The organism is Roseateles sp. (genome assembly GCF_039595295.1).
GTDB lineage: Bacteria > Pseudomonadota > Gammaproteobacteria > Burkholderiales > Burkholderiaceae_C > Roseateles.
The window spans coordinates 1-53,926 of the sequence record NZ_JBCNLU010000031.1 but is presented as its reverse complement, the minus strand read 5'-3'; the positions used below and the strand labels follow the sequence as shown (position 1 = coordinate 53,926).

Annotated in this window: 64 protein-coding genes, 2 tRNA genes and 1 pseudogene; 12 read left to right on the top strand and 55 right to left on the bottom strand. The window is 66.4% G+C overall.

All coding sequences use genetic code 11. From position 1 onward, the window contains the following. Positions 1-380: 380 nt before the first annotated feature. Positions 381-1,400, top strand: coding sequence for a DUF4325 domain-containing protein (locus ABDW59_RS19095; protein ID WP_343632022.1), 1,020 nt, complete (start codon positions 381-383; stop codon positions 1,398-1,400). 99 nt (positions 1,401-1,499) lie between these two features. Here ABDW59_RS19095 and pyk read toward each other — a convergent pair whose 3' ends face one another. The 10 genes from pyk to def form a co-directional block, all read right to left on the bottom strand. Next, on the bottom strand, positions 1,500-2,930 hold the full coding sequence (gene pyk / locus ABDW59_RS19090) for a pyruvate kinase (protein ID WP_343632020.1): 1,431 nt from the start codon (positions 2,928-2,930) through the stop codon (positions 1,500-1,502). Positions 2,931-3,028: 98 nt separating this feature from the next. Then, positions 3,029-5,347, bottom strand: a complete 2,319-nt coding sequence (locus ABDW59_RS19085; RefSeq protein WP_343632018.1) for an NADP-dependent malic enzyme — start codon at positions 5,345-5,347, stop codon at positions 3,029-3,031. A gap of 555 nt (positions 5,348-5,902) precedes the next feature. Next, positions 5,903-7,096: a phosphoglycerate kinase gene (locus tag ABDW59_RS19080; RefSeq protein WP_343632016.1), complete on the bottom strand. Its 1,194-nt coding sequence runs from the start codon at positions 7,094-7,096 to the stop codon at positions 5,903-5,905. A gap of 63 nt (positions 7,097-7,159) precedes the next feature. Beyond that, entirely contained in the window at positions 7,160-7,489 is a 330-nt protein-coding gene (locus ABDW59_RS19075; protein WP_343632014.1) for an AzlD domain-containing protein, read from the bottom strand. Then, positions 7,486-8,235, bottom strand: coding sequence for an AzlC family ABC transporter permease (locus ABDW59_RS19070; protein ID WP_343632012.1), 750 nt, complete (start codon positions 8,233-8,235; stop codon positions 7,486-7,488). The genes ABDW59_RS19075 and ABDW59_RS19070 overlap by 4 nt, the downstream gene beginning before the upstream one ends. A 121-nt stretch (positions 8,236-8,356) precedes the next feature. After that, positions 8,357-9,166: a head GIN domain-containing protein gene (locus tag ABDW59_RS19065; protein WP_343632010.1), complete on the bottom strand. Its 810-nt coding sequence runs from the start codon at positions 9,164-9,166 to the stop codon at positions 8,357-8,359. A gap of 137 nt (positions 9,167-9,303) precedes the next feature. After that, the gene (locus tag ABDW59_RS19060) at positions 9,304-9,735 is read right to left on the bottom strand and encodes a hypothetical protein (protein WP_343632008.1); all 432 of its coding nucleotides are present in this window, start codon (positions 9,733-9,735) and stop codon (positions 9,304-9,306) included. Positions 9,736-9,874: 139 nt separating this feature from the next. Continuing rightward, entirely contained in the window at positions 9,875-10,720 is an 846-nt protein-coding gene (gene htpX / locus ABDW59_RS19055) for a zinc metalloprotease HtpX (protein ID WP_343632006.1), read from the bottom strand. Positions 10,721-10,894: 174 nt separating this feature from the next. Further along, complete coding sequence (gene fmt, locus ABDW59_RS19050) at positions 10,895-11,863, bottom strand: methionyl-tRNA formyltransferase (protein ID WP_343632034.1); 969 nt, start codon at positions 11,861-11,863, stop codon at positions 10,895-10,897. A 14-nt stretch (positions 11,864-11,877) separates the two neighbouring features. After that, positions 11,878-12,390, bottom strand: coding sequence for a peptide deformylase (gene def, locus ABDW59_RS19045; RefSeq protein WP_343632004.1), 513 nt, complete (start codon positions 12,388-12,390; stop codon positions 11,878-11,880). 215 nt (positions 12,391-12,605) lie between these two features. On the opposite strand from def, the gene ABDW59_RS19040 reads away from it, so the two are divergent. From ABDW59_RS19040 to ABDW59_RS19030, 3 genes are all read left to right on the top strand, one after another. Further along, entirely contained in the window at positions 12,606-13,775 is a 1,170-nt protein-coding gene (locus ABDW59_RS19040) for a LysM peptidoglycan-binding domain-containing protein (RefSeq protein ID WP_343632002.1), read from the top strand. Between the two features lie 42 nt (positions 13,776-13,817). Then, positions 13,818-15,005: a DNA-processing protein DprA gene (gene dprA, locus ABDW59_RS19035; RefSeq protein ID WP_343632000.1), complete on the top strand. Its 1,188-nt coding sequence runs from the start codon at positions 13,818-13,820 to the stop codon at positions 15,003-15,005. A gap of 186 nt (positions 15,006-15,191) precedes the next feature. After that, positions 15,192-15,644: a DUF494 domain-containing protein gene (locus ABDW59_RS19030; protein WP_343631998.1), complete on the top strand. Its 453-nt coding sequence runs from the start codon at positions 15,192-15,194 to the stop codon at positions 15,642-15,644. Between the two features lie 62 nt (positions 15,645-15,706). Here the strand turns inward: ABDW59_RS19030 and ABDW59_RS19025 are convergent, their stop codons facing one another. The 4 genes from ABDW59_RS19025 to yajC form a co-directional block, all read right to left on the bottom strand. After that, positions 15,707-18,130: a DUF1631 family protein gene (locus tag ABDW59_RS19025; RefSeq protein WP_343631996.1), complete on the bottom strand. Its 2,424-nt coding sequence runs from the start codon at positions 18,128-18,130 to the stop codon at positions 15,707-15,709. 34 nt (positions 18,131-18,164) lie between these two features. After that, complete coding sequence (gene secF, locus ABDW59_RS19020; protein WP_343631994.1) at positions 18,165-19,199, bottom strand: protein translocase subunit SecF; 1,035 nt, start codon at positions 19,197-19,199, stop codon at positions 18,165-18,167. A 41-nt stretch (positions 19,200-19,240) separates the two neighbouring features. After that, a complete protein-coding gene (gene secD, locus ABDW59_RS19015; protein ID WP_343631992.1) occupies positions 19,241-21,157 on the bottom strand; it encodes a protein translocase subunit SecD in 1,917 nt (638 codons plus the stop codon). A gap of 131 nt (positions 21,158-21,288) precedes the next feature. Next, the gene (gene yajC, locus ABDW59_RS19010) at positions 21,289-21,612 is read right to left on the bottom strand and encodes a preprotein translocase subunit YajC (protein WP_343631990.1); all 324 of its coding nucleotides are present in this window, start codon (positions 21,610-21,612) and stop codon (positions 21,289-21,291) included. Positions 21,613-21,887: 275 nt separating this feature from the next. Here yajC and ABDW59_RS19005 point away from each other — a divergent pair, with 275 nt between their 5' ends. Next, positions 21,888-22,397 carry a proline racemase family protein gene (locus ABDW59_RS19005; protein ID WP_343631988.1) on the top strand — a complete coding sequence of 170 codons (510 nt, stop codon included), beginning with the start codon at positions 21,888-21,890 and terminating at the stop codon, positions 22,395-22,397. A gap of 49 nt (positions 22,398-22,446) precedes the next feature. On the opposite strand, the gene ABDW59_RS19000 is transcribed toward ABDW59_RS19005, so the two are convergent. Further along, a complete protein-coding gene (locus tag ABDW59_RS19000; RefSeq protein WP_343631986.1) occupies positions 22,447-23,031 on the bottom strand; it encodes a hypothetical protein in 585 nt (194 codons plus the stop codon). 128 nt (positions 23,032-23,159) lie between these two features. On the opposite strand from ABDW59_RS19000, the gene ABDW59_RS18995 reads away from it, so the two are divergent. Beyond that, a complete protein-coding gene (locus ABDW59_RS18995; RefSeq protein WP_343631984.1) occupies positions 23,160-24,800 on the top strand; it encodes a glycine betaine ABC transporter substrate-binding protein in 1,641 nt (546 codons plus the stop codon). Here ABDW59_RS18995 and ABDW59_RS18990 read toward each other — a convergent pair. Beyond that, a complete protein-coding gene (locus ABDW59_RS18990) occupies positions 24,769-25,698 on the bottom strand; it encodes an HDOD domain-containing protein (RefSeq protein WP_343631982.1) in 930 nt (309 codons plus the stop codon). The genes ABDW59_RS18995 and ABDW59_RS18990 overlap by 32 nt on opposite strands. 476 nt (positions 25,699-26,174) lie before the next feature. Here ABDW59_RS18990 and ABDW59_RS18985 point away from each other — a divergent pair, with 476 nt between their 5' ends. Next, positions 26,175-26,648 carry a VOC family protein gene (locus ABDW59_RS18985; RefSeq protein ID WP_343631980.1) on the top strand — a complete coding sequence of 158 codons (474 nt, stop codon included), beginning with the start codon at positions 26,175-26,177 and terminating at the stop codon, positions 26,646-26,648. A 66-nt stretch (positions 26,649-26,714) separates the two neighbouring features. Here the strand turns inward: ABDW59_RS18985 and ABDW59_RS18980 are convergent, their stop codons facing one another. The 4 genes from ABDW59_RS18980 to ABDW59_RS18965 all read right to left on the bottom strand — a co-directional run bounded on the left by ABDW59_RS18980 (position 26,715) and on the right by ABDW59_RS18965 (position 31,161). Continuing rightward, positions 26,715-27,446 carry an ABC transporter ATP-binding protein gene (locus ABDW59_RS18980; RefSeq protein WP_343631978.1) on the bottom strand — a complete coding sequence of 244 codons (732 nt, stop codon included), beginning with the start codon at positions 27,444-27,446 and terminating at the stop codon, positions 26,715-26,717. A gap of 1 nt (position 27,447) precedes the next feature. Continuing rightward, positions 27,448-29,298, bottom strand: coding sequence for a branched-chain amino acid ABC transporter ATP-binding protein/permease (locus ABDW59_RS18975; protein WP_343631976.1), 1,851 nt, complete (start codon positions 29,296-29,298; stop codon positions 27,448-27,450). Continuing rightward, on the bottom strand, positions 29,285-30,319 hold the full coding sequence (locus ABDW59_RS18970) for a branched-chain amino acid ABC transporter permease (protein ID WP_343631974.1): 1,035 nt from the start codon (positions 30,317-30,319) through the stop codon (positions 29,285-29,287). Before ABDW59_RS18970 ends, ABDW59_RS18975 begins: the two co-directional genes overlap by 14 nt. Positions 30,320-30,603: 284 nt before the next feature. Then, entirely contained in the window at positions 30,604-31,161 is a 558-nt protein-coding gene (locus ABDW59_RS18965) for a GAF domain-containing protein (protein WP_343631972.1), read from the bottom strand. 297 nt (positions 31,162-31,458) lie between these two features. Here ABDW59_RS18965 and ABDW59_RS18960 point away from each other — a divergent pair, with 297 nt between their 5' ends. Further along, positions 31,459-31,695: a hypothetical protein gene (locus ABDW59_RS18960; protein ID WP_088385503.1), complete on the top strand. Its 237-nt coding sequence runs from the start codon at positions 31,459-31,461 to the stop codon at positions 31,693-31,695. 85 nt (positions 31,696-31,780) lie between these two features. Here the strand turns inward: ABDW59_RS18960 and ABDW59_RS18955 are convergent, their stop codons facing one another. Next, positions 31,781-32,341 carry a thymidine kinase gene (locus tag ABDW59_RS18955; protein ID WP_343631966.1) on the bottom strand — a complete coding sequence of 187 codons (561 nt, stop codon included), beginning with the start codon at positions 32,339-32,341 and terminating at the stop codon, positions 31,781-31,783. A 197-nt stretch (positions 32,342-32,538) separates the two neighbouring features. Here ABDW59_RS18955 and ABDW59_RS18950 point away from each other — a divergent pair, with 197 nt between their 5' ends. From ABDW59_RS18950 to selD, 4 genes are all read left to right on the top strand, one after another. Beyond that, positions 32,539-32,742 (top strand): hypothetical protein, encoded by a 204-nt coding sequence (locus tag ABDW59_RS18950; protein WP_067065216.1) that lies wholly within the window; start codon positions 32,539-32,541, stop codon positions 32,740-32,742. Between the two features lie 134 nt (positions 32,743-32,876). Beyond that, a complete protein-coding gene (locus ABDW59_RS18945) occupies positions 32,877-33,728 on the top strand; it encodes a ProQ/FINO family protein (RefSeq protein ID WP_343631964.1) in 852 nt (283 codons plus the stop codon). Next, positions 33,728-34,357, top strand: coding sequence for a tRNA-uridine aminocarboxypropyltransferase (locus ABDW59_RS18940; protein ID WP_343631962.1), 630 nt, complete (start codon positions 33,728-33,730; stop codon positions 34,355-34,357). Before ABDW59_RS18945 ends, ABDW59_RS18940 begins: the two co-directional genes overlap by 1 nt. A gap of 28 nt (positions 34,358-34,385) precedes the next feature. Further along, positions 34,386-35,471 (top strand): selenide, water dikinase SelD, encoded by a 1,086-nt coding sequence (selD, locus tag ABDW59_RS18935; RefSeq protein ID WP_343632032.1) that lies wholly within the window; start codon positions 34,386-34,388, stop codon positions 35,469-35,471. 68 nt (positions 35,472-35,539) lie between these two features. On the opposite strand, the gene ABDW59_RS18930 is transcribed toward selD, so the two are convergent. The 34 genes and pseudogenes from ABDW59_RS18930 to tuf form a co-directional block, all read right to left on the bottom strand. Then, positions 35,540-35,616: transfer RNA gene (locus tag ABDW59_RS18930), tRNA-Met, on the bottom strand. A gap of 126 nt (positions 35,617-35,742) precedes the next feature. Continuing rightward, positions 35,743-35,819, bottom strand: a tRNA-Met gene (locus tag ABDW59_RS18925). Positions 35,820-35,910: 91 nt separating this feature from the next. Next, a complete protein-coding gene (gene dsbD, locus ABDW59_RS18920) occupies positions 35,911-37,809 on the bottom strand; it encodes a protein-disulfide reductase DsbD (protein ID WP_343631960.1) in 1,899 nt (632 codons plus the stop codon). 191 nt (positions 37,810-38,000) lie between these two features. After that, positions 38,001-38,384 carry a 50S ribosomal protein L17 gene (rplQ, locus tag ABDW59_RS18915; RefSeq protein WP_343631957.1) on the bottom strand — a complete coding sequence of 128 codons (384 nt, stop codon included), beginning with the start codon at positions 38,382-38,384 and terminating at the stop codon, positions 38,001-38,003. A 91-nt stretch (positions 38,385-38,475) separates the two neighbouring features. After that, positions 38,476-39,468: a DNA-directed RNA polymerase subunit alpha gene (gene rpoA, locus ABDW59_RS18910; protein ID WP_067065206.1), complete on the bottom strand. Its 993-nt coding sequence runs from the start codon at positions 39,466-39,468 to the stop codon at positions 38,476-38,478. Positions 39,469-39,610: 142 nt separating this feature from the next. Beyond that, positions 39,611-40,234, bottom strand: coding sequence for a 30S ribosomal protein S4 (gene rpsD / locus ABDW59_RS18905; protein ID WP_067065205.1), 624 nt, complete (start codon positions 40,232-40,234; stop codon positions 39,611-39,613). A gap of 262 nt (positions 40,235-40,496) precedes the next feature. Further along, complete coding sequence (gene rpsK / locus ABDW59_RS18900; protein ID WP_056194196.1) at positions 40,497-40,901, bottom strand: 30S ribosomal protein S11; 405 nt, start codon at positions 40,899-40,901, stop codon at positions 40,497-40,499. A 26-nt stretch (positions 40,902-40,927) separates the two neighbouring features. Then, positions 40,928-41,293 (bottom strand): 30S ribosomal protein S13, encoded by a 366-nt coding sequence (rpsM, locus tag ABDW59_RS18895; protein ID WP_067065203.1) that lies wholly within the window; start codon positions 41,291-41,293, stop codon positions 40,928-40,930. A 33-nt stretch (positions 41,294-41,326) separates the two neighbouring features. Beyond that, entirely contained in the window at positions 41,327-41,440 is a 114-nt protein-coding gene (gene rpmJ / locus ABDW59_RS18890; protein WP_058933616.1) for a 50S ribosomal protein L36, read from the bottom strand. 60 nt (positions 41,441-41,500) lie between these two features. Next, positions 41,501-41,719, bottom strand: coding sequence for a translation initiation factor IF-1 (gene infA / locus ABDW59_RS18885; RefSeq protein ID WP_012734373.1), 219 nt, complete (start codon positions 41,717-41,719; stop codon positions 41,501-41,503). Between the two features lie 56 nt (positions 41,720-41,775). Further along, on the bottom strand, positions 41,776-43,086 hold the full coding sequence (gene secY / locus ABDW59_RS18880; protein ID WP_343631947.1) for a preprotein translocase subunit SecY: 1,311 nt from the start codon (positions 43,084-43,086) through the stop codon (positions 41,776-41,778). Positions 43,087-43,112: 26 nt separating this feature from the next. After that, positions 43,113-43,544 carry a 50S ribosomal protein L15 gene (rplO, locus tag ABDW59_RS18875; RefSeq protein WP_343631945.1) on the bottom strand — a complete coding sequence of 144 codons (432 nt, stop codon included), beginning with the start codon at positions 43,542-43,544 and terminating at the stop codon, positions 43,113-43,115. Between the two features lie 26 nt (positions 43,545-43,570). Further along, on the bottom strand, positions 43,571-43,753 hold the full coding sequence (rpmD, locus tag ABDW59_RS18870; RefSeq protein WP_067065198.1) for a 50S ribosomal protein L30: 183 nt from the start codon (positions 43,751-43,753) through the stop codon (positions 43,571-43,573). 16 nt (positions 43,754-43,769) lie between these two features. Continuing rightward, positions 43,770-44,288, bottom strand: a complete 519-nt coding sequence (gene rpsE, locus ABDW59_RS18865; RefSeq protein WP_067065197.1) for a 30S ribosomal protein S5 — start codon at positions 44,286-44,288, stop codon at positions 43,770-43,772. 18 nt (positions 44,289-44,306) lie between these two features. Further along, positions 44,307-44,666: a 50S ribosomal protein L18 gene (gene rplR / locus ABDW59_RS18860; protein WP_343631942.1), complete on the bottom strand. Its 360-nt coding sequence runs from the start codon at positions 44,664-44,666 to the stop codon at positions 44,307-44,309. A gap of 11 nt (positions 44,667-44,677) precedes the next feature. Next, the gene (gene rplF / locus ABDW59_RS18855) at positions 44,678-45,211 is read right to left on the bottom strand and encodes a 50S ribosomal protein L6 (protein WP_343631940.1); all 534 of its coding nucleotides are present in this window, start codon (positions 45,209-45,211) and stop codon (positions 44,678-44,680) included. An 18-nt stretch (positions 45,212-45,229) separates the two neighbouring features. Beyond that, positions 45,230-45,625, bottom strand: coding sequence for a 30S ribosomal protein S8 (gene rpsH / locus ABDW59_RS18850; protein WP_343631938.1), 396 nt, complete (start codon positions 45,623-45,625; stop codon positions 45,230-45,232). A 23-nt stretch (positions 45,626-45,648) separates the two neighbouring features. After that, entirely contained in the window at positions 45,649-45,954 is a 306-nt protein-coding gene (rpsN, locus tag ABDW59_RS18845; RefSeq protein WP_343631936.1) for a 30S ribosomal protein S14, read from the bottom strand. Positions 45,955-45,962: 8 nt separating this feature from the next. After that, positions 45,963-46,502 (bottom strand): 50S ribosomal protein L5, encoded by a 540-nt coding sequence (gene rplE / locus ABDW59_RS18840; protein WP_067278833.1) that lies wholly within the window; start codon positions 46,500-46,502, stop codon positions 45,963-45,965. 10 nt (positions 46,503-46,512) lie between these two features. Beyond that, a complete protein-coding gene (gene rplX / locus ABDW59_RS18835; RefSeq protein WP_343631932.1) occupies positions 46,513-46,830 on the bottom strand; it encodes a 50S ribosomal protein L24 in 318 nt (105 codons plus the stop codon). 25 nt (positions 46,831-46,855) lie between these two features. Continuing rightward, positions 46,856-47,224: a 50S ribosomal protein L14 gene (gene rplN, locus ABDW59_RS18830; RefSeq protein ID WP_058933605.1), complete on the bottom strand. Its 369-nt coding sequence runs from the start codon at positions 47,222-47,224 to the stop codon at positions 46,856-46,858. A 283-nt stretch (positions 47,225-47,507) separates the two neighbouring features. Continuing rightward, positions 47,508-48,017 (bottom strand): peroxiredoxin, encoded by a 510-nt coding sequence (locus tag ABDW59_RS18825; RefSeq protein WP_343632030.1) that lies wholly within the window; start codon positions 48,015-48,017, stop codon positions 47,508-47,510. 162 nt (positions 48,018-48,179) lie between these two features. Beyond that, positions 48,180-48,449, bottom strand: a complete 270-nt coding sequence (gene rpsQ / locus ABDW59_RS18820; RefSeq protein WP_067065185.1) for a 30S ribosomal protein S17 — start codon at positions 48,447-48,449, stop codon at positions 48,180-48,182. Further along, positions 48,446-48,643: a 50S ribosomal protein L29 gene (rpmC, locus tag ABDW59_RS18815; RefSeq protein ID WP_067065183.1), complete on the bottom strand. Its 198-nt coding sequence runs from the start codon at positions 48,641-48,643 to the stop codon at positions 48,446-48,448. Before rpmC ends, rpsQ begins: the two co-directional genes overlap by 4 nt. 14 nt (positions 48,644-48,657) lie before the next feature. After that, positions 48,658-49,074, bottom strand: coding sequence for a 50S ribosomal protein L16 (gene rplP / locus ABDW59_RS18810; protein WP_067065182.1), 417 nt, complete (start codon positions 49,072-49,074; stop codon positions 48,658-48,660). A gap of 12 nt (positions 49,075-49,086) precedes the next feature. Further along, positions 49,087-49,896 carry a 30S ribosomal protein S3 gene (gene rpsC / locus ABDW59_RS18805; RefSeq protein WP_067065181.1) on the bottom strand — a complete coding sequence of 270 codons (810 nt, stop codon included), beginning with the start codon at positions 49,894-49,896 and terminating at the stop codon, positions 49,087-49,089. A 15-nt stretch (positions 49,897-49,911) separates the two neighbouring features. Further along, complete coding sequence (gene rplV, locus ABDW59_RS18800; protein ID WP_058937144.1) at positions 49,912-50,241, bottom strand: 50S ribosomal protein L22; 330 nt, start codon at positions 50,239-50,241, stop codon at positions 49,912-49,914. 11 nt (positions 50,242-50,252) lie between these two features. Further along, positions 50,253-50,531, bottom strand: a complete 279-nt coding sequence (gene rpsS / locus ABDW59_RS18795) for a 30S ribosomal protein S19 (protein WP_067065180.1) — start codon at positions 50,529-50,531, stop codon at positions 50,253-50,255. 13 nt (positions 50,532-50,544) lie between these two features. Further along, positions 50,545-51,369, bottom strand: a complete 825-nt coding sequence (gene rplB, locus ABDW59_RS18790) for a 50S ribosomal protein L2 (protein ID WP_091728072.1) — start codon at positions 51,367-51,369, stop codon at positions 50,545-50,547. Beyond that, entirely contained in the window at positions 51,369-51,683 is a 315-nt protein-coding gene (rplW, locus tag ABDW59_RS18785) for a 50S ribosomal protein L23 (protein ID WP_343631922.1), read from the bottom strand. Before rplW ends, rplB begins: the two co-directional genes overlap by 1 nt. Further along, positions 51,680-52,300 (bottom strand): 50S ribosomal protein L4, encoded by a 621-nt coding sequence (rplD, locus tag ABDW59_RS18780; RefSeq protein ID WP_343631920.1) that lies wholly within the window; start codon positions 52,298-52,300, stop codon positions 51,680-51,682. The genes rplW and rplD overlap by 4 nt, the downstream gene beginning before the upstream one ends. Further along, complete coding sequence (gene rplC / locus ABDW59_RS18775; protein ID WP_343631918.1) at positions 52,300-52,974, bottom strand: 50S ribosomal protein L3; 675 nt, start codon at positions 52,972-52,974, stop codon at positions 52,300-52,302. The genes rplD and rplC overlap by 1 nt, the downstream gene beginning before the upstream one ends. A 360-nt stretch (positions 52,975-53,334) precedes the next feature. Further along, a complete protein-coding gene (gene rpsJ, locus ABDW59_RS18770) occupies positions 53,335-53,649 on the bottom strand; it encodes a 30S ribosomal protein S10 (RefSeq protein ID WP_067065169.1) in 315 nt (104 codons plus the stop codon). A 134-nt stretch (positions 53,650-53,783) separates the two neighbouring features. Further along, positions 53,784-53,926, bottom strand: a pseudogene (gene tuf / locus ABDW59_RS18765) (elongation factor Tu); the annotation flags it as partial.

The following is a 53,926-nucleotide window of genomic DNA, read 5'->3' as shown; positions in this document are numbered from 1 at the left end:
CCGAGGCCGTCGCGCCGTAACCGCGCCGTAACCACGCCGTAACTGGGCCGGATTCTAGCCAGCCCCCATGACCGGCTCTGTAACGATCCTGAGGCTCCCCCCGAAGTGGTGCCATACCAGCCCGACCGCGTCGCCCCGCCGCCCCTCTGAGGGGCGCCGTCTGGAGCGGGCGCCGGTCGCATGGGTCGCGCGCCACGCCCCCTGGATGGGGGTCGTTCCGCTTGCGAGGCGGGGGAAGCGGCCGGTAGGCTCTCGGCCGGACGGCCCGGCCCCATCGGAGCAAGCATCGTGCCTTGCCGCGCGACAGGCTCCGATCGCCCGGATTGCGCTCCGATACCGCCGGCCTCCCCTCGATGCCGCCCTCCCCTGCCAGGACCTTCATGACCCGTCTCGCGATCGACCAGCTGACGCTGTGGATCACCGCCGCCGCCAACGAACACGCGCTGGATCTGCCCGCCTACGTCGAGGAGCGCACCGGCGCCAGCCGACGCGCCGTGCTGGCCGCGCTGCGCCGGCTGGTCGAGGCCCAGTGGCTGACCCGCTCGGGCACGGCGCGCCGGCCGGTCTTCGGTCCGGGCTCGCTGCGTCAGGTCGCGCGCAGCTACACGCTGCACGGGCTGATGGAGGATGTGATCTGGCAGCGCGACTACGCGCCGCATTTCCAGCTGCCCCGCCACGTGGCGCGCATGATCCAGCACGGCTTCACCGAGCTGGTGAACAACGCCATCGACCACAGCGACGGCACCAGTGTCACGGTCTCGCTGCGCCAGACGCCGACGCATGCGCAGCTGCTGGTCTCCGACGACGGCTGCGGCGTCTTCGAGCGCATCTGCGACACCTACGAGCTCACCGACGCGCGCCACGCGATGCTGGAGCTCAGCAAGGGCCGGCTGACGACGCAGCCGCAGGCGCACACCGGACGCGGGCTGTTCTTCAGCTCGCAGCTGGCCGACGTCTTCGACATCCATGCCAACGGACGCGCCTTCCAGCGCCGCGCCTGGGAGGGCAATGCGTGGAAGGACGGCAAGGGCCTGCCGCGCCAGGGCAGCTCCATCTACATGGCGATCGCGCTGGAGAGCTCGCGCACGCTGGATCAGGTGCTGGAGCAATGGAGCGTCGATGGAAGCGGCATCGCTTTCGATCAGACGCGCATCCTGTTGAATCTGGTGGTGGGGCCGGGGCAGATGCTGGACTCGCGCGCGCAGGCGCGGCGCGTGGCCGCTCGGCTGCCGCAGTTCAAGCGGGCCGAGGTGGACTTCAGCGGCGTGGACGATGTCGGCCACGCCTTCGCCGACGAGCTCTTCCGCGTCTTCGCGCGGGCGCACGAGGAAGTCGAGTTGGTGCCGCTCAACATGACGCCGCGCATCGCCGCGCTGGTCGCCGCCGCGCGCAAGGCCTGACCTGGCCAAGAAGCGAATACGCCCGGCAGGACCGGGCGTATTTCATCGCTCATTTCATCGTTCATCGCCGAGGTCCGATGTCATCGGACCTGTCGCCGATCATGCGACGCGGCAGACCTTCAGCATGTTGGTGCCGCCCGGGTAGCCCATGGGCTCGCCGCAGGTGATGGCGTAGGTGTCGCCCGGCATCAGCACGCCGCGCTCGATCAGCAGATCCTCCGCCGCCTTCAGGGCCTGATCGCGGTCGGTGAAGTTGGGCATCAGCAGCGGCGTCACGTTGCGGTACAGCGCCATCTTGCGATGCGTCAGCGGCTGCGAGGTCAGCGCGAAGATGGGGACGTGGATGCGATGGCGGCTCATCCACAGCGCGGTGGAGCCGGACTCGGTCAGCGCCACGATGGCCTTGCAGCCCAGGTGGTGCGCGGTGAACAGCGCGCCCATCGCGATCGACTGGTCGATGCGGCCGAACTGGCGGTTGGCGAAATCGGTGTCCAGCGTCACGAACTCGGCGTTCTCGGCCTCCAGCGCGATCGCGGCCATCTGCTGGATGGTCTCGACCGGGAAGCGGCCCGCGGCCGTCTCGGCGCTCAGCATGACGGCGTCGGTCCCGTCCAGCACCGCGTTGGCGACGTCGGACACCTCGGCGCGCGTGGGCACCGGGTTCACGATCATGGACTCCATCATCTGCGTCGCGGTGATGCAGACCTTGTCGAGCTCCAGTGCCATCTTGATCATGCGCTTCTGCAGCGCGGGGACCGCCGCGTTGCCCACTTCCACGGCCAGGTCGCCGCGGGCGACCATGATGCCGTCGGAGGCCTTGAGAATCGCCTCCAGATGCGGGATCGCCTCGTAGCGCTCGATCTTGGCGATCATCCCCGGCTTGTGGCGATAGGGCTCGCCGGCGACGTTGGCCAGTTGGCGCGCCATCTCCATGTCGGTGGCGTTCTTGGGGAAGCTCACGGCCAGGTATTCGCACTGGAAGGACATCGCGGTCTTGATGTCCTCCATGTCCTTGCCGGTCAGCGCGGGCGCGGTCAGACCGCCGCCCTGCTTGTTGATGCCCTTGTTGTTGGACAGCTCGCCGCCCTGCTTGACGATGGTGTGCACCTGCGAGCCGCGCACCGCCTCGACCGTCAGCACCAGCAGACCGTCGTTGAGCAGCAGCGTGTCGCCGGGCTTCACGTCGCGCGGCAGTTCCTTGTAATCCAGGCCGACGACCATCTCGTTGCCCGGCTCGGTGCGGTCGGCGTCGAGGATGAAGGACGCGCCGTTGACCAGCTCGATCTTGCCGTTCTCGAACTTGCCGACGCGGATCTTGGGACCTTGCAGGTCGGCCATGATCGCGACTTCCTTGCCGGCGCGGGCGGCCGCCTCGCGGACCATGCGGGCCCGGTCGATGTGGTCCTGCGCCTTGCCGTGAGAGAAGTTCAATCGCACCACGTCGACGCCGGCTTGGATCATCTGCGCCAGGATCTCCGGGGAGGACGATGCGGGGCCGAGGGTGGCAACGATCTTGGTGGCTCGCGACATGGCTTGTCTCTGTCTGAAATTTAGTTACAGCCGGCGATTATGGAGCGGCCTCGGCCGCTCCAACCGGTTTCGACAGGTTACGGTGCGGTTTCCAACGATCAGGCCTTGGCGGCCTGCACGTCGGCCACCGCCAGCGCCGTCATGTTGACGATGCGGCGTACCGTGGCCGACGGGGTCAGGATGTGCACCGGCCGCTGGGCGCCCAGCAGGATGGGGCCCACCGTCACGCCCTGGCCGCTCACGACCTTCAGCACGTTGAACAGGATGTTGGCGGCGTCCAGCGTCGGCAGCACCAGCAGGTTCGCCGAGCCGCTCAGCGTCGAGTCCGGCAGGAAGGTGTGACGCACGTCTTCCGACAACGCGGCGTCGCCGTGCATCTCACCGTCGCATTCGATGTGGGGATGACGCTCGGCGAAGAGGTCGCGCGCCTGACGCATCTTCAGCGCCGACGGCCGCTTGCTGCTGCCGAACATCGAGTGCGACAGGAAGGCCACCTTGGGCGGCAGGCCGAAGCGCTGCAGCTCCTCGGCGGCCTGGCTGGCGATGTCGGCCAGTTCCTCGGCGGTCGGATCCTCATTGACGAAGGTGTCGGCGATGAAGAGCGTGCGTTGCTCCAGCATCAGCGCGTTCATCGTCGCGAAGTTGGAGACCTGCGCCTTCAGACCGATCAGGTCCTTGACGTGCTCCAGATGCGAGTCGAAACGGCCGACCATGCCGCAGATCATCGCGTCTGCGTCGCCCAGCTGGATGGCCAGCGCGCCGATGGTGGTGTTGGAGCGGCGCACCGCCGCCTTGGCCATCTCCGGCGTGAAGCCGCTGCGGCCCATGGCCAGGTGATAGGCCTCCCAATACTGGCGGAAGCGGTGGTCGTTCTCCGGGTCGATGACGGCGACGTCCTCGCCGAGCTTGATGCGCAGGCCGGCGCGCTTCAGGCGCATCGCGATGACGTCCGGCCGGCCGATCAGCGTGGGCTTGGCCAGCCCCTCGTCCAGCGCGACCTGCACCGCGCGCAGCACGCGCTCATCCTCGCCCTCGGCGTAGATCACGCGGGCCGGATTGGCCTTGGCGGCGGCGAAGACCGGACGCATGAACATGCCGGTCTGATAGACGAAGCGCGACAGGTGCTCGCGATAGGCGGCCATGTCGGCGATGGGGCGCGTGGCGACGCCGGATTCCTCGGCGGCCTTGGCCACGGCCGGCGCGATGCGCAGGATCAGGCGCGCGTCGAAGGGCTTGGGGATGATGTAGTCGGGACCGAAGGCCAGGTCCTGGCCCGGGTAGGCGGCGGCGACCTCGGGCGGCGTCTCGGCCTTGGCCAGAGCGGCGATCTCGCGCACGCAGGCCAGCTTCATGGCCTCGGTGATCTTGGTCGCGCCGCAGTCCAGCGCGCCGCGGAAGATGTAGGGGAAGCACAGGACGTTGTTGACCTGGTTCGCGTAGTCGGAGCGGCCGGTGGCCATGATGCAGTCGGGCCGCGCTTCCTTGGCCAGCTCGGGGCGGATCTCCGGCTCGGGGTTGGCCAGCGCCAGGATGATGGGCTGGCGCGCCATGGTCTTGACCATCTCGGCGGTCAGCACGCCGGCGGCGGAGCAGCCCAGGAACACGTCCGCGTCCTTGACCACGTCGGCCAGGGTGCGGGCGGAGGTCACCTGGCAGTAGCGGCGCTTGGATTCGTCGAGCTTGGCGGCATCGGCGCGCTCGCTCTGGATCACGCCCTTGGAATCGACGGCGTAGACGTTCTCGCGCTTGACGCCCAGGCCCACCATCACGTCCAGGCAGGCGATGGCCGCGGCGCCGGCGCCGGACACGGCGACCTTCACTTGCGCGATGTCCTTGCCCACCAGCTCCAGACCGTTGAGCAGCGCGGCGCTGGAGATGATGGCGGTGCCGTGCTGGTCGTCGTGGAAGACGGGGATGTTCATGCGGGCGCTGAGCTGCTTCTCGATGTAGAAGCACTCGGGCGCCTTGATGTCCTCGAGGTTGATGCCGCCCAGCGTGGGCTCCATCGCCGCGATGATCTCGACCAGCTTGTCGGGATCGCGCTCGGCCAGCTCGATGTCGAAGACGTCGATGCCGGCGAACTTCTTGAACAGGCAGCCCTTGCCTTCCATCACCGGCTTGGCGGCCAGGGGGCCGATGTCGCCCAGACCCAGCACCGCGGTGCCGTTGGTGACCACGCCGACCAGGTTGCCGCGCGAGGTGTACTCGGCCGCCAGGGTCGGGTCCTTCTCGATGTCGAGGCAGGGATAGGCGACGCCCGGCGAGTAGGCCAGCGACAGGTCGCGCTGGTTGGCCAGGGGTTTGGTCGGCGTGACGGCGATCTTGCCGCGCGTGGGGCTGCGGTGGTACTCCAGCGCGGCCTCGCGCAGGGCGGCTTCAGCCGGGCTCAGGCCGAGGCCGTCGGGGTGGTCGGTCATGCAAATCTCCGTCGCGATGAATAAGGCCCCGACGCCCGGCGCGTGGGCGCTTCAGCGCCCATGGACTCGCCCGGTAGCGGTGTCACGGGGGGCGCAAAGCTTAATCCTGCGGCTCGGACCGCGCGATGAATTCAGTTTTAACTGCCATGCAAAGATGGCAATCGGTGATGCATGGAATGAGGGGGTATCCGGGATCTGTGCCGAACTCCGGGCGATTCCCCGTGTTCACGGCGGAACCCGCCAGATCCGCCTTCAAGTGACCCCAGTCGCACGTCGCTCACGGCGTGCGGTCCTCGCGCTCGCTGGGGATGCGGGCTCGGTCCGGGGGCCGTGTTTGCGGATGTGGGGGTCGAGAGAGAAGACCCTCTCCCCTGCCCTCTCCCGCAAGCGGGAGAGGGAGTAAGACGGGCAGCGCGCGACCTCCCCGCGCTCGCTAGCCCGCGAGCGGGAGAGCGGCTGGATTCCCCCTCGCCCGCTTGCGGGAGTGGACCGAATTCCCCCTCTCCCGCTTGCGGGAGAGGGCTGGGGAGAGGGTCTTCCGCGTCTTCCGGGTCCTCAGCCTTGCGCGCGCTTGGCCAGGATCTCGAAAGCCGGCAGGGTCTTGCCCTCCAGCACTTCCAGGAAGGCGCCGCCGCCGGTGGAGATGTAGCCCACGTCCTTCTCGATGCCGTACTTGGCGATCGCGGCCAGCGTGTCGCCGCCGCCGGCGATCGAGAACGCGTCCGACGCGGCGATCGCGCGGGCGACCGTCTCGGTGCCATGGGCGAAGGCGTCGAACTCGAACACGCCCACCGGGCCGTTCCACACGATGGTGCCGGCGGCCTTGAGCTGATCGGCCAGCAGCGCGGCGGTCTTCGGCCCGATGTCCAGGATCAGGTCGTCATCGGCCACCTCGGTCGCGGCCTTGACGGTCGCAGGCGCGTCGGCGGCGAAGGCCTTGGCCGTCACCACGTCCACCGGGATGGGCACCGCGGCGCCGCGCGCCGCCATGGCCTCGATCACCGCCTTGGCCTCGCCGACCAGATCGGCCTCGGCCAGCGACTTGCCGATCTTCAGACCGGCCGCCAGCATGAAGGTGTTGGCGATGCCGCCGCCGACGATCAGGCCGTCCACGTTCTTGGACAGCGACTGCAGGATGGTCAGCTTGGTCGAGACCTTGGAGCCCGCCACGATCGCCACCAGCGGACGCTTCGGGTTGGCCAGGGCCTTGCCGATGGCGTCGATCTCGGCGGCCAGCAGCGGGCCGGCGCAAGCGATCTTGGCGAACTGCGCGACGCCGTAGGTCGAGGCCTCGGCGCGGTGCGCGGTACCGAAGGCGTCGTGGACGAAGATGTCGCACAGCGCAGCCATCTTCTTCGCCAGCTCTTCGCTGTTCTTCTTCTCGCCCTTGTTGACGCGGCAGTTCTCGAGCAGCACCACCTGGCCCGGCTTGACGTCGACGCCGTCGACCCAGTTCGCCACCAGCGGCACCTCGCGGCCCATCAGCTCGCCCAGGCGCTTGGCGACCGGCGCCAGCGAATCCTCGGGCTTGAACTCGCCCTCGGTCGGGCGGCCCAGGTGCGAGGTGACCATCACCGCGGCGCCGGCCTTCAGGGCCATCTCGATCGCGGGGATGGAGGCGCGCACGCGCGTGTCCTCGGTGATCTGGCCCGCATCGTTGAGCGGCACGTTCAGGTCGGCGCGGATGAAGACGCGCTGGTCGGCCACCTTGCCGGCGGCGATCAGATCGGCGAATCGCAGGACGTTCATGGGATGAGCTTCGAGTAGTTGGAAAGCGGGCGCCGGGGTCGGCAAATCGGGCCGCAGCTTAACTCACCACCCCAGCCCGATCCGCAGCGCCAGCATCACGACGGTCCCGCTGACAATGGTGCCGAGGATGCCGCGCTTCCAGAAGAAGTAGCCCGTTGCGGTCGCGGCGGCGAAGAGCCGCGCATCCTTCCAGGTCTCGATCAGCTCGCCCTGGGTCATGACGATCTCCGGCACGATGACCGCCGCCAGCGCGGCCAGCGGCGCGTAGCGCAAGCCGTCGCGCAGCCAGTCGGGCATGGGGATCTCCTTGTCGGGGATCATGAAGAAGGCCCGCGTGACCATCGTGATCACCGCCATCCCGGCGATGCCCAGAATCGCTTCCCAGAGGCTCATGCGGATCTCCCGCCGGAACCCGCTCCGCCCGATCCCGCCGGCGGCAGCCAGCGTTCCATCATCAGCCCGACCGCGACCGCGGCGGCGATCGCCACCAGGATGTTGAGCCGCAATGGCAGCGCGTAGGCGGCCACCGCGGCGCAGCTCGCGACCCCGGCCGAGACCCAGCTGTTGCGGTCCTTGAGCAGCGAGTAGCTCAGCCCCAGCAGCGCCAGCACGCCGGCAAAGCCCAGGCCCCAGTTCGTCGGAATGCGGTCCGCCAGCACGATGCCGATGACCGCGGGGATCTGCCAGGCAAACCAGTTGATCGCCACGCCACCCCAGAAGTACGGGAGCTGCTGTTCAGGGTCGGGCTTCAGATCGGGGAAGCGCTTGAGGAAGGCGACGTAATTGAGGTCGGCCGCGAAGTAGCCCAGCACCAGGCGTTGTACGCGCGGCAGCGGCGCGAAGTACAGCCGCCACTGGGCGCTGAAGATCACGAAACGCAGGTTCACGCAGAAGGCCGTGGCCCACAGCACCCATAGCGGCGCGCCGCTGGCGATCAGCGGCAGCGAGGCCAGCTGCGAGCTGCCGGCGAAGACCACGAAGCTCATCAGCAGCGACAGGCCCACGCCCAGACCGCTCTTGACCATGGCCACGCCGGTGACCAGACCCCAGGCCGAAATGCCCAGCGTGATGCCGAGCATGTCCTTCGCGCCACGCTTGAATTCGGGGTGACGCACCAGCGCCTGGAGTCCTTCGGCCATGCGGGCGATTGTCGTACGCGTCCGCCAGAAACGAATCGCCCCTCGTCCACCGTCGTGGCGAGGGGCGTACGCACACCGCCCGGCCTGGCCCGCAGTGGGCCGCGCCGGGCAGGCGCCGGGCTTACTTGTTGAGCTTGCGGACCGAGCCCGAGCCGGCGTTGGAAAGGCTGATCTCGGGGCTGCCGATGTAACCCACGTCGCCCGAGCCGGCGATGCGCACGTCCAGCTTGCGGCTGGCCTGCACAGTCACGTCGCCGCTGCCGGAGATGCTGACCTTGGCGTCGTCGACGACCAGCTCGCGGGTCTTGACGTCGCCGCTGCCGGCCACGCTCACGCTCAGCGAGTTGGCCTTGCCGTTGACCTGCATGTCGCCGCTGCCCGCGACGCGCAGCGTCACGTGGTCGGCTTCCAGGCCCTGCATGCGCAGATCGCCGCTGCCGGCGATGCTGGCTTCCAGGTTGCCGGTCTTCATCGGCTCGACGCGGATATCGCCCGAGCCCGCGATCGACAAGCCGCGCAGCTGGCGCAAGTCCAACGTCACCGTGGGCGTGCCGCGGGAGTTCAGGCTGAAGCCGCGCTTGGAGCTGATCTCCAGCGTGCGGCCCTTGCTGCCGTCGACCACGCGGGTCTCGATGTAGGGCAACAGATTGCGATCGGTCTTGACCTCGACCCGCTCGGCCGAGCCCTGGCGCACGAAGACTTTGAAGTCGCCCGCCAGCGAGACGGCGTCGAACGCGCCCACATCACGGGTTTCGGAGGCGACGTCACCGTTGCCCTCGATGCGTTGCGAGCCGCCGAAGCTCCAGGACCAAGCCTGCGCGCCGGTCGCGCCGGCGATGGCGGCCACGCCCAGCAGCGCGGCGGCGAAAGCGCGACGGGTGGCGCGCGCGGGGGTGGACGAAGTGGACCGGGGGGAAGCGTGGGTCGTCATGTGCGATCTCCTAACTCTCGATGATCGCATCATCCTGTCGACGGCCCGACCGGGCCATGACAGGACGACGAACTGCATCGACGACGGCCTCAACTGCACGGCCGCCCGATCGGCCGGGCGGGCCGTTCAGCCCACGCTCAGTGAGCGCCCTTGCCCGAGCCCTTGTCGGCCGGCGCGTCGCCGACCTTGCCCTTGGCGGAGCGCGGCGAATCCTCTTCCTCCTCCGACGCGGCGTCGGCGGGCTTGCTCGCGGCGGGCTGGTTGGCGACCACCGGGCGCGTGCCCTCGAGCTTGTTCTCGCGCATGTACTCGTCCATCTCGCGCCAGCCCTCGTAGACCGCCGCCTTCTGCGCCTTGGGATTGAGGGCGTAGCAGTCCTCGATGGCGCGCAGTGCGTTGCGGCAGGCGCCGCCGATGGCCTTGGCATCGGCCTCCTTGGCGGCGGCGACCTTGGCCGGATCCTCGATGCCGAGCTGGTCGCAGCCGGCCAGCAGCACGGCGCCGCCGAGCGCGACAGCGCCCAGCGCGGGACGGGCGAATGCGGTCAGGGAGCGGAGCAGAGCCTTCATGGAGTCCTTATCGGCCGCGACGGGCCTCGGCTTGAACCGGGGCATTGTGGCGCCGGCCTGATGCGGGCGGTCCAAACAAAAACACCGCCCGAAGGCGGTGTTTCGTAGGCTGGGGGCCGTATCGCCCCTGGAGCCATGCTCAGCGGCGGACCATCGCCATCAGGCGCGCGATGCGCTCCTCGGTGGACGGATGGGTGCTGAACAGCCCGCGGATACCGCCGCCGGACAGCGGATTCATGATCATCATCTGGGCCGTCTCTGGGTGGCGCTCGGCCGTCTCCATCGGAATGCCCTGGGCGTAGCGGTGGATCTTGTCCAGCGCCGAGGCCAGCGCCTGCGGGTCGCCGGAGATCTCCGCGCCGCCGCGATCGGCTTCGAACTCGCGCGCGCGGCTGATCGCCATCTGGATCAGCGAGGCGGCGATCGGCGCCAGGATCGCCACCAGCAGGCCGACGATGGGGTTGGCGGGCCGGCCCTCGCTGTCGCGCGGGCTGAAGAACATCGCGAAGTTGGCCAGCATCGAGATCGCGCCGGCCATGGTGGCGCTGATGGTCGAAATCAGGATGTCGCGGTGCTTCACGTGCGCCAGCTCATGGGCCATCACGCCGCGCAGCTCACGCTCGGACAACACGCGCAGGATGCCGGTGGTCGCGGCGACGGCGGCGTGCTCCGGATTGCGGCCGGTGGCGAAGGCATTGGGCGCGTCTTCCTGGATCAGATAGACCTTGGGCATGGGCAGCTGCGCGCGCTGGGCCAGCTCCTTGACCATGTTGTAGAACTGGGGCGCGCTTTGGGCGTCGACCTCCTGGGCCTGGTACATCTTCAGCACCAGCTTGTCGGAGAACCAGTAGCTGAAGAAGTTCATGCCCAGCGCCACGACCAGCGCGATCAGCATGCCCGACTGGCCGCCCAGCATCGAGCCGATCGCCATGAACAGCGCGGTGATGGCGGCCATCAGGATGGCGGTCTTCATCAGGTTGAACATGGGAACCTCCTCAAAAAGCTGCAAACGGGACAAGACCGGACGGTACACCGTCCAGATCTCCCCACGTGACGGCCGGACCAGCAACTTCAAGCTGGTCGGACCTGTGATTAAGTCAGGGCAAAGCGATGAGCCGCGCCTCACGCGCGTCCGCGTTCGGGACCCGCGGACGCTGGCTCAGCTGAGCTGCTCGCCGAGTTGCTCGCCCACTTGCAACGGCCGTGCCTGCAGGAACGCGGCGGCCGGCAGGCGCTTGCCGCCGGCACGTTGAAGCTCGGTCAGCCGTACCGCGCCGCGACCGCAGGCCACGACCGGGCCGTCGGCGGACACGGACAGCACACGGCCGGGCTCGCCGGGCGTGCCGTCGGTCTCGACGACCTCGGCGCGCCAGACCTTCAGCGGCTCACCGTCAAGCTGTGCCACGCCGCCCGGGAACGGGTCGAAGGCGCGCAGACGGCGCGCGATCTGCGCGGCGTCGTCGGACCAGCGGATCTGGCTCTCGGCCTTCTCGATCTTGTGGGCGTAGGTGACGCCGGCCTCGGGCTGCCGCTCGGGGCGTAAGCCGCCGCAGGCGGCGAGCTCCAACGCCTCGACGATCATGCGGCCGCCCAGCGCGGCCAGCTTGTCGTGCAGCGTCGCCGTCGTGTCCGCGGGCGCGATCGGGAGGCGCTCGATCAGCAGCATGTCGCCGGTGTCCAGGCCCTCGTCCATCTGCATGATGGTGATGCCCGTCTCGGCGTCGCCAGCCTCGATGGCACGATGGATGGGAGCGGCTCCGCGCCACCGCGGCAGGATCGAGCCATGGATGTTCAGGCAGCCCAGGCGCGGCAGCTCCAGCACCCATTCCGGGAGGATCAGCCCGTACGCCGCGACGATCAGCACGTCGGGCCGCGCGTCCAGCAGCGCTTGGCGGCCGGCCTCGGCCTCGTCCGGGTACTTGCCGTCCAGACGCAGGCTGCGCGGCTGCGCGACCGCGATGCCATGCTTCACCGCCAGCTGCTTCACCGGCGAGGCCTGCAGCTTCATGCCGCGCCCCGCGGGCCGGTCCGGCTGGCTCAGCACCAGCGGCACCTCGAAGCGCGCGTCGAGCAGCGCCTGCAGCGCGACCGCCGCGAACTCCGGCGTCCCCGCGAACGCGACGCGCAGGCCAGCGCTCGTCATCAGCGCTTGGCCTCGTCGCGGGCCTTCTTCACCAGCTTGGTCTTGATGCGCTCGCGCTTGAGCGGGCTCAGGTACTCGACGAAGACCTTGCCCATCAGGTGGTCCATCTCATGCTGGACGCACACGGCCAGCAGGCCTTCGGCATCGAACTGGAAGGTGTTGCCGTCGCGGTCCAGCGCCTGCACCGTCACGGTCTTGTGGCGCATGACCTTGTCATAGATCGTGGGCACGGACAGGCAGCCTTCCTCGCCTTCGATCATCTCTTCGCTCGCGGCCACCAGTTCCGGGTTGACCAGCACCAGCGGCTGGTTGCGCTCCTCGGAGACGTCCATCACCAGCACGCGCTCGTGCACATCGATCTGGGTCGCGGCCAGGCCGACGCCCTCGGCGTCGTACATGGTCTCGAGCATGTCGTCCGCCAGTTGGCGGATGCGGTCGTCGACGACGGCCACCGGCTTGGCGACGGTGTGCAGGCGCGGATCGGGGAAGCGGAGGATGGACAGTTTCGACATGGACGTGAGGGATGCGCTGTGGACGGGACACAACGCCGGGTTGTAAGGGCTTGCAAGAGACAGCGGGAGCCTTCGTTGCGGGTACCCCTGAATCTGGGCAGAATCGCCGCCGGCAAGACCGGGATTTTCGCCGATTTGGGACGGGCGTCAGGGTCTTGCCACAAAAGCGCCACCGGCCACGAGGGGCCTTACCCACCGGCGCGGGAGAACAAGTAATGACGCAAAGGCGGCCGCTGGGCTTCACGACGATTGCTGCGGCCCTGGCCGCCGGCCTGTTCAGCGCCAGCCCGCTGATGGCCGCGGGCGACTATCCCATCACGGCGCAGCAGCGCCAGACCGCGCAGCAAGTCGCGCAGACCGGGGTCCCGGTCTCGGAGCTCGCGGCCAACGCGCCCGATACCTACACCGTCAAGTCCGGCGACACGCTCTGGGCCATTTCGGGCCTGTTCCTGAAGAGCCCGTGGCGCTGGCCCGAGCTGTGGGGCATGAACACCGAGCAGGTCCGCAACCCGCATCTGATCTATCCCGGCCAGGTGCTGGTGCTGGTCAAGAGCGACGGCCGCGCCCGTCTGCAGATGGGCCGCGACCTCAGCGGCAACGCGGGCGGCGCGCCCGGCGGTACCGTCAAGCTGTCGCCCAAGGTGCGCGCGTCCTCGCTCTACGACGGCTCCATCGCCCCGATCCCGCAGCATCTGATCGAGCCCTTCCTCAACGAGGCGGTGGTGCTCAACACCAATGAGCTGGAGCTCGCGCCCCGCGTCGTGGCCGCGCAGGAGAACCGCGTCTGGATGTCCAAGGGCGATCTGGCCTATGCCCGCGGCAACTTCAATCCCGAGCTGACCGAGTACCGCGTCTTCCGCCAGCCCACGCCGCTGCTGGACCCGGTGACCAAGGAGCTGCTCGGCTACGAGGCGCCCTATGTCGGCACCGCCGAGGTCACCCGCCTCGGCAGCAAGGCCGGCACCAAGGACGAGGTCCCGACCACGCTGACGATCGCGCTGACCCGCCAGGAAGTGCAGACGGGCGACCGCCTGGCGCCGATTCCGCCGCGCGGCTACACCAGCTATGTCCCGCACGCCCCCGGCAAGCCCATCGACGGCCGCATCGTGTCGATCTATGGCGACGCGGTCCGCGCCGGCCAGAACCAGATCGTGGCGCTGAACAAGGGCTCGCGCGACGGCCTTGAGCGCGGCCACGTGCTGGCGCTCTGGCAAGCCGGCCGCGTCGTGCGCGACCCGACGACGGAGCGCAAGGAAGAGGTCCGGCTCCCGGACGAGCGCCATGGCGTGCTCTTTGTCTTCCAGGTCTTCGACCGGGTCTCCTACGCGTTGATCCTGTCGGTCCAGGAACCGGTCAGCCCCGGCGACCGTTTCACCCAGCCGTAAGCGCGGCGGCTCTCCGAGATCGGTCGTAGTCAGGACCCGCGGATGAGCCCCGACGACCTGCGCGACTGGCTGCACCTGCTCTCCAGCGTCTCGCGCGGTGGCGCGCGACGCTTGCTCGCGCGGCACGGCTCACCCGGCGCGGTGATGCGCGCGGGGCGGTCCGGATGGGCCGCGCTCGTCGACGGGAAGGAAGCGGACCTCCTGGCCAAGCCGGGCGCCGAGCTCGACCGGCTGACTCGGCGCACGCAAGCCTGGCTGGACGGCGGCGACCGCCGCTCGGTGCTGCTGATCGGCGACGCCGACTATCCCGATCCGCTGCTGCAGATCGCGGATCCGCCGCTGATGCTCTATCTGGACGGAAGGCGCGAGCTGCTGCAGCAACGCAGCGTCGCCGTCGTCGGCAGCCGCCGTCCCAGCCCGCAGGGCGACGACAACGCGCGCCACTTCGCGGCGGGTCTGGGCAACGCGGGCTTCTGCGTCGTGTCCGGTCTGGCGCTGGGCATCGACGGCGCCGCCCATGAGGCCGCGCTGGACACGCCGGGCAGCACGATCGCCGTGCTCGGCAGCGGCCTCGACAAGGTCTATCCGCTGGAACACGCCGCGCTGGCGCGCGCGGTCGCGCGGCGCGGGCTGCTGATCAGCGAGTACTTCATCGGCACGCCGCCGATGGGCCCCAACTTCCCCCAGCGCAACCGCATCATCGCGGGGCTCTCCGAGGGCTGCCTGGTCGTCGAGGCGGCGTTGAAGTCGGGCTCCCTGATCACGGCGCGGCAGGCGACCGAAGCGGGCCGCGAGGTCTTCGCGATCCCCGGATCAATCCGCTCGCCCGAGGCGCGCGGCTGCCATCACCTGCTCAAGCAAGGCGCTTGTCTGGTTCAGGATCTCGATGACCTGCTGGCAGAGCTCCCCGTCGGCGGACTGCCCCGGACGCCACAGCTCCCCCTGCAGGAGGAGCGGCGTCGGGCGCAGGGACGAGAACCGGAGCAAGACCCGGAACTCGACTCGGAAGTGGCGCTCGAGCCGGAGCCGGAGCCGGAGCCAGCCTCGCCCTTCTCCGCCGATCACCCGCTGCTGCGAGCGATCGGCAAGGACACGATCTCGCTGGAGGAGCTGTCCCAGCGAAGCGGCTGGGGCCAGGACGAGCTCAATGCGGTCCTGCTGGACTTGGAGTTGGCGGGCGACGTGGCTCGGCTGCCGGGGGCGCTGTTCCAGCGTCGAGGCAGCGCTTGAGCGACGCCGCACACGGCCTGGACGCCGCCGAGACGCCTCCCCGGAACCTCCTCGGAATCTCCTCGAGTACGGCCTGAAAACGGCTCGAAACGCCCTCGAAACGCCGGTTTGGATGCGGGAATCTCGGCGCCGGAGGCCGCCCATTTCGGCCGGAAGGGGTTTCGGACCGTGAGTTATAGTCCCCGCATGTTCGACGTTCTCGTCTACCTGTACGAAACCTATTGGCGCCCCGACGCCTGCCCGGATCACGCGCAACTGACCCGGAAACTGTCGGCGGTCGGGTTCGAGGACGACGAGATCCGCGACGCGCTGTCCTGGTTGGACGGTCTGGCCGCCGCGTCCGCCTCGCATCACGGCGAGCCCGACGGTCGCAGCCTGCGGGTCTATTCGCGAGACGAGCAAGATCACCTGGGCGACGTCTCCATCGGCTTCATCAGCTTCCTGGCTTCGGCCGGCGTGCTGCCTACCGCCATGCGCGAGATGGTGATCGACCGCGCCATGGCCATCCCCGGCGGTCCGCTGGACCTCGAGGACCTGAAGATCATCGTGTTGATGGTGTTCTGGAGCCTGGGCGAAGAGCCCGACGCGCTGATCCTCGACGAGCTCTTCGTCGCCCCCGAAGAACGCCTGATCCACTGATCGGCGGCCTTCCACACCCTGCGAACCGGCCCCGCGAAAGCGGCGCCGGTTTTTTGTCGGCCTCAGGCCAGCAAACGGGTCGGGTCGACCTCGAGCTTGGCGAGCGCGTTGCGCGTCGCCTTCACCGTCAGCGATTCGTCCTGCGCCGGCAGGATCAGCCCCGCTTGCAGGAAGGCCGCCAGCCGGCTCAGCTGGAAGAGCACGCCCCGCCCTTGCGGCGAGACGAACAGGATCAGGTGGTGCCGCAGCCCGCGCCAGGCCAGCTGGACCGGCTCCTCGCGGCCGCGGTAGTCCAGCATGTACCAACTGCCGACCTGCAGCTCCTTGGCCCAGGCCAGCATCGCCGGCGACGGCGCGGTGCCGCCCTCGGCGACGACTTCCAGACCCTCGCACTCGTGGCTGGACAGGTCGCGGACCAGCGATTCGTTGATCTCGCCCGCCTCGGGAGACGGCAACATCGCTTCCAGCGTCTCCAGCTGGCTCATCAGATCGTCCAGCCGCTCGCGCGGAATCGCGGCGGTCTTGGCGGTGAAGGCCGCGGCCAGCGCGTTGTTCAATGACCGGATCTGCTCATCCTGACGCTCGCTGTTGATGCCGGCGTGGCCCATGCCGTCGCGCAGCGTCTTGAGCAGCGGCGGCAGGCGCCGGATCACCTCGGCGCGGTCCTCGCGGGAGACCTTGGCGCTGGCCGACCAGATCAGATCGGCGGCGGCGCGCTTCATGGCCTTCGTCTGCTCGGCCTGCGGGCCGTAGCGCACGCCGGTCACCGCCAGCACGTCGGCCCAGATCTGGAACAGGAAGTCGCGCACGCCGTCCTGCACCGGGACTTCCGACAGCATCTTGCGCAACTCGATCGTGTACTGGATCGCCAGCGTCTCGCGCTGCTCGACCTGCTGGGCCAGCGACACGCCCTTGCGCGAGACCTCGTTCTCTTGCTGGAAGTAGTGATCGAGGAACTTCTCGAACTCGGTCAGCACCGTCTGGAACACGCGTCGGCCGGTGTCCGGATAGGCTTCGACGACCTGCACCACCCGCTTGATCTCCCGCTCCAGCGCATCGCCGATCTCGGCGCTCGACGCGCTGAAGCCCATCACGCAGGCGCCCATGCGGTCGATCAGACGACGCGCGGGATGGTCCTCGGTGGCGAAGAAATCGGGCTCACTGACGGCCACGCGCAGCACCGGCATCTGCAGCCGCGCGAACCAGACGCGGATCGCCGGCGGGATACGCTCCTCCTGCAGGATGGCCTGGAACAGCAGCGCGACCAGCTCGATGGTGGCGCGCTCGGCCGGCGTGTCGGCGGCCTGCTTGAGGACCTGCTTCAGCGCCTGGTTGCGATGGCGGATCTCATCGAGCGCCTGCGGCGCGGTCAGCGCCTGGTTGGCGCTGGCGACCTGGTCGGCGCGTCGCTGGACCGCCTCCTGCGCGTGGTTGATGGCGGCGCTCAGGCGCGCAGAGCCGCCTTGCGTGACCGGACCCGACGACGACGCGCCACGTGCCGCGGCGGCGACTGCCGCGGACGCCGCCGACACCGGCGCGGCATAAGCCCCACCGCGGATCGTGTGGCCCGAGGACACGCCGGCCGACTGGCCCTGTGCGCCATGCGCGTAAGCACTCGGCGCGGGCGCCGGCACCTGCGCGAGCTCGGGCACATGCCGCGCGAGCACGCGCTGCAGCTGCGCCATGACCTGCTGAGCGGATTGGCTGGCGGGTGTCGCCACGGCCGCCGCCGCGGCGGCCTGAGCCGCTTGAGCAACCTGCGCGCTGCCGGCCTGAGGGCCCGGCGCGGCCGGCCCCAGCGCGGCGGCCTGGGTGGCGCCGCTGGAGGCGGGGGCGTTGCGCCGAATGAAAGGACGGAGGTCGACCTCGGGCATCACGCCCTGCTGGATCAGCCAACGGTTGGCCTCGTGATAGCACTCGTTGAGGAGCTGAGAAAACTCGTGATGCAGCCAGCGCTGCAGCATCTGCCAGACGGAGCTGCTCAGGCCCGCCTCGAACCAGGCGTCGAGCACGATGCGCGCCAGGACTTGCGCGCGCAGCAGGTCCTGCTGCGCCAGGTCCTCGACCCGCTCCAGCGACTGCATGCGATTGCGCAGGTCGCTGAACTCCCAGCTGGCCTTGTCCATCATCGCCAGCGCGAGCCGCGAGGCGATGATCTCGCGCTCGATGGTGTCGTCGCTGACGAGCGAAAGATTCTGGGGTCGCGACGACAGCGATGCGCTGCGCGAGTCGCCGGGACCGTGGTGATAAGCGTGCCGCAGCGCCTTGCCCAGGCGCGCGTGCCACGGGGTGGCCGACCGCTGCCAGGCCTCGAACGCATCGCGCCGGGCCATCTGCAGACCGTGCTCGGCGGGCTGGGACAGCAGGTCCTGCACCGCCGTGGTCAGCACGCCGACCAACGCGGGCAGGCCCCGCAGCAGCACTTCCGTGTGGACGCGCCGCGCTTGCGAAGCCAGGGCCTGGGATCTTGCGTCGGCGGCGGTCATCGAGCTTGTGGACTATCGGGTGCGGACGACTCTACTACACCACCGCGCCGGCGTTGGGGTCATCCGGGTCCTCGCGCTTGGTGCTGGTCGACTTGACCAGGTCCTCGCGCTTGACGCCCAGCCACATCGCGATCGCGGCGGCCACGAAGACCGACGAGTAGATGCCGAACAGGATGCCGATGGTCAGCGCCACCGCGAAGTAATGCAGCGTCGGGCCGCCGAACAGCAGCATCGACAGCACCATCATCTGCGTCGAGCCGTGCGTGATGATCGTGCGGCTGATCGTGGACGTGATCGCGTGGTCGATGATCTCGTGGGTGTTGAGCTTGCGGTACTTGCGGAAGGCCTCGCGGATCCGGTCGAAGATGACCACCGACTCGTTCACCGAGTAGCCCAGCACGGCCAGGATCGCCGCCAGCACCGCCAGTGAGAACTCCCACTGGAAGTAGGCGAAGAAGCCCAGGATGATGACCACGTCGTGCAGGTTGGCGATGATGCCGGCGACCGCGAACTTCCACTCGAAGCGGAAGGCCAGGTAGACCATGATGCCGACCACCACGCAGATCAGCGCCCAGGCGGCGTCGTGCGCCAGCTCGGCGCCGACGGACGGGCCGACCACTTCGCTGCTGGTGAGCTTGAGCGGCTCGGCCGCGTTCACCGAGCAGGCCCGCTTGCTCACCGACTCGCCCTGCGGCGTCACTTCCTGGTGGGACACGACCTGACCCTGCTCGGCCTTGCACAGCGCGCCGAACACGCTGTCGACCAGCGCGTCCTGCTTGACGTCGGGCTTGACCGGCAGACGGATCAGCACGTCGTGCGAGGTGCCGAAGTTGGTCACCTGCACTTCGCCGAAGCCCATCTGCTCCACGATGTGGCGGGCCTTGTTGATGTCCGCGGTCTGCGCGTACTGGACCTGGATCACCGTGCCGCCGGTGAACTCGATCGAGAAGTGCAACCCCTTGGTCACAAGGAAGAACACCGCCGCGAGGAAGGTGATGAAGGAGATCGCGTTGAGGATCAACGCGTGCTTCATGAACGGGATGTCCCGTTTGATTCGGAAGAATTCCATGGCTTGTGAGCTCTCTTGCTAGCTTCTGACGGCCGGAGCCTTCAATTCGCCTCGGCCGTGTCGGCGGCGGCCTCGGCCGCGCCGGTCGTGCCGGGCTTCCACACGGTGCCGATGGACACCGACTTCAGACGCTTGCGGCGGCCGTACCAGAGGTTGACCAGCGCGCGCGAGAACATCACCGACGAGATCATCGAGGTCACGATGCCCAGGCAATGCACGACCGCGAAGCCCTTGATCGGCCCCGAGCCGAAGGCCAGCAGTGCCAGACCCGCGATCAGCGTCGTCACGTTGGAGTCCAGGATGGTGGCCCAGGCGCGCTCATAGCCCGCATGGATGGCCTGCTGCGGAGGCAGACCGGCGCGCAGTTCCTCGCGCACGCGTTCGTTGATCAGCACGTTGGCGTCGATGGCCATGCCCAGCACCAGCGCGATGGCGGCGATGCCGGGGAGCGACAGCGTGGCCTGCAGCATGGACAGGACGGCCAGCAGCAGCAGCAGGTTGAAGCCCAGCGCGATGGCCGAGAACACGCCGAACATCATGTAGTACAGGCACATGAAGATCGCCACGGCGACGAAGCCCCAGGTGACCGACGCGATGCCCTTGTCGATGTTGTCCTTGCCCAGCGACGGGCCGATGGTGCGTTCCTCGATGATCTTCATCGGCGCGGCCAGCGAGCCGGCGCGCAGCAGCAGCGCGGTGTCGCTGGCCTGTTGGGCCGACATGCTGCCGGTGATGGAGAAACGGTTGCCCAGCTCGCCGCGGATGTACGGGGCGGTCACGACCTCGCCCTTGCCTTCCTCGAAGAGGATGATGGCCATGCGCTTGCCGATGTTGTCGCGCGACATGTCCTTCATGATCCGCGCGCCCTTGGCATCCATCGTGAGATTGACCGAGGGGTTGTGGTTTTCATCGAAGCCGGGCTGCGCGTCGTTCAGGTTGTCGCCGGTGACGACGACCTGCTTCTTCACGACAACGTCGCGCTCGGGGTCGTCCGCCGGACGGCTGCTGTTGACGAAGCGCTCGGTGCCGAAGGGCAGCGCGGTGCCTTGACGGACCGCCTCGCGGGCCTCGGTGCCGTCGTCGACCAGGCGCATCTCCAGCGTCGCGGTGCGGCCGATGATTTCCTTGGCCTTGGCCGTGTCCTGCACGCCCGGCAGTTGCACGACGACGCGGTCGCGGCCCTGCTGCAGGATGACCGGCTCGGCCACGCCCAGCTCGTTCACGCGGTTGTGCAGCGTGGTGATGTTCTGCTTGATCGCGGCGTCCTGGACGGCGATGACAGCCTTGGGCGTCAGCGCGCCGGACAGGCGCAGCTCGGAGCCCGAGCCTTGCGGGGTCCAGGCGACGTCGGGGAACTGGTCGCGCAGCAGGTTCGAGGCCTGCGTGCGGGTGGCTTCGTCGCGGAAGTTGATGACGACGTCGTCGCCGTCACGGGCGATGCCGGCGTGGCGCAGGTTCTTGTCGCGCAGCACGGTCCGCAGGTCGGTCGTCAGCGACTCGGCCTTCTTCGTCAGCGCGGCCTTCATGTCGACCTGCATCAGGAAGTGGACGCCGCCGCGCAGGTCCAGGCCCAGATACATCGGGAAGGCGTGCAGCGCCGACAGCCACTGGGGCGAGCGCGACACCAGGTTCAGCGCGACGATGTACGGGGGGGAATCGCTGGACTGGCCGTTCAGCGCGCGCGTGATCACGTCGCGGGCCTTGAGCTGGGTGTCGGGGTCGCCGAAGCGGGCGCGCACCGAGCTGCCCTCGAGCTGGACGAAGTCCGGGGCGATGTTGGCCTGGGTCAGCGCCTGGGCCACGCGCTCGCGCACGGCGTCGTCGACCTTGACGGTGGCCTTGGCGCTGGAGACCTGGATAGCCGGCGCCTCACCGAAGAAGTTCGGCAGCGTGTAGATGAAGCCGACCAGCAGTGCCACGAGCAGCACCACATACTTCCACAACGGATAACGGTTCATGAGGAGATCCTCTGCAAACCCGGCGCCGCGACCCTTGGCCGGTGGCGCCTCTGAAAGCAGACACGGCCCGCGATCGCCGCGGGCCGGTCGTCAGGGACGGTCGACACCAGGGGGCCGATCGTCCGCGGGGGTCACTTGGTGACGGTGCCCTTGGGCAGCACCTGCACCACGGCCGAGCGCTGGATCTGGATCTCGACGCCCGGGGCGATCTCGACGCGCAGGTAGCTCTCTTCGATCTTGCTGACCTTGCCCAGCAGACCGCCGGCGGTGATGACCTCGTCACCCTTGGCCAGCGCCTCGACCAGCGCCTTGTGCTCCTTCTGCCGCTTCATCTGGGGGCGGATCATCACGAAATACATGATGGCGAACAGGGCCACCAGGGGCAGCATTTGCACGATGCCGCCCATCGGGTCGGCGGCAGCCGCGGTTTGGGCGTAAGCGTTGGAAATAAACACGTCGATGTCCCTCAGGAAATGCGTTGGCGCAGGCGGTGAGCCGGGGGCGCCTCGGGGCGCCGTCGGGCGAAAGGCCCGAGCGAACGAAAGAACCTGCGATTGTATGCGGGCCGTTTGACCGGCCCGGTCCCCGGCGAACGCGGATTTAACTGGGGTTGACCTGCGCAATCTCAATCCATACCGTCGGGCAAACCCCAGGTTCGACCGGCGGCGGAGTGCGCGGCGAACCGTTCTCGACCACCCGGACCCTCGCGGTCCCCTCAGAAGGTGCGCGCATGAACTTCCTGCCCGTTGTCATCCGGGTCATCGACTCCCACACCGCTGGCGCGACGACGCGTCTGGTCGCCTCCGGCGGCCCCCCTCTGGCGGGCGCCACCATGGAGAGCCGGCTGGCCGACTTCCAGGCGAATCACGCGCCTTGGCGTGGCGCATTGACCGGCGCGCCTCGTTGCGCACCTGGAACGGTCGGAGCGATCCTGACCGAGCCGGAACACCCCGGCAGCTTGGCGGGCGTGCTGCTGTTCGACGCCGAGGGGCCTCTGGCGCCCCAGCGCCGGTTCGGCGCGACAGTGGGGGTGATCGCCTCGCTGGCGCATCTGGGCAAGTTGCGGCCAGGGCCGCTGCGGCTGGACACGCCGACCGGCTCGATCGGCGCCGCGTTCGCGCTCGACGGCAGCGTCAGCCTCGACGGCGAGCCGGAAACGGCCCGCGCCCATGTGCTGCTGGACGGCACCATGGTCGTCGAGGCCGACGACCCGTACGGCTGGGGCATGCCGCCGGCCTGATCGCCGGCTTGATCGGCGGTCGCGCCGGCTTGATCGGCGGTCGCGCCGGTCAGCGGAACTGCACGCGGGCGATGGCGATCTGCGTCGTGCCGTCCTGGAGCGGCTTGATCGCCACCACGCGGAAGTTCTTCGCCTGGCCAACCTTGTAGAGCTGACCGCCAGGTTCGGGCTTGTCGTCGTCGCAGGTCATGGGGCCGCCGTCCTTGGGCTTGCCGCGGGCGACTTGCGGATCGCCGCAATCGAGCAGCGTGCCGTAACGCGTCAGCGCCTTGCGGTAATAGCGGCCGACGCTGTCCACGTCGTCGCGACTCTGGAACTTGCCGGCCGAGACGCTCATGCCGAACAGGCCGCCCCACAAGCTCATGGTCACACCGGACTTGTCGTCCTTATGCTCGATCATCGGCGTGGCGCCGGGATAGACAGGCACCTGCAGGTCCTTGTCCACCGCCTTGGCGTCGAAGCTGATGCCGGCGCTGAATGAGTCCGACGAGGGCGCGGGCGGCGGAGGCGGCGCGGTCTGCGCGCAGGCGCTCAATGCCAGCGCCATGGCCGCCGAGGCCAGTCCCACACGGACGGAGACCGCCAACGCCGGGACGGCCGGACCTGACGCGGAACGATGTGCGGATCGGGACATGGCGGCTCCTGGGGTCGTGGAATGGGCGGACTCTATGCGAACGGGTTCCATGGCCGGAGCGCCCGGGCGACGAACTGCAGCGGCGCGGGGACAGGCCGTCGAGAAGAAGGCTCGACTATGCTGCGCCGATGCTGATTTCCCGCTGGCTGCGGCCTTGCCTCGCGCTTCTTTCGTGCCTGCTGGCGATTGCGGCGTCGACCGCCGCACAGGCTGCATCAACCGCCGAACCGCTGCGCATCGGCTCCAAGCGCTTTACCGAGAGCTACATCCTCGCCGAGCTGCTGGCGCAGACGGTGCGCGCCCAGGATCCGGCCGCGGCGGTCGAGATCCGTCAGGGCCTGGGCAACACTGCGATCGTGCATGCGGCACTCAAGGCCGGCAGCATCGACGTCTATCCCGAGTACCTCGGCACCATCGAGCGCGAGATCCTCGGCCACGCCGGCACCGGCGCGCCGCTGGCGCAGTTGCAGGCGGAGCTCCAACCGCTGGGGCTGGCGATCGGCGTGCCGCTGGGTTTCAACAACGGCTATGCGCTGGCGATGCGGGCGCCGCAGGCGCGCGAGCTGGGGATCCGCTCGCTGTCGCAGCTGGCCGCGCACACGAGCTTGCGATTCGGGCTCAGCAACGAGTTCATCGGCCGGGCCGACGGCTGGCCGGAACTCGCCAAGCGCTATGCGTTGCCGCAGCAGCCGCAAGGGCTGGACCACGGCCTGGCGTACCGCGCGCTGGCCGAGTCGCAGATCGACCTCACCGACATCTACACCACCGACGCGCAGATCGCGGCGCTTGGGCTCACGGTGCTCGAGGACGACCGGCACTTCTTCCCGCGCTACGACGCGGTGCTGCTGTATCGCGCCGATCTGCCGCAGCGGCATCCGCAAGCCTGGGCCGCGTTGCGGACCCTGCAAGGCCGCATCGACGAAGCCGCGATGATCGCGATGAACGCCGAGGCGGAAATCCGCAAGCGGCCGTTCGACGCGATCGCGCGGGACTTCCTCGCCCGCCGTCCAGCCAAGGCGGCAGGGTCGGCGGCCTCAGCCGGACCGGTGGCATCGACCGCGCCCGCGGCTTCGGACTCCCCCACCGCATCAACGCCATGGAGCGCCGCATCGCCAGTCAGCAGCGGAGGTGCCGACGCGAAGCCCGGCCTCTGGGCCCGGCTCACCGGCCCGGATCTGGCGCGACTCACCTGGCAACACCTGACCCTGGTGCTGGGCGCGGTCGCCCTGGCGTCACTGGTCGGCGTGCCGCTGGCGGTCGCGCTGCATCCCTGGCCGCGCTGGCGCGAGTCGCTGCTCGCCTTCTGCGCCCTGCTCCAGACCGTGCCCTCGCTGGCGATGCTCGCGCTGCTGATCTGGGGGATGAACCGCATCGGTCCGTTGCCGGCGCTGGTCGCCTTGACGCTCTACGCGCTGCTGCCGGTACTGCGGAACTGCACCGTCGGGCTGAGCGAAGTCCCGGAAGGCCTGACCACGGCGGCGCGCGCGCTGGGCCTCACCCGGGGCCAGGTCTTGCGGCTGGTGCAGCTGCCGCTGGCGATGCCGGTGATGCTCGCCGGGCTGCGCACCGCGACCAGCCTGTCGGTGGGCACGGCCACCATGGCGGCCTTCATCGGCGCGGGCGGTTATGGGGAACGCATCGTCACCGGACTGGCGCTGAACGATCAGACCTTGCTGCTGGCCGGCGCGCTGCCGGCGGCGGCGCTGGCGCTGCTGTTCGAAGGCGTCTTCGCCCTGCTCACGCGGGCGCTGGCGCGTTACCCACGCTGAACTCGCGCTCCAGCTCGGCGTAGCACCGCTGCTGCGCGGCGGACCAGTCGCCCAGTTGCGCCGGCTGCAAGCCCGGCTGCATCAGCTGACGCAAGGCCACGGCCTGGGCCTGCCGCACCAACTGCGCGAGCACCGCCGACTCCGCCCCGCGTCCGGGCTGCGGCGCCAGCGCCTCGGCGACCTTGGATGGGAAACCCCAGTGCTCGACGATCTGCGCGGACCAGGCGGCCGTCAGCGGCAGCAGCTGCCGATGCAGGCCCTCCCGGTCCAACGGCGGGATCGTCGGTGCCGACATCCCGTCCAGCACCCGCAGCAGCGCCATCAGACCGAGCTGCGAGCTCAGGCCCGCCAGGTAGGCAGAGAACTCGTCGTCGCCGGCATTGGCCAGCTTGGTCGTCGCGACGGCGGCGCGCTCGCTCAGGTCCCACAGCAGGGTGCCGGCACCGCTCCCGTGGCGGCCCTTGGCCTGGTTGAAGATGGGCCGCAGCGCAACGCTCATCACCAACTGGTTCAGGCCCTGCTGGCCGAGCACGAAGACCGCGCCGGAGAGATCGGTGATCTCCCGCTCCGGGCGGTAGCGCGGCGAGTTGGCCAGACGCATCAGCTCACCGACCAGGCTGGGATCGCGCGACAACAGTTGGACCAGCTCGTTCGACGAGACGTCATCGCGGCGGACCAGCCGCATCAGCTGCGGCAGCACCGCCGGCAGACGCGGCAGCTGATCCGCCCACTGCGAGCCGCGCTGCGCCTGCAGGCGTTGCATCAGGCCCTGCTCGCCGGCGGAGGGCGGGACGTCCTTGAGCCGCGACAGCCCGAGCAGGCGGCCGCTGAACTGCAGCCATTCCGACGAGGCCTCGAGCGCCGGCAAGGCGGCCAGCACCGCATGGCCGGCCGGCACCGTAGACGCCGGGCCCGCCTGCTGCGAGGGGGCCGCGGGCGCGACGGTCGGGGACTGGGAATTCTGGGCGGAGGCCGAGGGCACGCCGACCCGCGACGCGGACGACGCCGATCGACTCGCAGGCCGACTCGCGGGGGTGTCAGCGGGAAGATTCGGCGGCCGACTCGATCGCCCCGCGGATCCCTGCGCGCTCGGTTTCGAAGCGCCCATGCCGTCGGCCGCGCCGGACGATTTCGCGTCGGCGGATCCGGACAGGAGTTTGCGCAGGGAGGACAGCAGGGCCATGGTCGGGTCGGCGGATTATGGTCGGCCGACCGGGCTCCGATCGATGGGATTGCGGTGACATTCCCCCTGACTCGGGGAGTCGGACGCGGCGGCGCGGCCGTACAAGGTAAAGCTCGCGACACATCGTTGTCGAAACGGCAGCATGCCAGTCGTCGTAGGGATGTGTTCCTTCCTCAACTCCGGAGACCACCATGACGAGTTCCGTGAATGCCGTGCCCGCGCCGTCCGGCGTCCTGCCCTACCTGACCGTGCGCGGCGCGCCGGCCGCCATCGAGTTCTATCAGCGCGTGTTCGGCGCCGAGCTGTGCCTGCGACTGGATGCGCCCGACGGCCTGATGCATGCCGAGCTCACCGTCGGGGGCGCCCGCTTCATGATGACCGAGGAGCGCGAGCAGTACGGCGGCACCAGTCCGCTGAAGCTCGGCGGCTCACCCGTCAACCTGACCATCTACGTGCCCAACGCCGACGCGACGGTGAAGGCGGCCGAGGCCGCCGGCGCCACCGTCGACATGCCGGTGGCGGACCAGTTCTGGGGCGACCGCATGGGCTCGATCACCGATCCCTTCGGCCACAAGTGGATGGTCGCGACCCACATCGAGGACGTCAGCGAAGCCCAGCTGCGCGAGCGACTGGCCAAGATGTTCGCCGAAGGCCAGCAGCACTGAACGCGCCCCAGGCTCGGGGCGCCCGGGCAGGGCATCGCGCTCGCGACACCCTGCCCCTGATCCGGCTCAGTGCGACTTGCGCGCCGCGCCGAGGTAGGTCTCGATGACGCGCGGATCCTTGGCCAGCTCCGCGGCGGGGCCCTGCAGCGCGATCTCGCCGGTCTCCAGCACGTAACCGTAGTCCGCGACCTCCAGCGCCGCGCGGGCGTTCTGCTCGATCAGCAGGATGGACACGCCGGCCTCGCGCAAGCGCGAGACGATGCGGAACACCTCCTTCACGATCAACGGCGCCAGGCCCAGACTGGGCTCGTCAAGCATCAGCAACTTGGGCCGAGCCATCAGCGCCCGGCCGACCGCCAGCATCTGGCGCTCGCCGCCGGACAACGTGCCGGCCAACTGCGTGCGACGCTCCTTCATGCGCGGGAACAGCGCGTAGACGCGCTCCAGCTCATCGCGCCAATCCTTGATGCCCAGCCGCATCGGACGGAATCCGCCCAGCACCAGGTTGTCCTCGACAGACATGGTGGTGAACAGCTCGCGCTTCTCCGGTACCAGGGCCAGGCCCTTCATGACGCGCTCTTCCAGGCCGAGGCCGTTCACGTCCTCGCCGTCGAAGAGGATCTCACCGCGCGCCGGCAGCACGCCCATCAGCGCGTTCAGCGTCGTGCTCTTGCCCGCGCCGTTGGGACCGATCACGGTCACCACCTCGCCCTGTCGCAGCTTCAGATCCAGCCCCGTCAGCACCTCGGCGCGACCGTAGCCGGCGTGCAATCCGCTGACCTTCAACAACTCGCTCATGTCAGTGTTCCGTTCCCAGATAGGCCGCCCGCACCTCCGGGCTGGCCTGCACGTCGGCCGGCGTGCCCTCGATGAGCTTGGTCCCGAACTCCATCACCACGATGCGGTCCGTCAGGCCCATCACGAAGTCCATGTCGTGCTCGACCAGCAGGATGCTCATGCCCTCGGCGCGCAGCTGGCGAAGCACCGCCGCGAGCGACTGCTTTTCCTTGAGCCGCAGCCCGGCTGCGGGCTCGTCCAGCAGCAGCAGCGTCGGATCGCTGCACAGCGCGCGCGCGATCTCCATCAGCCGCTGCGGGCCCAGCGCCAGATTCCCGGCGAGCTCGTGCAGATGGTCCTGCATGCCGATGCGGCGCAGCTGTGCTTCGGCCTCGGCGAAGAGGCGGCGCTCCTCCTCACGATCCAGGCGCAGCATCGCGCTGGCGGTGCCGCTGCGCGAGCGCAGATAGCCGCCCAGCGCGACGTTCTCCAGCACCGTCATGTCCGCGATCATCTTCACATGCTGGAAGGTCCGCGACAGGCCGCGCCGCGCGATCTGCCGCGAGGGCAAGCCGGTCACCGACTCGCCCGCGAACTGAAGCTGTCCGCTGGTGGCGGACAGCACGCCGGAGATGAGGTTGAAGGTCGTGGACTTGCCGGCGCCGTTCGGGCCGATGAGGCCCATGATCTCGCCGGCGCGCAGCTCGAAACTGACGTCGTTGACGGCGACCAGCCCGCCGAATTGCTTGCGCAGCTTGTCGACCTTGAGCAGCACCGAGCCCGCCTGCGGCTTCGCCCGCGCCGGCAGCGCCGCAGCGCCCTCCCAGTCGCGGGCGCGCGGCGGCGTCGGCCAGCGACGCGCGATCCAGACCTGCAGCGACGGCCACAAGCCCTTGGGCGCGTACTTGAGCATCAGCACCAGCACGATGCCCAGGACGATGATCTCGAAGTTGCCGTTGCTGCCGAGCAGACGCGGGAGCAACTCCTTGAGCTGGTCCTCGATGATCTTGAACACGCCCGCGCCGACGAAGGCGCCCCACACGCTGGACACGCCGCCGACGACGGCCATGAACAGGTACTCGATGCCCATCTTCAGACCGAAGGGACTCGGGTTCACCGTGCGCTGGACATGCGCGAAAAGCCAGCCCGACACCGATGCCAGCTGCGCCGCGATCAGGAAGATCACGACCTTGTAGCGGAAGGTGGAGACGCCCATGGCCTCGGCCATCACCGTCGCGCCGCCCAGCGCGCGGATCGCGCGGCCGGGACGCGAGTCCAGCAGATTGCGCACCGCGATCGCGCCCAGGATCGCGAACAGCCAGATCAGGTAGTAGATGGCGCGGCCGTCGGCCAGGTTCAGCCCGAAGAGCTCGATCGCCGGCACGCCCAGCAGACCGTCGTACTTGCCCAGCACGTCCAGGTTGGCGATGGTGAAGTTCAGGCTCAGGGCCCAGGCGATGGTGGCCAACGGCAGGTAATGGCCGGACATGCGCAGCGTGATCAGCGCCAGCACCAGCGAGATCACCAGCGTCACGCCCATGCCCACCACCAGGCCCAGCCAGGGCGAGAGCCCGTAGCGCGCGCTCAGCAGCGCGGTCGCGTAGGCGCCCACGCCGACGAAGGCCGCCTGGCCGAACGAAGTCAGCCCGCCGACACCAGTCAACAGCACGAGACCCAGCGCGACCAGCGCAAACATGCCGATGTAGTTCAGCTGCGTGATCCAGAACTCGGGCACCGGCAGCAGCGGCAGCACCGCGATGGCGATCAGCAGCAGCGCGGGGACGATGCGACGTGAAGCGCCGGCGCCGGTCGAGGGCTTCGCCGGCGAAGCCAGCGTGGAGGAACGATCGGCGGCCACGTCAATGCTCCTCATGGTGCGGGTTGCGCCAGCTGCGCCACAGCAGCACCGGCAGGATGGAGGTGAAGACGATGACCTCCTTGAAGGCGCTCGCCCAGAAGGAGCTGAAGGACTCGACCAGCCCCACCAGCAGCGCGCCGACGGCGGCGCCGGGGTAGCTCGACAGTCCGGCGAAGACCGCGGCGACGAAGCCCTTCAGGCCGATGAGGAAGCCGCTGTCGTAGAAGATCGTCGTGGTCGGGCTGATCAGGATCCCCGACAGCGCGCCGATGAAGGCTGCCAGCGTGAACGACAGCCGACCCGCCGAAGTGCTGGAAATGCCCATGAGCCGCGCGCCCAGACGATTCACCGCGGTGGCGCGCAGCGCCTTCCCGTAGAGGCTGCGCTCGAAGAACAGCCACAGCGCCGCGATCAACGCCAGCGACACCAGCACGATGATCAGCGTCTGCCCCGAGAACAGCAGCGGGCCGAGGCTGAAGGAGGCGTCCCAGAAGCTCGGATTGCGCGAGCCCTCGGCGCCGAAGAACACCAGCCCCAGCCCGGTTAACGCGAAGTGCACGCCGACCGACACGATCAGCAGCACCAGCACGGAGGCGTCGGCCAGGGACTGGTAGGCCAATCGATACAGCAGCCCGCCCATGGGCGTGACGACGGCCAGCGTGATCAGCGCCTGCGCCGTCAGCGGCAGCTTCATCGGCGCCAGCAGCAGCGCCGCGACACCGATGACCACGCCCGGCAGCGCGCGCAGCATGATGGATTTGAACTCCACCCCGATGCGGCCCGCTCGCGCGGCGGCGATCAGGTCCAGCACCGCGGCGAGCAGCGCCATCGCGATCAGGAAATGGATGGTCAGCGGTGTCTGACCGAGTTGCAGGCCCGCCAGCGTCAATGCGCCGAAGGCGACGAACTCGCCCTGCGGGATGAAGATCACCCGCGTGACTGCGAATACCAGGACCAGCGCCAATGCCAGCAACGCGTAGATCGCGCCATTGGTGACTCCGTCCAGCACCAGGATGCTTGCTATCGCCCCGTCCACCGTGTCTCCTGTCGTGGTTCCGGGCAAGCGGCCGTTGACCGCGATCGCGCCGACCTCAAGGGTGGCGTCGTCGCGGCCGCTCCGAAGGCCGTCTGCCCGAGGTTGGTCGTATGTTCGACTTGGGTTCGACTGTGCGACCGACTCTAGCGAGATTCGCCAGGGGTTCCGTCAGTGGATGCCGCATTGACAATTCGCAAGACATTCATCCGACCGGTCGGTCGAGCTTGAATGGCGTCAATGACGCCCGGCATCAGGGCGAGTAGCGAGAGACGGCTCGCGGAAGCTCAGACGGCTTCGAGTTCGCCGCGCAGCGAATGCAGATGCAGGCAGGCCTTGGCGGTGGCGCGGCGCAGGTCGAGCTCCTCGCGCTTGGACCATTCCCGAGCGACGCCGCGCTGTCCCAGCGCGAGCACGCCCACCGTCTTGCCGTTGATCTGACCGCTGACGTCCAGCATTGCGCGCCAGGTCGGCGGCGGCTGCAGCTTGCTCATGCGCGGATCGGTTTGCGCGTCGACGCAGCGGAACACGCCCTCGCCCAGCAGCGCGTCGAAATAGCCGGGGTAGGCCTGCTGCTCGCAGACGGGAAGCTGATGGCTGGGGCCGTCGACCGACTCGCCGCCCAGGCAGCGCAGCCGATAGAGACCAGGTTCTCCGTCAAGCAACCAGAGGCTGGCGTGCGAACTGCGGAAGTAGTCGCACAGGGCTTCACTGACGGCTTGCGCGTATCGCGCGGCCAAATCGCCGGGGGCGTCGAGTCCCGCGTCGCGGAACTCCGTGGCGGGCCATTCCAAGTCTTGACTGGCCGCCCGCATGGCGGCAAACAGCCCTTCGATCCTCTCCATCGATGCGCTCGCTTCCCTGTGTTGTCTTGTCGTTGACGCCACGGTGAAACGGCGCGGGCCGCATTCTAGGTGTTTTCCCTAGATCATGCCAAGCCGGTTTGTAGTCGTGCTACAGGCCTCAAGGGCCCTGGAGTGTCGTATGACGACGCGCTGGACGACCTTTCGTCGCGGGCATTAGCGATGGCCCGATACGGGTTGGCCCGCGCTTGTAGGAAAATACGGGTTTCGCCGTCTGCCCCCAGGGGGGAACTCGGGGCGTCGGCGCCGCATTTCATACTCTTATCAGGATCAGGATCAGTGGCCAAGGATACGACCAAGACGACCATCGAAGCCGATGGTCTTCGCTATCGCTCTAAAGCTCCCGGTTCGCCTTTCGCGGCGACCTCCTCGTTCGGCGCGGCCACGATGTCGTGCTTCCTTTGCGGCAAGCATCGCCCTCGCGCGCTGCTGAAGTCCCGCAAGCTGCTGGGCAAGTCCCAGCCGGTCTGCGCTCCGTCCTGCAAGGAATTGGAAGAACAGCTGGCGAAGAAGTAAGCCCAGGCTCACGTGGCGCCGGAGGTCGGCTCGATGCCGGCCCGCGCCGCCTTGCTTGACGGAGCATCTTGCGCTCCGCGCCTGCTCAGGACGCCCTGAAGCAGCGCCCACAGACCGCGCGGTAACGGGAGTTGCCGCCGATCTCGACCTGCGCACCCTCGGTCTGCTTGCGACCGCTGGCATCCACGCGCATGTTCATCGTGGCCTTGCGACCGCAGTCGCAGATGGTCTTCATCTCATCCATCTCGTCGGCCAGTGCCAGCAGCGCCGCCGATCCGGTGAACAGCTCGCCCTGGAAGTCTGTCCGCAGTCCGTAGCAGATGACCGGCACATGCCGCATGTGCGCGATCTCGTGCAACGACCAGACCTGCTCCTTGGACAGGAATTGCGCCTCGTCGACCAGCACGCAGGCGATGCCCGGCGATTGCGTCAGCAGCGCGCGGAAGTCGGTCTCCAAGGTGAACACCTCCGCCTGGCGCTGTGGCCCCAGCCGCGAGGTCACGAAGCCCTTCCCATAGCGATCATCGACGCTGGCCGTGAAGATGCGCACCGCATGGCCGCGCTCCTCGTAGTTGTGCGCCACCTGCAGCAGGGCGGTGGACTTGCCGGCATTCATCGCGGCGTAGCGGAAAAACAGTTTGGCCATGGTTTTCGAGAGCCCGGTCGCCGGGCAGCGGGCGATTGTCGACGCAAACCCGACCGTTCGTCGGGCGGTGCTTTCACCCCCGGGCAAGCGATGTAGCGGGCCGTCACATGCCCCGCCTAATATCGTTCGCGAGGGAATCGATGTGCCGCGGGACACGAGCCCGCTGGCGCGAACAAGAGCGCGAGCGAAGCGAGACCATGAGCAAAGACACCAGCACCGCCGTTCGGGAAGACGGCCTGCGCTATGCCTCCAAGCTGGGAGGGTCGCCGTTCCAAGGCAGCGGCCAGACCCGTTCCTGCTTCAAATGCGGTCGTCACCGGCCCCCGAGCAGCCTGCAGTCCAAGCGCATCCTGGGCCGCACCGAGCTGATCTGCAAACCAGCCTGCGAACCCAAGACCTGATTCAAGGCCGCGTCCGGCGTCCGCAGGTTCAGGCCGAACGGGCGCCGGGGGTCGACCGACGTGAATTGCCACGGCCGCCTGGCTATGGGCACAATCCCGCCTTTTCCGTTGGCCGGCTTCGCGCCGCTTGATTCATGTCCTCCAGCACCCCGCCGCAAGGCGACGTGACCCCTTCCCAGACGCCCGCTCCTCAAGCCGACCCGGCCCAGGACGTGCCGTCGGCCGCTCCGGTCGACGCGACGCCCGTGGCCGAGCAGGCCGCCGAGCCCGCGCCCGGCACGGCGCCCGGCACGAAAAGCGACGCCGCGCGTGTCGACGTGCAGGCGGTGGCCGCGCAGCTGAAGGAGCTGTTCCCGGCGCTCTTCACCGGCGGCGCCAAGCCGCTGAAGCTGCGCATCCAGTCGGACATCCAGGAGCGCGCCCCCGGCAAGTTCACCAAGGCCCAGCTGTCGGCCTTCCTGCGCCGCTACACCGGCGGCACCGGCTATCTGATCGCGCTGAGCAAGGCCAAGAACCGTTTCGACCTGGACGGCCAGCCCGCCGGCGAGCTGAGCGACGAGCATCGTGAAGCCGCCAAGCAGGAGCTGACCCGACGCCGTGGCATCGTCGACGCGCGCCGCGCCGAAGAAGATCGCGGCCGCGAGGTACGCGCCCAGCTGCTGCGCGATTTCTCCCGTACCACGCTGACGCCGGCCAACTTCTGCGCGCTCAAGGGCCTGACGCAGGAACAGCTGGACGCCCAGCTCGCGCAAGCCCGCGAGGAAGAGGCCCAGCGGCCGCTGCGTCCGGAGCGCTTCGATCGCCAGGACCGCGGCCCTCGCGGCGGCGATCAGCGTCGCGGCGGCCCTCGTGGCGACGGTCCGCGCGGCGAAGGCCGGCCGGGCCAAGGCCCGCGTGGTGATCGCGGCAACCGGGACGACCGCCCTCGCCGTGACGGCCAAGGCCACCCGAACGACGGTCGCAAGCCGCCTCGCCAACCGGGCTGATGTCCGTGGCCCTCAGCGGCCGGCGCCCCGTCTGCGACGGATGCGCCCGGCCGCTCGCCGGCTGCTGGTGTCGATGCGTCCATCGCGTCGACAACCACGCCAAGCTCCTCATCCTCCAGGACCCCGATGAACACGGGCATGCGAAGGGCACCGCCGCCTTGCTGGCGCGGTGTCTGACGCAGGCGGAACTCCGTGTCGGCGAGCGCTTCGAGCCGCCTGCGGATCTGGGCGGGCATGCCCTGCTCTACCCGGACACACCTGGCGGCAGGAGCCTCGGCGGACCTGCGGCGGTGCCGCTGTCGGTGCCGCATGGGTCGGCTGAGCCGCTGACGCTCATCGTGCTGGACGGCACGTGGCGGCGCAGCCGTCGGATCCTTCATCAGAACCCCTGGCTGCAGACGCTCCCGCGCGTGGCGCTTCAGGCGCCCCCGCCGTCGCTGTATTCAATCCGGCGCGCGCAGGCCGAGAGCCATCGCAGCACGCTTGAGGCGTGCGCACTGGCGCTTGCGCAGCTGGATGGCGATGCGGCGCGCTACGAGCCGCTCTGGCGGGCGATGGACGAGTTCATCGCGCTGCAGGCGCGCTTGGCCGGAGTTCGAGCTCAACCGGCGCCGGACGACGCGCGGTAAGCTGCGGCGCCTCAACGCCGGAGATGCCATGAGTTCGACTTCTGCCACGCCCACGAACACGCCGTCCAACGCGGCGGAGCCCCGCCTCACCTCGCTGTCCCACGGCGGCGGCTGCGGCTGCAAGATCGCGCCCGGTGTGCTGTCGGAGATCCTCAAGGGCACGAGCGCCCTGCCCGTGCCCAAGGAGTTGCTCGTCGGCATCGAGACGGCGGACGATGCCGCCGTCTATCAGCTCAACGACGAGCAGGCCCTGATCGCCACCACCGATTTCTTCATGCCGATCGTCGACGACCCGCACGACTTTGGCCGCATCGCCGCGACCAACGCGATCAGCGACGTCTACGCGATGGGTGGCAAGCCGATCATGGCGCTGGCACTGGTCGGGATGCCGATTTCGGTGCTGAGCACCGCCACCATCGGCCGCATCCTGGAGGGCGGCGCGTCGGTGTGCCGAGCGGCGGGGATCCCGATCGCGGGCGGCCACACCATCGATTCGGTGGAGCCGATCTATGGCCTGGTCGCGCTCGGCCTGGTGCATCCCAGACGCGTCAAGCGCAACGCCGACGCGAAGACCGGCGACGTGCTGGTGCTGGGCAAGGCATTGGGCGTCGGGGTGATGTCGGCGGCGCTCAAAAAGGGCAAGCTCGACGACGCGGCCTATCGCCGAATGATCACCACGACGACGCAGCTGAACACGGCGGGCCCGGATCTCGCGGCACTCGAGGGCGTGCATGCGCTGACGGACGTGACAGGCTTCGGCCTCGCCGGTCATGCGCTGGAGATCGCGCGGGGCTCCGGCTGCACGGTGGAGATCGATTGGTCGTCGGTGCCCTTGCTTGAGGGCGCACGCGCGCTGGCGGGTGACGGCTTCATCACCGGCGCGTCGGGCCGCAACTGGGCCGCCTATGGCGCCGAGGTGTCGCTCGCAACGGGGCTTCCCGTTGAGACCCAAGCGCTGCTGAGTGATCCGCAAACCAGTGGCGGCTTGCTGGTGTCCTGCGCACCGGAGACGGTCGACGAAGTGCTTGGCGTCTTTGCTCGCCACGGTTTCGCTGCAGCAAGCGTGGTAGGACGCGTCGTGCCCGCAGCGGATAGCGCGCTGCGCGTCGGCTGAGCTCACCGGGAGCTGCCAAAGCGGCTCGCCAAAAACAAAAGGCCCTCGCATGAGGGCCTTTGTCAGGTTGGTTGCGGGGGCCGGATTTGAACCGACGACCTTTGGGTTATGAGCCCAACGAGCTACCAGACTGCTCCACCCCGCGGCTGTGATGTCCGCTGCTGTCGGCCCTTGCGCCGATCAGCCATTTCGTCGATCGCATCGCACGCGGCCTGAGCCTGTCGTGTCGATCCGATCAACCGCGCCGTCCTGATGACGACGCTCGATGTTCTGGTTGCGGGGGCCGGATTTGAACCGACGACCTTTGGGTTATGAGCCCAACGAGCTACCAGACTGCTCCACCCCGCGATCGAAGAAGGAGAGTGTAGCACGGAAACGAGTATCGGCTCAAGAGAAGTGAGCCGCGGCGCTCAAATCGTCGGCACCCGCGCGCCTTGGCTCAGATGCCGGCCGCCTGCAGCGATTGCAGGAAGCGCTCCGCGTCCTGGAAGCCGATCACGCGCACGCCGGTGAGTTCCTGCCCCTTGGCATCGAAAAAGATCGTTCCCGGCGGGCCGAACAGCTTGAAGCGCTTGAGCAGCTCACGGTCCTCGGCGTTGTTGGCCGTGACGTCGGCTTTGAGCAGCACGGCGCCCGCCAGCTTGGCCTGCACCCGAGGATCGGTGAAGGTGAAGCGCTCCATCTCCTTGCAGGACACGCACCAGTCGGCATAGAAGTCCAGCATCACCGGCTTGCCGGCGCTGCGCAGCGCTTCGTCGAGCTCGGCCACGCTCTTGACCTTGCGGAAGCTCACCTCGCCCGCCGGCGCCGCGGCCGCCGAGGCGCCGGCCTTGCCCCCTCCAATCACGCCGGCCAAGGGCTTCAGCGTATCGGTGCCGCCCGCGGCGACGCCGACGAACTGCGCCACACCAAACACCATGGCCGCCATCGCGGCGCTCTTGCGCAGCCACACGCGCGGGGTGTTGGCCTCGGTGCGCTGGAACAAGCCCAGCAGCGCAGCGACCGCGATCAGCAGCGCGCCCCACAGCAGTTGCGCGATCACCTGCGGCAACACCGGCTGAACGATCCACAACGCCACGGACAGCAGCAGCAGACCGAAGAAGTACTTCACCGCCTCCATCCACGGACCCGCGCGCGGCAGCACCGTGCCGGCGGACAAGCCCAGCAACAGCAGAGGCAGGCTCATGCCCCAGGCCAGCGCGAACAGCGCCAGACCGCCGACGGCCACGTTGCCGGTCTGGCTGATGTACAGCAGCGCGCCGGCGAGCGGCGCCGCCACGCAGGGGCTCACGATCAGCGCGGACAGGCCGCCCATCACGAACACGCTGAAGAACTTCCCGGCCGGCAGACGCTGCGTCGCGTCGGACACGCCGCCGGTGAAGCGGCTTGGCAACTGGATCTCATAGACGCCGAACATCGACAGCGAGAAACCGACCAGCAGCACCGCGAACAGTGTCAGCACCCAAGGCTTCTGCAGATAGGCCGCAAGCCCGCCGCCCGCCAGGCCCGCCGCGACGCCGAGCGCCGTGTACAGCAGCGCCATGCCAAGCGAGTAGCTGAAGGCCAGCAGGAAGCCGCGCAGGCGCGACGGCGCCTGCCCTTGGCCCACGATGATGGACGAGAGGATGGGCAGCATCGGCAGCACGCAAGGCGTGAGCGAGAGCAGCACACCGGCGGCGAAGAAGGCGCCGATCACCAGCCACAACTTGCCGGACGCAAGCGCGTCATCCAGCGGAGAACCGCCGGCGCTCGTCGGGGCCGGCGCCGCGGCGGACTTTGCGGACACGGACTGCGTCGCATCCGGTGAGGCCGAGGCCACCGCCTGCGCAAGTCCGAAACCGCTCAGCGCATCCGGCGCCGCGCCAATCTTCACCGCGCCGTCACCGCCGAAGCCCTTCAGACCCAGCGTGAGCTCGCTCTTCATCGGCGGATAGCACAGTCCCTTGTCCGCACACCCCTGCCCGGTCAGCACCAGCTTCAACGGCGCGGCTTCCAGCGTTTCCACGGGCACCTTGATGCTCAGATGCTCGCGGTAGGTTTCGACTTCTTTCTGGAAAGTCTCGTCGAACTTGCGCTTGGGCGTCGGCCAAGCAATGTCACCGAGCTTGGCGCTCGCGGGCTCCAGCTTGAACTGGTCGCGATACATGTAATAGCCGGGCGCGATCGTGAAGTTCACCTGGAACTCGCGATCGCCCGTCAACTGCACGTCGACCTTGAAGGCCTGTTCGGGATCGAGGAAGTCGTCGGCTCGCGCCGGGCCGGCCAGCAAGCTCGCGGCCAGCGCCATCGCCAGCATCAGGGCCGGCAGCAGGCGTCGCATCGGGGCAGGAAGAGTCATGAACGCGGTACGCGCGCGAATTCGTGGTCCGCGTCGTCGTGAGGTCGGAAAGGCGCGAAGCTTAGCGCCAAGCGAGAGGACGTGACGATGGACACTGCGCATGCCCGGACCGCTGTGCGCATATCGTGGATACAAAAGAAAAAAGGCCAGCATTGCTGCTGGCCTTCTTGTGCGCGAATGCGGGTCGTCGCTTATTCAGCGGCGTCGCCTTCCGCTTGCGGACGGTCAACCAGTTCGACGTACGCCATCGGAGCGTTGTCGCCGACACGGAAGCCCATCTTCAGGATGCGGGTGTAGCCGCCCGGACGGGTGGCGAAACGGGGGCCCAGCTCGTTGAACAGCTTGGACACGATGTCGCGGTCGCGCAGGCGATTGAAAGCCAGACGGCGGTTCGCGAGGGTCGGTTCCTTGGCCAGGGTGATCAGCGGCTCGACGATGCGACGCAATTCCTTGGCCTTGGGCAGCGTGGTCTTGATCGCTTCGTGTTGCAGCAGCGAGACCGCCATGTTGCGGAACATCGCGGCGCGATGTTCGCTGGTGCGATTCAGTTTGCGGAGGCCGTTACGGTGGCGCATGGTGCTTTCCTTCCTTCAGTTATTGCCGACAGCCGGATCAGGTACTGCCGGGGGCACCGGACGGGTCACAGGACCCGTCCATCTCAAAAAATCAACGCTTGTCGAGACCTTGGGGCGGCCAGTTCTCGAGACGCGAGCCCAGGGTCAGACCACGCGAGGCGAGGACTTCCTTGATCTCGTTGAGCGACTTGCGACCCAGGTTCGGGGTCTTCAGCAACTCGGTCTCGGTGCGCTGGATCAGGTCACCGATGTAATAGATGTTCTCGGCCTTCAGGCAGTTGGCCGAGCGCACGGTCAGCTCGAGCTCGTCGACCGGACGCAGCAGGATCGGATCAAAGCTGCTGGAACGGGCGGCCGGCGCTTGATCGAACACGTCGACCAGGTCCGTGCCTTGCAACTGCGCGAAGACGGCCATCTGCTCGACCAGGATCTTGGCCGACGCACGGATCGCTTCCTCCGGGCTGATCGCACCGTTGGTCTCGATTTCCATGACCAGCTTGTCCAGGTCGGTTCGCTGCTCGACGCGAGCGTTCTCGACGGCGTAGCTGACACGCTTCACCGGGCTGAACGAAGCGTCCAGCACGATGCGTCCGATGGCCTTGGTCGGCTCGTCGCCATAGCGACGCATGTTGCCCGGAACGTAACCGCGGCCCTTCTCGACCTTGATCTGCATGTCCAGCTTGCCGCCTTGCGACAGGTGGGCGATGACGTGCTCCGGATTGATGATCTCGACGTCGTGCGGGGTCTGGATGTCGGCAGCCGTGACCGGGCCTTCACCTTCCTTGCGCAGAACCAGCGTCACTTCCTCGCGGTTGTGCAGGCGGAAGACAACACCCTTGAGGTTCAGCATGATGTGAACCACGTCTTCCTGCACGCCGTCGATGGCGGAGTACTCGTGCAGCACGCCCGCGATCGTCACTTCCGTCGGCGCATAACCCACCATCGAGGACAGCAGCACGCGACGCAGGGCGTTACCCAGCGTGTGGCCATAGCCGCGTTCGAACGGCTCCAGGATCACCTTGGCGCGATGACCGCCCAGGGGCTCCACAGTGATGGATTTGGGTTTGAGCAGATTCGTTTGCATGAGGTCTTTCTTTCAATACCCTCGGTTCGTTACACCGATAAGGCTGAGGGACCAGCCCGGCAGGCACCAGTGGAACTGGCGACACCCGGACGAGGAAATGCCGAGCCGGCCCTGAAAGGGCCGCTCGGCAGGCACGAAAGAATTAACGCGAGTACAACTCAACGATCAGCGATTCGTTGATCTCGGCGCCGAACTCGTCCCGATCCGGCGTCTTCTTGAAGATGCCTTCCAGCTTGGTCGCGTCGACAGCGACCCAGGCCGGCAGACCGATCGACTCGGCGAGCTTCAGGCTGTCGATGATGCGCAGCTGCTTCTTGGCCTTTTCGCGGACGGCGACTACGTCACCAGCCTTCACCAGATAGGACGCGATGTTCACGACCTGACCGTTGACGGTGATGCTCTTGTGCGAGACCAGCTGGCGGGCTTCCGCGCGGGTCGAACCGAAGCCCATGCGATAGACGACGTTGTCCAGACGCGATTCCAGCAGCACCAGCAGGTTCACACCGGTCGAGCCCTTGCGGCGCTCGGCCTCAGCGAAGTAGCGGCGGAACTGACGCTCCAGCACGCCATACATGCGCTTGACCTTCTGCTTTTCACGCAGTTGCAGACCGAAGTCGGACGTACGCTGACCCGAAGTACGGCCATGCTGACCAGGCTTGGTGTCGAACTTGGCCTTATCGCTGATGGCGCGGCGGGCGCTCTTCAGGAACAGGTCGGTGCCTTCACGGCGGGAAAGTTTGGCCTTCGGGCCGAGGTAACGTGCCACTTTGCGTGTCCTTCATCAATCTGACGCGCGCTCAGAGACATTCCGAGGCATCGCGCGAGTCCGGCCAGTGTTTTTGTCGGCTCAGACGGTGGGCTTCAAGAAGTCAAAGACTTCAACTGACCTGACGTCTCCGCCAGATCACGCTGAACCTACGTTTCTGCGGGCTTCAGCAAAACGGCCGGCTGGCACTGACGCGCCAGCCGGCTGGTTCGAAACGAATCGGAGATTATCGCACCAAACGACGATCTCTGATCGCCAACGCTTAGATGCGGCGGCGCTTCTGCGGACGGCAGCCGTTGTGCGGCACAGGCGTCACGTCAGAGATTGAGTTGATGCGGATGCCGAGAGCAGCCAGGGCACGCACCGACGACTCGCGACCCGGGCCGGGGCCCTTGATCTTGACGTCCAGATTCTTGATGCCCTGTTCTTGAGCAGCGCGGCCAGCCACTTCCGCAGCCACCTGGGCAGCGAAGGGGGTCGACTTGCGCGAGCCCTTGAAGCCCTGACCGCCGGAGGAGGCCCAGGACAGAGCGCCACCCTGTCGATCGGTGATCGTGATGATGGTGTTGTTGAACGAGGCGTGAACGTGGGCGATGCCGTCGGCAACGTTCTTCCGAACCTTCTTGCGAACGCGCTGGGCAGCCGAGTTATTGGGTGCTTTTGCCATGGTGAGCTTTCTTCAGGTTGCCGCGATTACTTCTTGCCGGTAGCCGCCGACTTGCGCGGCCCCTTGCGGGTGCGGGCATTCGTGCGGGTACGCTGACCGCGAACCGGCAGGCCACGGCGATGGCGGAAGCCACGATAGCAACCCAGATCCATCAAACGCTTGATGTTGATGGACATCTCGCGACGCAGGTCGCCTTCGATGGTCATGCGACCGACTTCCTCACGGATCTTTTCCAGATCGGAGTCGTTCAGGTCCTTGACCTTCTTGTCAAAAGGAATGCCGCAAGTGGTGCAGATCTTCTGCGCGGTCGTACGGCCAATGCCGTAGATCGACGTCAGACCGATCTCCGTGTGCTTGTGCGGCGGAATGTTGATACCAGCGATACGTGCCATTTGCGTCCTCTAATTCGCTTGCGGTGTTGCCAATCAGCCTTGACGCTGCTTGTGGCGCGGATCGGTACAGATCACACGCACCACGCCATTGCGACGGATGATCTTGCAATTGCGGCACATCTTCTTGACGGATGCCGAAACTTTCATGGTCTGCTCCTTGACCTAACTTTTCGCTCAAACAGCGTTGATCCGGGGGTTGCTAGAAGCTCACTTCGCCCGGAACACGATGCGAGCACGACTCAAATCGTACGGCGTCAATTCGACGGTCACCTTGTCCCCAGGAAGAATGCGGATGTAATGCATCCGCATCTTCCCCGAGATGTGCCCGAGAACGACATGACCGTTCTCCAGCTTGACTCTGAAGGTTGCATTCGGAAGGTTCTCGACCACCTCCCCCTGCATTTGGATGACGTCATCTTTCGCCATACCTTCGAGTTTTATGCTGGATTGGGTCCTCTGTTATTACCAGCCAGCCTGGCGCTTCAGTTGGGCTTGAAGCTCGCCTTCTTCAGCAGGGACTCGTACTGTTGACTCATCACGTAGGACTGGACTTGAGCCCAGAAGTCCATCGTGACGACCACGATGATCAGCAGCGAGGTGCCACCGAAGTAGAACGGGACGTTGTACTTCAGCGTCAGGAACTCGGGCAGCAGACACACGCCAGTGATGTACACCGCGCCTGCCAACGTCAGCCGGGACAGGATCTTGTCGATGTGTCGAGCCGTCTGATCACCAGGACGAATCCCTGGGATGAACGCGCCGCTCTTCTTCAGGTTATCCGCAGTCTCCCGGCTGTTGAAGACCAGGGCCGTGTAGAAGAAGCAGAAGAAGACGATCGCAGCCGAGTACAGCAACACATAGATCGGCTGCCCCGGGCGCAGCATGTCCGCCGCATCCTTCAGCCAGCGCATGCTGTCACCCGTGGCGAACCAGCTGACCAGCGTGGTCGGCAGCAGGATGATTGACGACGCGAAGATCGGCGGGATCACACCCGACATATTCAACTTCAACGGCAGATGCGAGCTCTGGCCACCATAAACCTTGTTCCCGACTTGCCGCTTGGCGTAGTTCACCAGAATCTTGCGCTGACCACGTTCGACGAACACCACCAAGTAGGTCACGCCGCCAATGATCGCGATCACGATCAGGCAGGAGATCACTGACATGGCGCCGGTACGAACCAGTTCCAGCAGACCGCCGATGGCGCCCGGCAGACCGGCCGCGATACCCCCGAAAATCAGGATCGAGATGCCGTTGCCCAGACCGCGTTCAGTGATCTGCTCACCCAGCCACATCAGGAACATCGTGCCCGCCACAAGGCTGGTCACGGTGGTAACGCGGAAGCCAAAGCCCGGGTTCAGCACTAGATTCTGAGCGCTCTCCAGAGCAAAAGCGATGCTCAAGCTCTGGAAGATCGCCAGACCCAACGTGCCGTAGCGCGTGTACTGCGTGATCTTGCGGCGGCCAGACTCGCCTTCCTTCTTCAGCGCTTCCAGCGACGGCACCACGTACGTCATGAGCTGCATGACGATCGAGGCCGAGATGTAGGGCATGATGCCCAACGCGAAGACGGTGAAGCGCGACAGCGCACCGCCCGAGAACATGTTGAACAGGCTCAGGATCCCGCCCTGCTGGCCCTTGAACAGCTGCTGAAGCTGCGTCGGATCGATACCGGGCACGGGGATATGTGCCCCGATGCGGTACACCACCAACGCGAGCACCAGGAACACCAGCCGGCGACGCAGGTCGCCGAACTTGCCGCTCTTGGCCAACTGGGATGCGTTGCTTGCCACTGCTGCCTAGTCCTGTGCTTGGCTGATTAAGCGACGGAGCCGCCGGCTGCCTCGATAGCAGCCTTCGCGCCGGCCGTCACGCCCAGACCCTTGATCGACACCTTGCGGGCGATCTCGCCGGACTTGATGACCTTGACGGTCTTGGCCAGCTCGGACACCAGGCCCACGGCCTTGAGCGTCAGCAGGTCGATCTCTTCACTGGTCAGGGCGTTCAGCTCGGACAGCGTCACTTCGGCGACGAAGGGACGAGCCAGCGACTTGAAACCACGCTTCGGCAGACGACGCTGCAGAGGCATCTGGCCGCCTTCGAAGCCGACCTTGTGGAAGCCACCGGCACGAGACTTCTGACCCTTGTGACCACGTCCAGCGGTCTTGCCCAGACCAGAGCCGATGCCACGGCCCACGCGACGCTTGGCGTGCTTGGCACCAGCGGCGGGCTTGATGGTATTGAGTTGCATCTTCTGTTCCTCGTTGATGCCGTGCTTTACAGCACCTGCACCAGGTAGGCGATCTTGTTGATCATGCCGCGGACCGCGGGCGTGTCTTCCAGAGTCTTCGTGCTGTTCAGCTTGCGCAGGCCGAGGCCGACCACCGTCGCACGGTGATCCGCGCGGCAGCCGATAGGACTGCGGACCAGCTTGACGGTCAGAGTTTTTTTATCAGACATGTCTAGCTCCTGGCGATCAGTTGAAGATCTCTTCAACCGTCTTGCCGCGCTTGGCCGCCACTTGGGACGGCGTGGAGCAGCGCTTCAGCGCGTCCAGCGTGGCACGAACCATGTTGTAAGGGTTGGTCGAACCGTGGCTCTTGGTCACGATGTCGGTCACGCCCATCACTTCGAAGACAGCGCGCATCGGGCCGCCAGCGATCACGCCGGTACCGACCGGGGCCGGAGCCATGATCACGTGCGCCGCACCGTGCTCTCCCACCACGTTGTGCTGGATAGTGCCGTTCTTCAGCTGGACCTTGATCATGTTGCGGCGAGCCGATTCCATCGCCTTTTGCACGGCAACGGGCACTTCCTTGGCCTTGCCCTTGCCCATGCCGATGCGGCCATCGCCGTCACCGACGACGGTCAGAGCGGCGAAGGACAGCGTACGGCCGCCCTTCACAACCTTCGTGACGCGGTTGACCGCGATCATCTTTTCCTTCAGGCCGTCGTCATTGCCTTCGGTCTGAGCGCGGGGTTGAAACTTTGCCATTTCCTAATCCTTTGTGCGTCAGAACTGCAGGCCGGCTTCGCGTGCGGCCTCCGCCAGGGCCTTGACACGGCCGTGGTAGGCGAAGCCCGAGCGATCGAAAGCCACCTTCTCAACGCCAGCAGCCTTCGCCTTCTCGGCGATGCGCTTGCCGATCAGGGCGGCGGCAGCAACGTTGCCACCCTTGCCCGACAGCTGGGTGCGCACTTCCTTCTCGGCGGTGGAGGCGGAAACCACCACGCGCTGGCCGTCTTCGGAAATGACCGAAGCGTAGATGTGCAGGTTCGAGCGGAAGACCGTCAGACGGGCCACGCGCTGGAGAGCGATGCGAGCACGCGTTTGACGCGAACGACGCAGGCGTTGTTCCTTCTTATTCAGCATGGCGCGGCTCCTTACTTCTTCTTGGTCTCTTTGAGGGAGACCTTCTCGTCGGCGTAACGGATGCCCTTGCCCTTGTAGGGCTCCGGCGGACGAATCGCGCGCACTTCAGCGGCGATCTGGCCGACGACCTGGCGATCCGCACCCTTGATCAGGATTTCGGTCTGGGTCGGGCATTCAACCTTGATACCAGCCGGCATATCTTTGACGACAGGGTGCGAGAAACCGATCTGCAGATTCAGCTTCTGGCCTTGAGCCTGGGCGCGGAAACCGACGCCAACCAGGTTCAGCTTCTTCTCGAAGCCCTTGCTGACACCGTTGACCATGTTGTTCAACAGCGCACGCATCGTGCCGCTCATCGCATCGGCTTCCGCCGATTCGCTGTTCGGAACGAAGGTCAGCTTGCCACCTTCAGACTTGATCGTGACCAGCGCATTCGCGGCAACGAACAGGGTGCCTTGAGGGCCCTTGACGCTGATCTTCTCAGCAGTGATGGTCACTTCCACGCCTTGCGGGAGGACGACCGGCATTTTTCCAACGCGGGACATTGTCTGTCTCTCCTTGGCTTACGCGACGTAGCAGAGCACTTCGCCGCCGACACCGGCTTGACGTGCCTTGCGGTCGGTCATCACGCCCTTCGGGGTGGTGACGATCGCCACGCCCAGGCCATTCATGACCTGAGGAATGTCGTGGCGGCCCTTGTAGATACGCAGGCCGGGACGGCTCACGCGCTCGATGCGCTCGATCACCGGACGGCCGGCGTAATACTTCAGCGTAATCTCGAGCTCCGGACGGGCGGCATCACCACGCACCGCGAAGTCGTCGATATAGCCTTCATCCTTCAGGACCTTGGCGATCGAGACCTTCAGCTTGGAAGAAGGCATCACGACGCTGGCCTTCTCAACGCTTTGGGCGTTGCGAATGCGGGTCAGCATATCGGCGATAGGATCACTCATGCTCATACGAAATCTCCTAAACCTGCCGATTACCAGCTGGCCTTGACGACACCGGGGATGTCGCCCTTGAAAGCCAGCTCACGAATCTTGTTACGAGCCAGGCCGAACTTGCGGAACGTGCCGCGGGGGCGGCCGGTCAGTTCGCAGCGGTTGCGCTGGCGGGTCGGATTGGCGTTCCGGGGCAGCTTCTGCAGCTCCAGACGCGCCAGATAGCGCTCTTCGTCCGACTTCTTGCTGTCGTCGATGATGGCCTTCAGTTCCGCGTATTTCTTAGCGAACTTGGCGACCAGTTGGGCGCGCTTCAGCTCACGTTGCTTAATCGAGAGTTTTGCCACGGGTCACCTCAGTTCTTGAACGGGAACTTGAACGCTGCCAGCAAAGCCTTGGCCTCGTCATCCGTCTTGGCGGTCGTCGTGATGCTGATATTCAGACCACGCAGAGCATCCACCTTGTCGTACTCGATTTCGGGGAAGATGATCTGTTCCTTGACGCCGATGTTGTAGTTGCCGCGACCATCGAACGAGCGACCAGAGATACCGCGGAAATCGCGCACGCGCGGCAGAGCCACGGTCACGAAGCGGTCCAGGAATTCGTACATCGTGGCGCCACGCAGGGTCACCATGCAGCCGATAGGCACACCATCACGAATCTTGAAGCCGGCGATTGCCTTCTTCGACTTCGTGACCACGGGCTTTTGGCCTGCGATCTTGGTCAGGTCGCCAACGGCATGATCCATGACCTTCTTGTCGGCCACCGCCTCGCTCACGCCCATGTTCAGCGTGATCTTGGTAATGCGCGGCACTTCCATCACGGACTTGTAGCCGAACTTCTCGGTCAGGCCGGGAACGACTTTCTCGCGATAGAACTCTTGCAAACGAGCCATGTCTTACCCCTTAGGCCTTGATCTCTTCGCCGGTCGACTTGAACACGCGCACCCGCTTGCCATCAGCGCCGAGCTTGATGCCCACGCGGTCGGCCTTGCCGGAAGCGGCGTTGAAGATCGCCACGTTGGATTGATGGATGGGCATGGACTTGTCAACGATGCCGCCAGTCGTGCCCTTCAGCGGGTTCGGCTTGACGTGCTTCTTGACGAGGTTGATGCCGTCGATCACCAAGTGATCAGCATCAACGCGCAGCGTCACGGTGCCGCGCTTACCCTTGTCGCGGCCGGTCAGAACGATGACCTCGTCGCCTTTGCGAATCTTGTTCATGGCAATACCTTTGTCTGTGCAGGGCTTAGAGCACCTCAGGCGCCAGCGACACGATCTTCATGAAGCGCTCGGTACGCAACTCACGCGTCACCGGGCCGAAGATGCGGGTGCCGATGGGCTCCAGCTTGGCGTTCAGCAGCACGGCGGCATTGCCGTCGAACTTCACCAGGGAGCCGTCTTGGCGACGAACACCCTTAGCCGTACGGACGACCACAGCGTTGTAGACCTCGCCTTTTTTGACGCGGCCACGCGGCGCAGCTTCCTTGATGCTGACCTTGATGATGTCGCCAATATGGGCATACCGACGCTTGGAGCCACCAAGCACCTTGATGCACATGACGGACTTGGCGCCAGTGTTGTCCGCGACATCGAGTCGCGATTGCATTTGGATCATGTCTGTCCCCAACTTTTCCCGCAGAGGCAACTGCGACCATCGCAGCCATCCAGAGCGGTCAGTCTTGGGCCCGTAAGCCAATCACTCGTCGCTTTGCGGCGACCCGCGTCTGGCCTTCATGGGCAAGAAACCGAGAACCGAAGGCGACCATTCAGTGTGCTAGTCACTGAAGCCGTCGAGCGACGGAGCCACCATTCGGCGAAGCTGCGGATTATGCGCGAGGCACGGCCCGACTGTCAACTAGCGAATTCAAGCGTCATGGAGGTCGCGACGCATCGTTAAGTCACAGTGCCTTGACTTGAGCCAGCATAGTGTCGGCGTCGCTCACCTCAAATTTGCCTGGAGCTTCGATGTTCAAGGACTTCACTACGCCGTCCTTGACGAGCATGGAGTAGCGCTGCGAGCGCAGCCCCATGCCACGCGCGGCGAGATCCAACGTGAGACCCACCGCTTGAGTGAATGTCGCGCTGCCGTCCGCCATCATGCGGACCTTGCCTGCAGTCTTCTGCTCACGCCCCCAAGCGCCCATCACGAAGGCGTCATTGACCGACACGCACCAGACTTCGTCCACCCCAGCAGCCCTCAGTGCATCGGCGCCAGCCACGTAGCCCGGCACGTGCTGGGCGGAGCAAGTCGGCGTGAAGGCACCGGGCAGTGCGAAGATCACAACGGTCTTGCCCGCGGTCGCCTTCTCGACGTCAAAGCTGTTCGGCCCAAGCGAGCAACCCTCACCCTCGACTTCGATGAATTCCTGCAGTTGGCCCGCCGGCAGACGATCACCCACTTTCAGCATGAGACGCTCCTGTTTGCTGTTGATTGATGGATTGGAAGCGGCGAAGTTTGCCGCCAGAAACGGAAAATGGCTGGACACCGGGTATTCCGGGTTCCAGCCATTTGGGATCAGGATGTTTCCACCCCGATCGCGAGCGGCGCCGCCGATGCAGCGCCGCCGAGGTCAGACCAGCTGAGCCTTCTCGACCAGGCGGGTCACGACCCAGCTCTTGGTCTTCGACAGCGGACGGCCTTCGGCGATCTCGACGATGTCACCCATCTTGTACTCGCCGTTCTCGTCATGAGCGTGGTACTTGCGCGAGCGAGCCACGATCTTGCCGTACAGCTCGTGCTTGGCACGACGCTCGACCAGCACGGTCACGGTCTTGGCGCGTTTGTCGCTGACGACCTTGCCGACCAGGGTGCGGGTGTTCTTCTCTTGAGCTTGCGTCATTTCGCGGCTCCCTTCTTCTCGGCCAGGATGGTCTTGGCGCGGGCGATGTCGCGACGCGTGTTGCCCAGCACCGAAGTGTTGGTCAACTGCTGCGTGGCCTTTTGCATGCGCAGACCAAAGTGGGCCTTCAGCAGATCGGTGACTTCCTTCTCCAGGGCAGCCACGTCTTTCGCGCGCAGTTCAGATGCTTTCATGGGGTGTTCTCCAATCAGGCGCCGAGCTGGCGAGTCACAAAGGTGCAACGCAGGGGCAGCTTGGCAGCGGCCAGCGTGAACGCTTCGCGCGCCAGTGCCTCAGGCACGCCATTAACCTCGTAGAGCACCTTGCCGGGCTGGATCTCAGCCACGTAGTACTCCGGGTTGCCCTTACCGTTACCCATACGGACTTCGGCGGGCTTCTGCGAGATCGGCTTATCCGGGAAGATCCGGATGAAGATCCGGCCACCGCGCTTGATGTGACGCGAGATCGCGCGGCGAGCCGCTTCGATCTGGCGAGCCGTGATACGGCCACGCTCGGTAGCCTTCAGGCCGAAGTCACCGAAAGCGACGGTCGCGCCGCGGGTCGCAACACCAGTGTTGCGGCCCTTTTGCTCCTTGCGGTATTTGCGACGAGCGGGTTGCAGCATGTTGAGTTCTCCTTACGCCTGGCCGCCGTCAGCGGCGGGCTTGCGCACCACACGCTTCGCAGCAGGCTTGTCGCCGCCTTCGGCAGGCTTGTCGCCACGACCACGACCACCCGGAGCACCCGGACGGGCGTTACGGCGCGGACGACGGTCATCCTCGGCACCCGGGGGGGTGTTGATCACGGGAGCCTCACCATTGGCAAGGCGGTCACCGCGATACACCCACACCTTGACGCCGATCACGCCGTAGGTGGTCTTGGCTTCGGAGAAGCCGTAATCGATGTCAGCCTTCAGGGTGTGCAGAGGCACACGACCTTCGCGATACCACTCCGTGCGAGCGATCTCGATGCCATTCAGACGGCCGGCGGACATGATCTTGATGCCTTGGGCACCCAGACGCATCGCGTTCTGCATCGCGCGCTTCATCGCGCGACGGAACATGATGCGCTTCTCGAGCTGCTGGGTGATCGAATCAGCGATCAGCTGAGCATCGATTTCCGGCTTGCGCACTTCTTCGATGTTCACTGCGACGGGCACGCCCAGACGCTTGGCCAGCTCGGCCTTCAGGTTCTCGATGTCCTCGCCCTTCTTGCCGATCACGACGCCCGGACGAGCCGAGAAGATCGTGATACGCGCATTCTTGGCCGGACGCTCGATGAGGATGCGCGAAACGGCGGCGTTCTTCAGCTTGGCCTTCAGGAAGTCGCGAACTTGCAGATCTTCGGCCAGCATGCTGGCGAAGTTCTGGTTGTTCGCGTACCAGCGCGACGCCCAGTTACGGGTGACGGGCAGTCGGAAGCCAGTCGGATGAATTTTCTGTCCCATAGTCTTCCTTCAGGCTCAGTTGCCGACGGTCACGTAGATATGGCAGGTCGGCTTGCTGATACGGTTGCCGCGGCCCTTGGCGCGCGCGGAGAACCGCTTCAGCGTGGTGCCCTGCTCCACGTAAATCGAAGTGACCTTCAGCTCGTCAATGTCGGCACCGTCGTTGTGCTCAGCATTGGCGATCGCCGATTCCAGCGCCTTCTTGATGATCAGCGCGGCCTTCTTCTGGGTGAACTCCAGGATGTTCAGCGCTTGATCCACCTTCTTGCCGCGGATCAGGTCCGCCACCAGGCGACCCTTATCGAACGACAGGCGGACGCCACGAACGATTGCTTTGGTTTCCATCGTCGTCATCCTTACTTCTTCCCGGCCTTCTTGTCGGCCGGGTGGCCCTTGAAGGTGCGAGTCAGAGCGAATTCACCCAGCTTGTGACCGACCATCTGGTCAGACACATAGACCGGCACGTGCTGCTTGCCGTTGTGCACGGCGATCGTCAGACCGATGAACTCGGGCAGGATCGTCGAGCGACGCGACCAAGTCTTGATGGGCTTCTTGTCCTTGTTGGCAACGGCCTTGTCGACCTTCGCCTGCAAGTGATGGTCCACGAAAGGACCCTTTTTGAGGGAACGAGCCATGCTGGTCTACCCCTTACTTCTTGCGACGCGAGACGATGAAGGTCTGCGTGCGCTTGTTGTTGCGAGTGCGGTAGCCCTTCGTCAGGGTGTTCCACGGCGACACAGGGGCCTGACCTTCACCCGTACGACCCTCACCACCACCATGCGGGTGGTCGACCGGGTTCATGGCGGTACCACGCACGGTCGGGCGGATGCCCTTCCAACGGATGGCGCCGGCCTTGCCGTACTGACGCAGGCTGTGCTCTTCGTTGCTCACTTCACCGATGGTGGCGCGGCAGTCGATGTGCACACGACGCACTTCGCCCGAACGCAGACGAATCTGGGCGTACATGCCGTCGCGAGCCATCAGAACGACCGAAGTGCCAGCAGAGCGAGCGATCTGAGCGCCCTTGCTCGGCAGCAGTTCAACGCAATGAATCGTCGAACCCACCGGGATGTTGCGAATGGGCAGCGTGTTGCCAACCTTGATCGGGGCTTCAGCTCCGCTCAAGATCGAGGAACCCACTTCCAGGTTACGCGGCGCAATGATGTAGCGACGCTCACCGTCGGCATAGCACACCAGAGCGATGTGAGCCGTGCGGTTCGGGTCGTACTCGATACGCTCAACCTTGGCCGGGATGCCGTCCTTGTTACGACGGAAGTCGACCACACGGTAGTGGTGCTTGTGACCACCGCCCTTGTGGCGCATCGTGATGTGACCGTTGTTATTACGGCCAGACTTTTGCTTTTGGGGCTCGAGCAGCGAAGCTTCGGGAGCGCCCTTGTGCAGGTGCTTGTGCACCACCTTCACCACGCCACGACGGCCAGGCGAAGTCGGCTTGACTTTAACGACGGCCATTACGCAGCCTCCCCGGAGAAGTTGAGCTCCTGGCCAGCCTTCAGCGACACGTACGCCTTCTTGACGTGGTCGCGACGGCCCAGGCGACCACCAAAGCGCTTGGTCTTGCCCTTGACGTTGACGATGTTCACCGCCTCGACTTCGACCTTGAAGAGCAGCTCAACAGCAGCCTTCACTTCGGGCTTCGTAGCGTCGCGCAGGACCTTGAACAGGACTTGGTTGTGCTTCTCACCAGCCATCGTGGCCTTCTCGGACACGATCGGAGCGAGCAGCACCTTGGCCAAACGGCCTTCAGCAAACTTGGGTGCGCTCATGCCAGCATCTCCTTCAGTTGCTCGATCGCAGCCTTGGTCACCAGAACCTTCTTGTAGAAGACCAGCGACAGCGGATCGACATAGCGCGGCTCAACGACGAGCACGTTCGGCAGATTGCGCGATGCCAGCAGCAGGTTGTCATCAACCTGATCGGAGATCACCATCACGTGATCCAGACCCATGGCCTTGAGCTTCGAAGCCAACAGCTTGGTCTTGGGGGCGTCGATCGAAATCGAATCGACGACAGCCAGACGGCCTTCGCGAGCCAGTTGCGACAGAATGGCAGCCATGCCGGCGCGATACATCTTCTTGTTCAGCTTGTGCGAGAAGTTCTCGTCAGGCTTGTTCGGGAAGATGCGACCGCCTCCGCGCCACAGTGGCGACGAGGTCATACCGGCACGAGCGTTACCAGTACCCTTCTGACGGAACGGCTTCTTCGTCGAGTGACGAACTTCAGCGCGGGTCAGCTGAGCACGAGTACCTTGGCGGGCGTTAGCCTGATAGGCCACCACCACTTGGTGCACCAGGGCTTCGTTGTAATCGCGAGCAAAAAGGGTGTCGGGAGCGTCGACCTTCGACGTTGCCTGACCCTGCTCATTCAGGAGCTCGAGTTGCATCAGTTGGCTCCCTTCTTGACCTTGACCTTGACGGCAGGACGGATCACGACGAATCCTTCCTTCGCGCCAGGAACGGCACCACGAACCAGCACCAACTGGCGGGCTTCGTCGATGCGGACAACGTCCAGGTTCTGGACGGTCACGGTGACGTCGCCGAGGTGGCCGGACATCTTCTTGCCGGGGAACACGCGACCCGGATCCTGCGCCATCGAGATGGAACCAGGAACGTTGTGGGAGCGGCTGTTACCGTGCGAAGCGCGCTGCGAACCGAAGTTGTGGCGCTTGATGGTGCCTGCGAAGCCCTTACCGATCGAAGTGCCCTGCACATCAACCAGCTGACCGGCTTCAAACAGCGTCACGGGGAGCTGCGCGCCGGGCTTGTACTCGGCGGCAACGTCGGCCTCGACGCGGAATTCTTGGATGATTTCGCCGGCTTCGACACCAGCCTTGGCGAGGTGACCCGCTTCCGGCTTGGTGACGCGGGACGCCTTGCGCGCACCGTAGGTCACCTGAATGGCGCTGTAGCCGTCGATTTCGTCGGTCTTGATCTGGGTCACGCGGTTGTTGGACACGTCCAGCACGGTCACGGGCACGGTATCACCGTCAGCCGTGAACACACGCATCATGCCCACCTTGCGGCCCAGCAAGCCGAGGCGGCGTTTGCTAAGACTCATGGTTTTCTCCTGACTCCCATTCCGCGACGGAGACACCGCCAGCAAGTCTGGTTGTCATTTCACACACCCGACATCGATTGGCCGGGCTGACAAGCATCACATCCGTCAATGGATCAGGGGTAAAGGCCCCAAAGCCCGCTTGGACGTCATGCAACGAAGCCGCACCAGGAAATCCCGGCGCGGAAAAGCTGGCGAGTATAGCCCCAAGCACCCGAAGCCCGCAAGCGCCGCGCTCGCAAAGCCGCAACACCCGAAGGGCCCTGTGGCGCATGCAAAAAAAGCGACCCGAGGGTCGCCTTTGATCGCAAGGCCTGGTAGTCAGGCCTCGCCATCGCACGCTGTCGCGTGCGACCGACTGCATCACTGCAACTTGATTTCGACGTCCACGCCGGCCGGCAGGTCGAGCTTCATGAGCGCGTCGACCGTCTTGTCGGTCGGATCGACGATGTCCATCAGACGCTGATGCGTGCGGATTTCAAACTGGTCGCGCGAGGTCTTGTTGACGTGCGGCGAACGCAGGATGTCGAAACGCTCCTTGCGGGTCGGCAGGGGCACCGGGCCCTTGACGATCGCGCCGGTGCGCTTGGCGGTGTCCACGATTTCCAGCGCCGATTGGTCGATCAGCTTGTAATCGAAGGCCTTCAGCCGGATGCGGATCTTTTGCTTGGTAGACATGACTTTTCCTTCAAAGAGCAACGCAATGCCGCAGGCATTGCGGAGGCAGCGATGGTGCCGCCGAGGCCCGAGCGCGCCGCCCGCCGAAGCAGAACGGCGCCTTCAACGGTACCCCGCGGGTACCAACAGAAGATTTACTCGATGATGGTGGCCACGACGCCCGAGCCGACGGTACGACCGCCTTCACGGATGGCGAAGCGCAGACCCTGCTCCATGGCGATCGGAGCGATCAGCTTCACGGTGATGCTGACGTTGTCGCCAGGCATGACCATTTCCT

Bases quoted from the DNA above. Each gene is read 5' to 3' on its own strand.
- ABDW59_RS19070 (WP_343632012.1), bottom strand. From the start codon at position 8,235: ATGGCCGAAGGACTCCAGGCGCTGGTGCGTCACCCCGAATTCAAGCGT.
- rplR (WP_343631942.1), bottom strand. From the start codon at position 44,666: ATGCTGAATAAGAAGGAACAACGCCTGCGTCGTTCGCGTCAAACGCGT.
- dsbD (WP_343631960.1), bottom strand. From the start codon at position 37,809: ATGACTCTTCCTGCCCCGATGCGACGCCTGCTGCCGGCCCTGATGCTG.
- rplF (WP_343631940.1), bottom strand. From the start codon at position 45,211: ATGTCCCGCGTTGGAAAAATGCCGGTCGTCCTCCCGCAAGGCGTGGAA.
- rpsQ (WP_067065185.1), bottom strand. From the start codon at position 48,449: ATGACGCAAGCTCAAGAGAAGAACACCCGCACCCTGGTCGGCAAGGTC.
- rpsJ (WP_067065169.1), bottom strand. From the start codon at position 53,649: ATGTCTACCAAGCAAAAGATCCGCATCCGGCTGAAGGCCTTCGATTAC.
- rplB (WP_091728072.1), bottom strand. From the start codon at position 51,369: ATGGCCGTCGTTAAAGTCAAGCCGACTTCGCCTGGCCGTCGTGGCGTG.
- rplQ (WP_343631957.1), bottom strand. From the start codon at position 38,384: ATGCGCCACCGTAACGGCCTCCGCAAACTGAATCGCACCAGCGAACAT.
- ABDW59_RS19060 (WP_343632008.1), bottom strand. From the start codon at position 9,735: ATGAAGGCTCTGCTCCGCTCCCTGACCGCATTCGCCCGTCCCGCGCTG.
- ABDW59_RS19025 (WP_343631996.1), bottom strand. From the start codon at position 18,130: ATGACCGCCGCCGACGCAAGATCCCAGGCCCTGGCTTCGCAAGCGCGG.
- ABDW59_RS18980 (WP_343631978.1), bottom strand. From the start codon at position 27,446: ATGAGCGAGTTGTTGAAGGTCAGCGGATTGCACGCCGGCTACGGTCGC.
- ABDW59_RS19000 (WP_343631986.1), bottom strand. From the start codon at position 23,031: ATGTCCCGATCCGCACATCGTTCCGCGTCAGGTCCGGCCGTCCCGGCG.
- ABDW59_RS18955 (WP_343631966.1), bottom strand. From the start codon at position 32,341: ATGGCCAAACTGTTTTTCCGCTACGCCGCGATGAATGCCGGCAAGTCC.
- rpmC (WP_067065183.1), bottom strand. From the start codon at position 48,643: ATGAAAGCATCTGAACTGCGCGCGAAAGACGTGGCTGCCCTGGAGAAG.
- ABDW59_RS18965 (WP_343631972.1), bottom strand. From the start codon at position 31,161: ATGGAGAGGATCGAAGGGCTGTTTGCCGCCATGCGGGCGGCCAGTCAA.
- ABDW59_RS18985 (WP_343631980.1), top strand. From the start codon at position 26,175: ATGACGAGTTCCGTGAATGCCGTGCCCGCGCCGTCCGGCGTCCTGCCC.
- ABDW59_RS19005 (WP_343631988.1), top strand. From the start codon at position 21,888: ATGAACTTCCTGCCCGTTGTCATCCGGGTCATCGACTCCCACACCGCT.
- ABDW59_RS18945 (WP_343631964.1), top strand. From the start codon at position 32,877: ATGTCCTCCAGCACCCCGCCGCAAGGCGACGTGACCCCTTCCCAGACG.
- ABDW59_RS19095 (WP_343632022.1), top strand. From the start codon at position 381: ATGACCCGTCTCGCGATCGACCAGCTGACGCTGTGGATCACCGCCGCC.
- rpsE (WP_067065197.1), bottom strand. From the start codon at position 44,288: ATGGCAAAGTTTCAACCCCGCGCTCAGACCGAAGGCAATGACGACGGC.
- ABDW59_RS19080 (WP_343632016.1), bottom strand. From the start codon at position 7,096: ATGAACGTCCTGCGATTCGCCGATCTGATCGCCGCCGGCAAGGTGGCC.
- ABDW59_RS19065 (WP_343632010.1), bottom strand. From the start codon at position 9,166: ATGACGACCCACGCTTCCCCCCGGTCCACTTCGTCCACCCCCGCGCGC.
- infA (WP_012734373.1), bottom strand. From the start codon at position 41,719: ATGGCGAAAGATGACGTCATCCAAATGCAGGGGGAGGTGGTCGAGAAC.
- selD (WP_343632032.1), top strand. From the start codon at position 34,386: ATGAGTTCGACTTCTGCCACGCCCACGAACACGCCGTCCAACGCGGCG.
- ABDW59_RS18950 (WP_067065216.1), top strand. From the start codon at position 32,539: ATGAGCAAAGACACCAGCACCGCCGTTCGGGAAGACGGCCTGCGCTAT.
- secF (WP_343631994.1), bottom strand. From the start codon at position 19,199: ATGGAATTCTTCCGAATCAAACGGGACATCCCGTTCATGAAGCACGCG.
- rplE (WP_067278833.1), bottom strand. From the start codon at position 46,502: ATGGCTCGTTTGCAAGAGTTCTATCGCGAGAAAGTCGTTCCCGGCCTG.
- rpsM (WP_067065203.1), bottom strand. From the start codon at position 41,293: ATGGCACGTATCGCTGGTATCAACATTCCGCCGCACAAGCACACGGAG.
- rplW (WP_343631922.1), bottom strand. From the start codon at position 51,683: ATGAGCGCACCCAAGTTTGCTGAAGGCCGTTTGGCCAAGGTGCTGCTC.
- ABDW59_RS19030 (WP_343631998.1), top strand. From the start codon at position 15,192: ATGTTCGACGTTCTCGTCTACCTGTACGAAACCTATTGGCGCCCCGAC.
- ABDW59_RS18825 (WP_343632030.1), bottom strand. From the start codon at position 48,017: ATGCTGAAAGTGGGTGATCGTCTGCCGGCGGGCCAACTGCAGGAATTC.
- ABDW59_RS18940 (WP_343631962.1), top strand. From the start codon at position 33,728: ATGTCCGTGGCCCTCAGCGGCCGGCGCCCCGTCTGCGACGGATGCGCC.
- rpsS (WP_067065180.1), bottom strand. From the start codon at position 50,531: ATGGCTCGTTCCCTCAAAAAGGGTCCTTTCGTGGACCATCACTTGCAG.
- rplN (WP_058933605.1), bottom strand. From the start codon at position 47,224: ATGATCCAAATGCAATCGCGACTCGATGTCGCGGACAACACTGGCGCC.
- htpX (WP_343632006.1), bottom strand. From the start codon at position 10,720: ATGTTCAACCTGATGAAGACCGCCATCCTGATGGCCGCCATCACCGCG.
- ABDW59_RS19085 (WP_343632018.1), bottom strand. From the start codon at position 5,347: ATGACCGACCACCCCGACGGCCTCGGCCTGAGCCCGGCTGAAGCCGCC.
- rpmD (WP_067065198.1), bottom strand. From the start codon at position 43,753: ATGTCTGATAAAAAAACTCTGACCGTCAAGCTGGTCCGCAGTCCTATC.
- rpoA (WP_067065206.1), bottom strand. From the start codon at position 39,468: ATGCAAACGAATCTGCTCAAACCCAAATCCATCACTGTGGAGCCCCTG.
- ABDW59_RS19075 (WP_343632014.1), bottom strand. From the start codon at position 7,489: ATGAGCCTCTGGGAAGCGATTCTGGGCATCGCCGGGATGGCGGTGATC.
- secD (WP_343631992.1), bottom strand. From the start codon at position 21,157: ATGAACCGTTATCCGTTGTGGAAGTATGTGGTGCTGCTCGTGGCACTG.
- ABDW59_RS18975 (WP_343631976.1), bottom strand. From the start codon at position 29,298: ATGAGGAGCATTGACGTGGCCGCCGATCGTTCCTCCACGCTGGCTTCG.
- dprA (WP_343632000.1), top strand. From the start codon at position 13,818: ATGAGCCCCGACGACCTGCGCGACTGGCTGCACCTGCTCTCCAGCGTC.
- pyk (WP_343632020.1), bottom strand. From the start codon at position 2,930: ATGTCGCGAGCCACCAAGATCGTTGCCACCCTCGGCCCCGCATCGTCC.
- rplC (WP_343631918.1), bottom strand. From the start codon at position 52,974: ATGAGTCTTAGCAAACGCCGCCTCGGCTTGCTGGGCCGCAAGGTGGGC.
- rpsK (WP_056194196.1), bottom strand. From the start codon at position 40,901: ATGGCAAAAGCACCCAATAACTCGGCTGCCCAGCGCGTTCGCAAGAAG.
- rplO (WP_343631945.1), bottom strand. From the start codon at position 43,544: ATGCAACTCAATACCATCAAGCCCGCCGCTGGTGCCAAGCACGCCAAG.
- ABDW59_RS18995 (WP_343631984.1), top strand. From the start codon at position 23,160: ATGCTGATTTCCCGCTGGCTGCGGCCTTGCCTCGCGCTTCTTTCGTGC.
- rplD (WP_343631920.1), bottom strand. From the start codon at position 52,300: ATGCAACTCGAGCTCCTGAATGAGCAGGGTCAGGCAACGTCGAAGGTC.
- rplP (WP_067065182.1), bottom strand. From the start codon at position 49,074: ATGCTGCAACCCGCTCGTCGCAAATACCGCAAGGAGCAAAAGGGCCGC.
- rpmJ (WP_058933616.1), bottom strand. From the start codon at position 41,440: ATGAAAGTTTCGGCATCCGTCAAGAAGATGTGCCGCAATTGCAAGATC.
- ABDW59_RS19040 (WP_343632002.1), top strand. From the start codon at position 12,606: ATGACGCAAAGGCGGCCGCTGGGCTTCACGACGATTGCTGCGGCCCTG.
- rplV (WP_058937144.1), bottom strand. From the start codon at position 50,241: ATGGAAACCAAAGCAATCGTTCGTGGCGTCCGCCTGTCGTTCGATAAG.
- rpsH (WP_343631938.1), bottom strand. From the start codon at position 45,625: ATGAGCATGAGTGATCCTATCGCCGATATGCTGACCCGCATTCGCAAC.
- rpsC (WP_067065181.1), bottom strand. From the start codon at position 49,896: ATGGGACAGAAAATTCATCCGACTGGCTTCCGACTGCCCGTCACCCGT.
- def (WP_343632004.1), bottom strand. From the start codon at position 12,390: ATGTCGAAACTGTCCATCCTCCGCTTCCCCGATCCGCGCCTGCACACC.
- rplX (WP_343631932.1), bottom strand. From the start codon at position 46,830: ATGAACAAGATTCGCAAAGGCGACGAGGTCATCGTTCTGACCGGCCGC.